34 protein-coding genes, 1 tRNA gene and 1 pseudogene (1 of these 36 only partly in view) are annotated in these 57,671 nt (G+C 64.9%); 27 read left to right on the top strand and 9 right to left on the bottom strand.

Annotated elements, in window-relative coordinates; translation table 11 throughout:
• From nuoG to pnp, 16 genes are all read left to right on the top strand, one after another.
• Positions 1-1,078, top strand: partial view of an NADH-quinone oxidoreductase subunit NuoG gene (gene nuoG, locus TX83_RS18830; protein WP_064749528.1) — the 3' portion only. It extends 1,166 nt beyond the left edge of the window; 1,078 of the gene's 2,244 nt are visible here — the last part of the coding sequence; its start codon lies off the left edge, out of view; it ends in the stop codon at positions 1,076-1,078.
• Positions 1,079-1,093: 15 nt separating this feature from the next.
• Positions 1,094-2,158, top strand: coding sequence for an NADH-quinone oxidoreductase subunit NuoH (gene nuoH / locus TX83_RS18825; RefSeq protein ID WP_087960764.1), 1,065 nt, complete (start codon positions 1,094-1,096; stop codon positions 2,156-2,158).
• A gap of 13 nt (positions 2,159-2,171) precedes the next feature.
• Complete coding sequence (gene nuoI / locus TX83_RS18820; protein WP_057947332.1) at positions 2,172-2,660, top strand: NADH-quinone oxidoreductase subunit NuoI; 489 nt, start codon at positions 2,172-2,174, stop codon at positions 2,658-2,660.
• Positions 2,661-2,670: 10 nt separating this feature from the next.
• Entirely contained in the window at positions 2,671-3,309 is a 639-nt protein-coding gene (locus TX83_RS18815) for an NADH-quinone oxidoreductase subunit J (RefSeq protein ID WP_064749526.1), read from the top strand.
• Complete coding sequence (gene nuoK / locus TX83_RS18810) at positions 3,306-3,632, top strand: NADH-quinone oxidoreductase subunit NuoK (protein WP_064749525.1); 327 nt, start codon at positions 3,306-3,308, stop codon at positions 3,630-3,632. The genes TX83_RS18815 and nuoK overlap by 4 nt, the downstream gene beginning before the upstream one ends.
• A 5-nt stretch (positions 3,633-3,637) precedes the next feature.
• Entirely contained in the window at positions 3,638-5,758 is a 2,121-nt protein-coding gene (gene nuoL, locus TX83_RS18805) for an NADH-quinone oxidoreductase subunit L (protein ID WP_064749524.1), read from the top strand.
• Between the two features lie 19 nt (positions 5,759-5,777).
• A complete protein-coding gene (locus TX83_RS18800) occupies positions 5,778-7,295 on the top strand; it encodes an NADH-quinone oxidoreductase subunit M (protein ID WP_064749523.1) in 1,518 nt (505 codons plus the stop codon).
• A 160-nt stretch (positions 7,296-7,455) separates the two neighbouring features.
• Positions 7,456-8,901 carry an NADH-quinone oxidoreductase subunit NuoN gene (gene nuoN / locus TX83_RS18795; RefSeq protein WP_064749522.1) on the top strand — a complete coding sequence of 482 codons (1,446 nt, stop codon included), beginning with the start codon at positions 7,456-7,458 and terminating at the stop codon, positions 8,899-8,901.
• Positions 8,902-9,235: 334 nt separating this feature from the next.
• Positions 9,236-9,312: transfer RNA gene (locus TX83_RS18790), tRNA-Met, on the top strand.
• Between the two features lie 291 nt (positions 9,313-9,603).
• Positions 9,604-10,191 carry a ribosome maturation factor RimP gene (rimP, locus tag TX83_RS18785; RefSeq protein ID WP_064749521.1) on the top strand — a complete coding sequence of 196 codons (588 nt, stop codon included), beginning with the start codon at positions 9,604-9,606 and terminating at the stop codon, positions 10,189-10,191.
• Between the two features lie 84 nt (positions 10,192-10,275).
• On the top strand, positions 10,276-11,763 hold the full coding sequence (gene nusA, locus TX83_RS18780) for a transcription termination factor NusA (protein ID WP_064749520.1): 1,488 nt from the start codon (positions 10,276-10,278) through the stop codon (positions 11,761-11,763).
• Positions 11,764-11,984: 221 nt separating this feature from the next.
• The gene (gene infB, locus TX83_RS18775) at positions 11,985-14,609 is read left to right on the top strand and encodes a translation initiation factor IF-2 (RefSeq protein WP_064749519.1); all 2,625 of its coding nucleotides are present in this window, start codon (positions 11,985-11,987) and stop codon (positions 14,607-14,609) included.
• 108 nt (positions 14,610-14,717) lie between these two features.
• A complete protein-coding gene (gene rbfA, locus TX83_RS18770; RefSeq protein WP_064749518.1) occupies positions 14,718-15,104 on the top strand; it encodes a 30S ribosome-binding factor RbfA in 387 nt (128 codons plus the stop codon).
• A gap of 184 nt (positions 15,105-15,288) precedes the next feature.
• On the top strand, positions 15,289-16,224 hold the full coding sequence (truB, locus tag TX83_RS18765; protein WP_064749517.1) for a tRNA pseudouridine(55) synthase TruB: 936 nt from the start codon (positions 15,289-15,291) through the stop codon (positions 16,222-16,224).
• 258 nt (positions 16,225-16,482) lie between these two features.
• Positions 16,483-16,743, top strand: a complete 261-nt coding sequence (gene rpsO / locus TX83_RS18760) for a 30S ribosomal protein S15 (RefSeq protein WP_064749516.1) — start codon at positions 16,483-16,485, stop codon at positions 16,741-16,743.
• Positions 16,744-17,004: 261 nt separating this feature from the next.
• A complete protein-coding gene (gene pnp, locus TX83_RS18755; protein ID WP_064749515.1) occupies positions 17,005-19,113 on the top strand; it encodes a polyribonucleotide nucleotidyltransferase in 2,109 nt (702 codons plus the stop codon).
• A 102-nt stretch (positions 19,114-19,215) separates the two neighbouring features.
• Here pnp and TX83_RS18750 read toward each other — a convergent pair whose 3' ends face one another.
• Positions 19,216-19,866 carry a hypothetical protein gene (locus TX83_RS18750; protein ID WP_064749514.1) on the bottom strand — a complete coding sequence of 217 codons (651 nt, stop codon included), beginning with the start codon at positions 19,864-19,866 and terminating at the stop codon, positions 19,216-19,218.
• Between the two features lie 175 nt (positions 19,867-20,041).
• On the opposite strand from TX83_RS18750, the gene TX83_RS18745 reads away from it, so the two are divergent.
• On the top strand, positions 20,042-20,785 hold the full coding sequence (locus tag TX83_RS18745; RefSeq protein WP_141233574.1) for a hypothetical protein: 744 nt from the start codon (positions 20,042-20,044) through the stop codon (positions 20,783-20,785).
• A 66-nt stretch (positions 20,786-20,851) separates the two neighbouring features.
• Here TX83_RS18745 and TX83_RS18740 read toward each other — a convergent pair whose 3' ends face one another.
• Both TX83_RS18740 and TX83_RS24000 read right to left on the bottom strand, forming a co-directional pair.
• Positions 20,852-21,709 carry a helix-turn-helix domain-containing protein gene (locus TX83_RS18740; RefSeq protein WP_064749539.1) on the bottom strand — a complete coding sequence of 286 codons (858 nt, stop codon included), beginning with the start codon at positions 21,707-21,709 and terminating at the stop codon, positions 20,852-20,854.
• 126 nt (positions 21,710-21,835) lie between these two features.
• The gene (locus TX83_RS24000; RefSeq protein ID WP_261370193.1) at positions 21,836-22,327 is read right to left on the bottom strand and encodes a hypothetical protein; all 492 of its coding nucleotides are present in this window, start codon (positions 22,325-22,327) and stop codon (positions 21,836-21,838) included.
• Positions 22,328-23,236: 909 nt separating this feature from the next.
• Between TX83_RS24000 and TX83_RS18735 the strand changes: the two genes are divergently transcribed.
• The 5 genes and pseudogenes from TX83_RS18735 to TX83_RS23995 form a co-directional block, all read left to right on the top strand.
• Positions 23,237-25,372, top strand: a complete 2,136-nt coding sequence (locus TX83_RS18735; protein WP_064749512.1) for a peptidase domain-containing ABC transporter — start codon at positions 23,237-23,239, stop codon at positions 25,370-25,372.
• Positions 25,362-26,744 (top strand): HlyD family type I secretion periplasmic adaptor subunit, encoded by a 1,383-nt coding sequence (locus TX83_RS18730; RefSeq protein WP_087960763.1) that lies wholly within the window; start codon positions 25,362-25,364, stop codon positions 26,742-26,744. The genes TX83_RS18735 and TX83_RS18730 overlap by 11 nt, the downstream gene beginning before the upstream one ends.
• On the top strand, positions 26,744-28,903 hold the full coding sequence (locus TX83_RS18725) for a type I secretion system permease/ATPase (protein ID WP_064749510.1): 2,160 nt from the start codon (positions 26,744-26,746) through the stop codon (positions 28,901-28,903). The genes TX83_RS18730 and TX83_RS18725 overlap by 1 nt, the downstream gene beginning before the upstream one ends.
• A 120-nt stretch (positions 28,904-29,023) precedes the next feature.
• The gene (locus TX83_RS18720) at positions 29,024-40,147 is read left to right on the top strand and encodes a C80 family cysteine peptidase (RefSeq protein WP_079248319.1); all 11,124 of its coding nucleotides are present in this window, start codon (positions 29,024-29,026) and stop codon (positions 40,145-40,147) included.
• 222 nt (positions 40,148-40,369) lie between these two features.
• Positions 40,370-40,819, top strand: a pseudogene (locus TX83_RS23995) (transposase); the annotation flags it as partial.
• A 124-nt stretch (positions 40,820-40,943) separates the two neighbouring features.
• On the opposite strand, the gene TX83_RS18715 reads toward TX83_RS23995, so the two are convergent.
• Positions 40,944-41,693 carry an SDR family oxidoreductase gene (locus TX83_RS18715; protein WP_064749508.1) on the bottom strand — a complete coding sequence of 250 codons (750 nt, stop codon included), beginning with the start codon at positions 41,691-41,693 and terminating at the stop codon, positions 40,944-40,946.
• Between the two features lie 142 nt (positions 41,694-41,835).
• Here TX83_RS18715 and TX83_RS18710 point away from each other — a divergent pair, with 142 nt between their 5' ends.
• Positions 41,836-42,822 (top strand): LysR family transcriptional regulator, encoded by a 987-nt coding sequence (locus tag TX83_RS18710; protein WP_079248318.1) that lies wholly within the window; start codon positions 41,836-41,838, stop codon positions 42,820-42,822.
• A 22-nt stretch (positions 42,823-42,844) separates the two neighbouring features.
• Here the strand turns inward: TX83_RS18710 and TX83_RS18705 are convergent, their stop codons facing one another.
• Positions 42,845-44,272, bottom strand: a complete 1,428-nt coding sequence (locus TX83_RS18705) for a DUF1501 domain-containing protein (RefSeq protein ID WP_064749507.1) — start codon at positions 44,270-44,272, stop codon at positions 42,845-42,847.
• 13 nt (positions 44,273-44,285) lie between these two features.
• Complete coding sequence (locus TX83_RS18700) at positions 44,286-46,034, bottom strand: DUF1800 domain-containing protein (RefSeq protein WP_064749506.1); 1,749 nt, start codon at positions 46,032-46,034, stop codon at positions 44,286-44,288.
• Positions 46,035-46,521: 487 nt separating this feature from the next.
• Between TX83_RS18700 and TX83_RS18695 the strand changes: the two genes are divergently transcribed.
• The gene (locus TX83_RS18695) at positions 46,522-49,275 is read left to right on the top strand and encodes a TonB-dependent receptor domain-containing protein (protein ID WP_064749505.1); all 2,754 of its coding nucleotides are present in this window, start codon (positions 46,522-46,524) and stop codon (positions 49,273-49,275) included.
• A gap of 88 nt (positions 49,276-49,363) precedes the next feature.
• Here TX83_RS18695 and TX83_RS18690 read toward each other — a convergent pair whose 3' ends face one another.
• Positions 49,364-49,753, bottom strand: coding sequence for a hypothetical protein (locus TX83_RS18690; RefSeq protein ID WP_064749504.1), 390 nt, complete (start codon positions 49,751-49,753; stop codon positions 49,364-49,366).
• Between the two features lie 199 nt (positions 49,754-49,952).
• Between TX83_RS18690 and TX83_RS18685 the strand changes: the two genes are divergently transcribed.
• Both TX83_RS18685 and TX83_RS18680 read left to right on the top strand, forming a co-directional pair.
• A complete protein-coding gene (locus TX83_RS18685; RefSeq protein ID WP_141233572.1) occupies positions 49,953-51,188 on the top strand; it encodes an ATP-binding protein in 1,236 nt (411 codons plus the stop codon).
• The gene (locus TX83_RS18680) at positions 51,185-51,724 is read left to right on the top strand and encodes a response regulator transcription factor (protein ID WP_064749502.1); all 540 of its coding nucleotides are present in this window, start codon (positions 51,185-51,187) and stop codon (positions 51,722-51,724) included. The genes TX83_RS18685 and TX83_RS18680 overlap by 4 nt, the downstream gene beginning before the upstream one ends.
• A gap of 415 nt (positions 51,725-52,139) precedes the next feature.
• On the opposite strand, the gene TX83_RS18675 is transcribed toward TX83_RS18680, so the two are convergent.
• Together TX83_RS18675 and TX83_RS18670 are read right to left on the bottom strand one after the other, a co-directional pair.
• On the bottom strand, positions 52,140-53,228 hold the full coding sequence (locus tag TX83_RS18675; protein ID WP_064749501.1) for a glycoside hydrolase family 99 protein: 1,089 nt from the start codon (positions 53,226-53,228) through the stop codon (positions 52,140-52,142).
• A 298-nt stretch (positions 53,229-53,526) separates the two neighbouring features.
• On the bottom strand, positions 53,527-54,924 hold the full coding sequence (locus tag TX83_RS18670) for a GntP family permease (protein ID WP_064749500.1): 1,398 nt from the start codon (positions 54,922-54,924) through the stop codon (positions 53,527-53,529).
• A gap of 303 nt (positions 54,925-55,227) precedes the next feature.
• On the opposite strand from TX83_RS18670, the gene TX83_RS18665 reads away from it, so the two are divergent.
• The gene (locus tag TX83_RS18665; RefSeq protein ID WP_064749538.1) at positions 55,228-57,399 is read left to right on the top strand and encodes a TonB-dependent receptor; all 2,172 of its coding nucleotides are present in this window, start codon (positions 55,228-55,230) and stop codon (positions 57,397-57,399) included.
• Positions 57,400-57,671: the final 272 nt, after the last annotated feature.

Here is a 57,671-nt window from a genome sequence, read left to right as displayed (position 1 = left end):
GAACCTGCGCCATGAACTGCCGCTGGTCCACCAGCGCGTGCGCAAGGCCTTCACCCGCGGCGCCAAGGTCCACGCGATCAACCCGGTCGACTTCGACTTCACCTTCGACCTGGCCGGCAAGCGCATCGTCGCGCCGTCGCAGCTCGCCGGCGCGCTCGCCGACGAAGCCCTGCGCGAGGCGGCCAAGGCCGGCCACCACGTCGCCCTGATCGTCGGCGCGCTGGCCGAGAACGGCCCGCACGCCGCTGCGATCCGCGCCGCCGCCAAGGCCTTCGCCGAGGCCACCGGCGCCAAGCTGTGCCGCATTCCGCAAGGCGCGAACGCGGTCGGCCTGGCCCGCCACGGCGTGCTGCCGAGCGCGCGCGACGCCCGCGCCATGCTCGACGACGCGCGCGGCGCCTACATCGTCTACGGCATCGAGCCGGGCCTGGATTTCGCCGACAGCGAAAGCGCTCTGCGCGCGCTCGGCGCGGCCCAGGTGGTGGCGTTCAGCCACTACGCTTGCCGCTCGACCAAAGCGGTCGCGGACGTGATCCTGCCGATCGGCCTGCTGCCGGAAATCGACGCCACCCTGACCAACCTCGACGGCCTGTCCCAGGCCGCCAGCGCCGGCGGCAAACTGCCGGGCGATGCCCGCGCCGGCTGGCGCGTGCTGCGCGCGCTCGGCGGCGAGCTGGGCGCGAAGGGTTTCGAGTTCACCGATCTGGACGGCCTACGCCGCGGCATCGCGCCGCGCAGCGTGACTCCGGCCGCCGGCCGTGCGCCGAAGGCGGCGGGCGAGGGCTTGGAGCTTGCCGTGTCGACCGCGATCTACCGCAGCGACGCCACCGTGCGCCGCGCACCGGCGCTGCAATCGCACCCGCTCAATCTGGCGCCGCGTGCGGTGCTGAATCCGAACGACGCGGCAGCGCTCGGCCTGGCCGACGGCGCGGTCGCCAAGTTCGGCGCGGGCGCCGGCACGGCGACGCTGCCGGTCGCGCTCAGCGCCAAGGTCGCGGCGGGCACGGTGTGGATCGAAAGCGGGCATGGCGCGACCGCGCCGCTCGGCGCCGGCCGCGTGCAGGCGGGGAGGGCTTAAGCCATGACGGATGGAATGTTCACGACCCATGTGGTCGACCCGGTTCGCGAGTTCTTCCTCTCCTTCGGCATGGCCGGCGCGGTGGCCTGGATCGTGCTCAAGATCCTGCTGATCGCCATGCCGGTGATCGTCTCGGTCGCGTTCTACGTGGTCTGGGAGCGCAAGCTGATCGGCTGGATGCATGTCCGCCGCGGCCCGATGTACGTCGGCATGGGCATCCTCCAGGCCTTCGCCGACGTGTTCAAGCTGCTGTTCAAGGAAGTGATCCAGCCCACCCGGGCGCAGTCCTTCCTGTACAAGCTCGCGCCGCTGCTGGCCCTGGCTCCGGCCTTCGCCGCCTGGGCGGTGGTGCCGTTCGACGCCCAGGTGGTGCTGTCGAACGCCAACGCCGGCTTGCTGTACCTGCTGGCGATGACCTCGCTGGGCGTGTACGGCATCATCCTCGCCGGCTGGGCGTCGAACTCGAAGTACGCCTTCCTCGGCGCGATGCGCGCCGCGGCCCAGGTGGTGTCCTACGAAATCGCCATGGGCTTCGCCATGGTCGGCGTGATGGTCGGCGCCGGCAGCCTCAACCTCAGCGAGATCGTGATGGCCCAGTCGGGCAACGCCGGCGCGCTGGAGTGGTTCGCGCTGCCGATGCTGCCGCTGTTCGTGGTCTACTTCATTTCCGGCGTGGCCGAGACCAACCGCGCGCCGTTCGACGTGGTCGAAGGCGAGTCGGAAATCGTCGCGGGCCACATGGTCGAGTATTCGGGTTCGGCGTTCGCGCTGTTCTTCCTCGCCGAATACGCGAACATGATCCTGATCAGCTTCCTGACCTCGATCTTCTTCCTCGGCGGCTGGCTCAGCCCGTTCCAGGGCCTGGGCATTCCGCTGCTGTCGGCCGACGGCTGGTGGTGGCTGCTGATCAAGGTGTTCTTCTTCGCCAGCTGCTTCATCTGGTTCCGCGCGTCGTTCCCGCGCTACCGCTACGACCAGATCATGCGCCTGGGCTGGAAGGTGTTCATCCCCCTGACCATCGCCTGGATCTGCGTGGTCGCGGTGATGGCGTACTACGGCGTCTTCCAGCCGGGACAGTAAGGCAGGCACCTACATGAATCGCATCGTTTCCTATTTCAAGAGCCTGCTCCTGATCGAGCTCGCGCAGGGCCTCGGGCTGACGCTCAAGTACCTGTTCAAGCCGAAGTACACGCTGATGTACCCGATGGAGAAGACCCCGCAGTCGCCGCGCTTCCGCGGCGTGCACGCGCTGCGCCGTTATCCCAACGGCGAAGAGCGCTGCATCGCCTGCAAGCTGTGCGAGGCGGTGTGCCCGGCGCTGGCGATCACCATCGACTCGGAGAAGCGCGCCGACGGCACCCGCCGCACCACGCGCTACGACATCGACCTGTTCAAGTGCATCTTCTGCGGCTTCTGCGAAGAGTCCTGCCCGGTCGACTCGATCGTGGAAACCCACATCCACGAGTATCACTTCGACCAGCGCGGACAGAACATCGTCACCAAGCCGCAGCTGCTGGCGATCGGCGACCGTCTCGAGACCGAGATCGCCGAACGCCGCGCTGCCGACGCCGCCTTCCGCTGAGTACAACGACATGGATCTCGCCCAGATCGCCTTCTTCGTCTTCGCCGCCGCGGCCACGCTTTCGGCCGTGGCCGTGATCAGCGTCAAGAACCCGGTCCATGCCGCGCTCAGCCTGGTGCTGACGTTCTTCTCCGTGGCCTGCGTATGGATCATCGCCGGCGCCGAGTTTCTCGGCGTGGCCCTGATCCTGGTCTACGTCGGCGCGGTGATGGTGCTGTTCCTGTTCGTGGTCATGATGCTCGACATCGACGTCGCGCCCCTGCGCGAGGGCTATGTCCGCTATCTGCCGGTCGGCCTGCTGGTCGCGGTGGTCATGCTGCTGGAAATGCTGACCCTGATCGGGGTCAAGGCCAGCCTGGCCGCGCCGCTGACCGCGGACGCCGCCGGCGAATCCAACACCAAGTGGCTGGCGCACGCGCTGTTCACCGATTTCCTGCTGCCGTTCGAGGTCGCTGCGGTGATCCTGACCGTGGCGGTGATCGCGGCGGTGATGCTGACCCTGCGCCGCCGCGCCGGGGCCAAGCACCAGAACCCGAGCGAGCAGGCCCGCGTCCGCGCCGGCGACCGCATCCGCATGATCAAGATGGAAGCGGTCAAGCCGGTCGTGCCGGCGCCCGCCGAGCCCGCCGCACAGGAGGCCAAGCCGTGAGCGAATTCTTCGGGACGGGCCTCGCGCTCGGCCACTATCTCGCCCTCGGCGCGGTGCTGTTCTGCATCAGCGTCGCCGGCATCTTCCTCAACCGCAAGAACGTGATCGTGCTGCTGATGTCGATCGAGCTGATGCTGCTCGCGGTCAACATCAACTTCGTGGCGTTCTCGCGTCAGCTGGCCGACCCGGCCGGTCAGGTGTTCGTGTTCTTCATCCTGACCGTGGCCGCCGCCGAGGCCGCCATCGGCCTGGCGATCCTGGTCACGCTGTTCCGCAACCGGCGCACGATCAACGTCGCTGAAATCGACACGATGAAGGGCTGACCGGCATGCAACCCGTCGTACTTTCCAAGTCCATCCTGCTTGCGGTCGTGCTCGCGCCCTTGCTCGGCGCGATCCTCGCCGGCCTGTTCGGGCGCAAGATCGGCCGCGCCGGCGCGCACACGGTCACCATCCTCGGCGTCGCCGCCAGCTGCGCGATGTCGATCTACGTGCTGTGGCAGCTCGTGGGGCAGGGCGCCGTTCCGTTCAACGAGAACGTCTACACCTGGTTCCAGATCGGCGGCTACGAGGCCCACGTCGGCTTCATGGTCGACAAGCTGACCGCGATGATGATGGTCGTGGTCACCTTCGTCTCGCTGCTGGTCCACGTCTACACCATCGGCTACATGGCCGAGGACCCGGGCTACCAGCGTTTCTTCAGCTACATCTCGCTGTTCACCTTCTCCATGCTCATGCTGGTCATGAGCAACAACTTCCTGCAGCTGTTCTTCGGCTGGGAGGCGGTGGGCCTGGTCTCGTACCTGTTGATCGGCTTCTGGTTCAAGAAGCCGACCGCGGTGTTCGCCAACCTCAAGGCCTTCCTGGTCAACCGCGTCGGCGATTTCGGCTTCCTGCTCGGCATCGGCGCCGTGCTGTGGGCGCTGGGCTCGCTCGACTACGGCACCGTGTTCGCCAACGCGCCGACCCTGGCCGGCCGCACCATCACGGTGTGGGGCGGCGCCGACCCGATCGTGTGGTCGCTGCCGACGGTGATCTGCATCTGCCTGTTCATCGGCGCGATGGGCAAGTCGGCGCAGGTGCCGCTGCACGTCTGGCTGCCGGACTCGATGGAAGGCCCGACCCCGATCTCGGCGCTGATCCATGCCGCGACGATGGTCACCGCGGGCATCTTCATGGTCGCGCGCATGTCGCCGCTGTTCGAGATGTCGCAGACCGCGCTGAACTTCGTCCTGTTCATCGGCGCGACCACCGCGTTCTGGACCGGCCTGATCGGCATCGTCCAGAACGACATCAAGCGCGTGGTCGCGTACTCGACCCTGTCGCAGCTGGGCTATATGACCGTGGCGCTGGGCGTATCGGCTTATTCGGCCGCGGTCTACCACCTGATGACCCACGCCTTCTTCAAGGCGCTGCTGTTCCTGGCCGCCGGCTCGGTCATCATCGGCATGCACCACGAGCAGGACATGCGCAAGATGGGCGGCCTGCGCAAGTACATGCCGATCACCTACTGGACCAGTCTGCTCGGCACCCTGGCCCTGGTCGGCACGCCGTTCTTCGCCGGTTTCTATTCCAAGGACACCATTATCGAGGCCGCGCACCACGCCGCCAGCGGCGAGCACGCGACCTGGGTCTCGCAGTACGCCTACTGGGCGGTGCTGCTGGGCGCCTTCGTCACTGCGTTCTACAGCTTCCGCCTGCTGTACCTGACCTTCCACGGCAAGGAACGCTTCCGCGACGCGCACGGCCACGACGATCATGCGGCGCACGCTCATGACGACCACGGCCACGGCAAGCACGACGACCATGGGCACGACGATCACGGCCACCATGGTCCGCACGAGCCGCACGAGTCGCCGTGGGTGGTGACGGTGCCGTTGATGCTGCTGGCGATTCCGTCGGTGCTGATCGGCATTTTCACCGCCGGCCCGATGCTGTTCGGCACCGACATGTCCGGCCACGTCAAACAGCTGCCGTTCTTCCTCGGCGCGATCGACCTGCAGCCGGCGCGCGACACCATCGCCCAGGTCGGCGCGGAAGCCTGGCACGGCTGGATGCCGTTCGCCCTGCACGGGTTCCAGGCGCCGGCGTTCTGGCTCGCCTTCTCGGGTTTCCTGCTGGCCACGGTCATGTACTGGTGGAAGCCGGAGCTGCCGGCCAAGGCGCGCAAGCTGTTCGCCCTGCCGATTCGCGTGCTCGAGAACAAGTACGGCATGGACAACCTCTGGATCGACGGCTTCGCCGCCGGCGGCGTCGGCCTGGGCAAGGTCTCGCGCCTGTTCGACAGCAAGCTGATCGACGGCGCCGCGGTCAACGGCAGCGCCAGCCTGGTCGGCTTCGTCGCCAACCTCGCGCGCCGGGTCCAGTCCGGTTACCTCTACCACTACGCCTTCGCGATGATTGTCGGCCTGATTGCTCTGCTCGCCGTCGTCATCCGTTACTGGCACTAATCCGACAAGGACACCCGACGTGAGCCCCGTGCCCTTGCTTAGCCTTCTGATCTGGCTGCCGATTCTCGGCGGCTTCGCCACCCTCGCGTTCGGCAACGAGCGCGCCAACACCGCGCGCTGGTTCGCGCTGATCGTGGCCATCGCCACCCTCGGCCTGAGCCTGCTGATGTTCAGCCACGGCGATTTCGCCAGCGCGAACATGCAGCTGGTCGAAGACCACGCCTGGATTCCGGCCTACGACATCCGCTACCACCTCGGCGCGGACGGCATCTCGGCGGCGCTGATCGCACTGACCACGCTGACCTCGATGCTGGTGCTGATCAGCGCCTGGACCTCGATCGACAAGCGCGTCAGCCAGTACTACGCCGCGTTCCTGATCCTCGAAGGCCTGATGGTCGGCGTGTTCTCCGCCCTGGACGCGATGCTGTTCTACGTGTTCTTCGAGGGCATGCTGATCCCGATGTTCATCATCATCGGCGTCTGGGGCGGCCCGCGCCGCGTCTACGCCTCGGTGAAGTTCTTCCTGTACACCTTCCTCGGCTCGGTGTTCATGCTGGTCGGGTTGATCTACCTGTACTTGAAGGGCGGCAGCTGGCAGTTGGCGGACATGTACGCGCTGCAGCTCACCGCGACCGAGCAGATGTGGATCTTCTTCGGTTTCCTGATCGCGTTCGCGGTCAAGGTGCCGATGTTCCCGGTCCACACCTGGTTGCCGGACGCGCACGTCGAGGCGCCGACCGCCGGTTCGGTGATCCTGGCGGCGATCATGCTGAAGATCGGCGGCTACGGTTTCCTGCGCTTCGTCCTGCCGATCGTGCCGGATGCCGGCCACGAATGGGCCTGGTTGGTGATCGCCCTGAGCCTGATCGCGGTGATCTACGTCGGCCTGGTCGCCCTGGTCCAGGACGACATGAAGAAGCTGATCGCGTACTCGTCGGTCTCGCACATGGGGTTCGTGACCCTGGGCACCTTCATCGCCTTCGCCCTGGTCCACAACGGCGACGCGCACGGTACCGACGCCGCGCGCCTGGGCCTGCAGGGCGCGATGGTGCAGATGATCAGCCACGGCTTCGTGTCGGGCGCGATGTTCACCTGCGTCGGCGTGCTCTACGACCGCATGCACAGCCGCATGATCAAGGACTACGGCGGCGTCGCCAACGTGATGCCGTGGTTCGCCGCTTTCGTGGTCTTGTTCGCGATGGCCAACTCGGGCTTGCCGGGCACCTCGGGCTTCGTCGGCGAATTCATGGTCATCCTGGCCGCGTTCCAACAGCATCCGCTGATCGCGTTCGGCGCGGCCACCACCCTGATCGTCGGCGCCGGCTACACCCTGTGGCTGGTCAAGCGGGTGATCTGGGGCGAAGTCGGCAACGCCCACGTCGCCGAGCTCGAGGATATCAACCCGCGCGAAGCGCTGGTGTTGGGCGTGTTCGCGGCCGGCGTGCTGATCCTGGGCGTGTGGCCGAAGCCCTTGACCGACCTGATGGAACCGGCGATCGCCAATCTGGCCAGCCAGATCGTCGCCAGCAAGCTGTAAGCGGACAGCGGGCCGTCGGCCCGCCGTCCTGGAAGTGAGTAGCAGCGAGGAGTGAGGGGCGGGAGAAAGGCAGGGCGCGGGTGCGCTCACTTCTCACTTCCCTCCGTTCGCTTCTAGAGCAAGGCTCGCCGCCGAGCCGGATCCGCCAAGAGATGCACTAATGAACATGCCCGTACGGACCTTCGCCGATCTGATGCCCCTGCTGCCCGAACTGGTGGTGATCCTCGGCGCGTTCGCGCTGTTGATGCTCGACCTGTTCGTCGAGGAGCGCAATCGCATCGTCTCCCACGTGTTCGCGATCGCGACGGTCGCGGTCGCCACCGCGCTGATCGCCTTCGACGTCGGCGGCCACGGTTCGGTGCTGGCCGGCATGTTCGTGCGCGATACCGCCGCCGACGTGCTCAAGCTCGGCATCGGCGTGGTCGGCATCCTGTCGCTGATCTATACCTGGCCCTACCTGCGCTCGCGCGGCCTGTACAAGGGCGAAGTCGCGGTGCTGATGCTGTTCGCCCTGGCCGGCATGATGCTGCTGGTCTCGGCCGGCAGCCTGGTGATGGTCTACCTGGGCCTGGAAATGCTCGCGCTGTGCTCCTACGCGCTGGTCGCGGTCGATCGCGACAGCCCGCTGGCCTCGGAAGCGGCGATCAAGTACTTCGTGCTCGGCGCGCTGGCCTCGGGCCTGCTGCTGTACGGCCTGTCGCTGATCTACGGCGCCACCGGCAGCCTGATGCTGGACCAGATCGCGGTCGCGACCCAGGTCGGCCCGTCCTCGCTGATGTTGATCACCGGCGTGGTGTTCGTGGTCGCCGGCATCGCCTTCAAGTTCGGCGCGGCGCCGTTCCACATGTGGCTGCCGGACGTCTATCAGGGCGCGCCGACTCCCATCACGTTGTTCATCGGCGCGGCGCCGAAGCTGGCGGCGTTCGGCATGACCTACCGTCTGCTCGAAGTCGGCGCGGCCGGCCAGGACGGCCACTGGCGCTTGCTGCTGGCCGGTCTGGCGGTGCTGTCGCTGGCGATCGGCAACCTCAGCGCGCTGGTGCAGACCAACCTCAAGCGCCTGCTCGCTTACTCGACCGTGTCCCACGTCGGCTTCCTGTTCATCGGCATGGCCGGCGGGGGCGGGCAGGGCTTCGCCGCGGCGGCGTTCTACGCCATCAGCTACGCGCTGATGTCGGCGGCGGCCTTCGCCGCGATCATCGTCATGTCCGGCCGCGGTTTCGAGGCCGACAAGATCGACGACTACAAAGGCCTCAACGCGCGCAGCCCGTGGATGGCCGGCATGGTCCTGTGCGTGATGGCCTCGCTGGCCGGCCTGCCGCCGTTCCTGGGCTTCTGGGCCAAGCTGGCGGTGCTCAAGGCCGCGCTGCACGGCGACATGCTGTGGCTGGCGATCGTCGGCATCGTGTTCGCGGTGATCGGCGCCTTCTACTACCTGCGCGTGATCAAGGCCATGTACTTCGACGAGCCGGACGGCAAGATGCCGGCGCCGAGCGACGACCGCCCGCTGCGCGTGGTGTTCGGCGTCAACGCCCTGGGCCTGCTGGCGCTGGGCATCGCCTGGAACCCGATCATGGACTGGTGCCTGCGCGCCTTCCAGGCCTGAGCCCTTTAGGCCGCAGGCGTCACGAGAGGGCCGCTTCGCGGCCCTTTTGTTTTTGGGCCGGGATTCGGGATTGGGGATTCGTTCAAGCGGTTCGCCGCTAGCGGGTGGGGCGCGGATAGCGGGTGGGGTTGGAGCGACGAGCGCCTGCTCGCCAATCCCGAATCCCGAATCCCGAATCCCGAAATAAGACTTGAATAATTTTGAAACCGCCTTATTATTGCGGTCCTGCGAGACGCAGTCGGCAACGACCACGGAACGCAGGGCAAGCGGAGATCCCGAATCGAGATCGAAGGCTTGCAGGAAGTGACGCCGACCGCTATCATGGTCGGCCTGATGCGGGGTGGAGCAGTCTGGCAGCTCGTCGGGCTCATAACCCGAAGGTCGCAGGTTCAAATCCTGCCCCCGCTACCAGCTTCGGCTGAAGAGAGTCTCCAAGGAGGCTTTCTTTTTGCCTAAGGCTCGGGCTTTGTGGTCGCGCTCTGCTCGCGCGATCACGCCGAAATCCAGCGGTAACGGACAAGGGGCCCAACGGGCCCTTTGTCGTTTCTGCGTTTCCGCGATCCGGGGCGCAACGCGGTTCGCGGCGCTACCAAGCCGCAGGGCCTCGCGGTTACCGCTCGGCGTACACAAGCTTCGCGTATCGAAAGATTGGTCGTAACCAGTCGCACCTCTTGGCAATCGCAACATAGGGAGTTCCGGCGCGTGACGGACAAGGCCACCCAAATCGCCGAAATGCTCGCTCCGACCATCGCGTCGCTGGGCGTGGAGCTGCTCGGCATCGAATACCTGCCGGCGCCGGGCAGCGCGACCCTGCGCCTGTACATCGACGTGCCGGCGGCCGAGCTCGACGCCACGCCGGAAGGCCAGGAGCCGCGCTCGGTGACGATCGAAGATTGCGAAGCGGTCAGCCGCGAAGTGTCGGCGCAGCTCGACGTCGAGGACCCGATCAGCGGCAACTACAACCTCGAAGTGTCCTCGCCGGGCATCGACCGGCCGCTATTCACGATCGAGCACTACCGCCGTTTCGCCGGCGAGACCGCCAAGGTCGGCCTCAAGCTGCCGCACGAAGGCCGTCGCCGCCTGCAGGGGGAGATCCTCGGCGTGGAGGGCGAGCAGGTCGCGTTCGCGGTCGACGGCGTGCGGTTCGCGGTGCCGTTTTCGAACATCGACAAGGGCCGGATCGTGCCGGACTGGGCCGCGCTGGGCTTCGCCCCGAGCAAGGGCAGCCCGAGCCGCGGCAAGCCGGCCAAGGACAAGGCTTCGAAGCAGGACGCGTCGAAGAAGAAGTGACGAACATGGGAGCGCGGGACGCTTCCAGCCGATTACCAACCCGAAAAGCCGGCGGCGGAACGCCGACCCGTGCGGAGTGACGAAATGAGCAAGGAACTGTTGCTGGTGGTGGATGCGGTCGCCAACGAAAAGGGCGTGCCGCGCGAGGTCATCTTCGAGGCCATCGAGGCCGCGCTGGCTTCGGCCGCGAAGAAGCGCTACCACGACGAGGATGTGCTGGTGCGCGTGTCCATCGACCAGAAGGACGGCAGCTACGAGACGTTCCGGCGCATGGAAGTGGTGGCCGACGACGTGGTCATGGAGTCGCCGGACCGCCAGATCCGCCTGATGGACGCGGTCGACGAGGTCGAAGGCGTCGAGGTCGGCGATTACATCGAAGAGCAGATCGAGAACCCCGAATTCGGCCGCATCGCCGCCCAGGCCGCCAAGCAGGTGATCGTGCAGCGCGTGCGCGAAGCCGAGCGCGCGCAGGTCGTCGACGCGTGGAAGGACCGCGTCGGCGAACTGGTCACCGGCATCGTCAAGCGCGTGGAGCGCGGCAACATCTACGTCGACCTGGGCGGCAACGCCGAGGCGATCATCCCCAAGGACAAGGGCATCCCGCGCGACGTGCTGCGCGCCGGCGACCGCGTCCGCGGCTACCTGCAGGACGTGCGCACCGAGCCGCGCGGCCCGCAGCTGTTCATCAGCCGCGCCGCGCCGGAATTCATGATGGAGCTGTTCAAGCTCGAAGTGCCGGAAGTCGGCCAGGGCCTGGTCTCGATCAAGGCCTGCGCGCGCGATCCGGGCGACCGCGCCAAGATCGCCGTGCTCGCCCACGACAACCGCACCGATCCGATCGGCGCCTGCATCGGCATGCGCGGTTCGCGCGTGCAGGCGGTGTCGAACGAACTCAACGGCGAGCGCGTGGACATCGTGCTGTGGTCGGACAATCCGGCCCAGTTCGTGATCAACGCGATGGCGCCGGCGGAAGTGCAGTCGATCATCGTCGACGAAGAAAAGCATTCGATGGACCTGGCCGTGGCCGAGGACCGTCTGGCCCAGGCGATCGGCAAGGGCGGCCAGAACGTGCGCCTGGCCAGCCGCCTGTCGGGCTGGCAGCTCAACGTCATGACCCAGGACCAGGTCACCGCCAAGTCCGAGGCCGAACAGGCGTCGGCGCGTCAGCTGTTCCAGGACAAGCTCGAGGTCGACGAGGAAATCGCCGGCATCCTGGTCTCGGAAGGCTTCAGCACGGTCGAGGAAATCGCCTACGTGCCGGTCGGCGAGCTGCTGGCGGTGGAGGGCTTCGACGAGGACATCGTCGAGGAGCTGCGCGCCCGCGCCCGCGACGCCCTGCTCAACGAGGCCCTGGCCGCCGAAGAGGAGCTCGACGAGCACCAGCCCGCCGCCGACCTGCTGTCGCTGGACGGCATGGACGAGGCGCTGGCGTTCACGCTCGCCTCGCGCGGCGTGGTCACCCGCGACGACCTGGCCGACCTGGCCACCGACGAGCTGACCGATATCGAGGGCGTGGACGAAGAGCGGGCCAAGGCCCTGATCATGGAAGCGCGCAAGCACTGGTTCGAGTGAATTAGCGAGTCGAGGTAATCACCGCCGCAAGAGGCTCCGGGGAGCGTCTTGCGGCACCCCGCCACCGGCCCGGCCGGGCGCGGATTCGCAGGATCGGGCATGGCCCGGTCCGCGGGCAGGCCAAGAAGGCCTGCGCGAGCCGGTCGTGCGGCGCGCGCGGAGCTAGAATGGCGCCATCACGCGCGGGATCCGTCCCGCGCCACGAGGACACGGAAAACCGAATGTCGCAGCAAACCACCATCCGCAAGCTGGCCGAACTGGTGAACACGCCGGTCGAGAAGTTGCTGGAACAGCTGGCCGAGGCCGGCATGAAGTTCAGCGGCCCCGACCAGGTCGTGACCAGCATCGAAAAAGTCAAGCTGCTCGGCTTCCTCAAGCGCTCCCACGGCAAGGCCGACAAGCCGGCCGATGCGGACGAGGCGTCGAAGAAGATCACCCTCAACCGCAGCCGCAAGCAGGAAATCACCGTCGGCGGCGGCAAGAACCGCACCACCGTCGACGTGGTCGTGCGCAAGAAGGTGACCTTGGTCAAGCCGAACGAGGGCGGTTCGGGCGCGACGGACAACGACGAGCGCGCGGAGATCCTGCGCAAGCTCGAGGAGTCCAAGCAGCGCAACCTGGCCGAGCAGCAGCGCCTGGCCGAGGACGACCGCCGTCGCGCCGAGGCCGTCGAGGCCGCGCGCCAGGCCGCCGAGGACGCAGCGCGGGCCAAGGCCGAAGAGGAAGCCCGGACCAAGCTGGCCGACGCCAGCGCGGCCGCGCCGACCGCCGAGCAGGAGCCGGCGCGCAAGCCGCCGAGCGTTCACGGCCACGGCCATCCGAAGCCGGCGCCGGCCGTCGCGCCGCGCGCCGACGACCGCAACAGCGCCGCGCGCCACAAGACCCGCGGCTCGCACGCGATGGTCGCCGGCGTCGAGGACGACGATGCGGCCAACCGCTTCGCCGGCCAGCTGCACCTCAGCGCCTCCGACCGGGCCCGCCGCAGCAGCAGCTCGCGCGGCAAGTCCAAGCCGCAGCCGCGCCGCCAGTCCGAGCAGTCGCGCTCCGGCGGCGGCCAGCACGGCTTCTCGCGTCCGACCGCGCCGATCGTGCGCGAAGTCGCGATCGGCGACACCATCACCGTGGCCGACCTGGCGCAGAAGCTCGCGCTCAAGGGCGGCGACGTGGTCAAGGCGCTGTTCAAGATGGGCGTCATGGCGACCATCAACCAGTCCATCGACCACGACACCGCGGCGCTGGTGACCGAAGAACTCGGCCACACCGTGATCAAGGCCAACGCCAACGACGCCGAGGATGCGCTGATCGCACACGTCGAGGAGACGCAGGGCGACAAGGCGCCGCGTCCGCCGGTGGTCACGATCATGGGCCACGTCGACCACGGCAAGACCTCGCTGCTGGACTACATCCGCCGCACCAAGGTCGCCTCGGGCGAAGCCGGCGGCATCACCCAGCACATCGGCGCGTACCACGTCGAAACGCCGAAGGGCGTGATCAGCTTCCTCGACACCCCGGGCCATGCCGCCTTCACCTCGATGCGCGCGCGCGGCGCCAAGCTGACCGACATCGTGGTGCTGGTGGTCGCCGCCGACGACGGCGTCATGCCGCAGACCAAGGAAGCCGTGCAGCACGCCAAGGCGGCCGGCGTGCCGCTGATCGTGGCGATCAACAAGATCGACAAGTCCGACGCCGATCCGCTGCGGGTCAAGAACGAACTGCTCGGCGAGGAAGTGGTGGCCGAAGAGTTCGGCGGCGAGACCCAGATGGTCGAGCTGTCGGCCAAGACCGGCGCCGGCGTCGACGATCTGCTCGATGCGATCTCGCTGCAGGCCGAAGTGCTTGAGCTGCAGGCGGTTCCGGTCGGCCGCGCCACCGGTACGGTGATCGAATCCGCGCTCGACAAGGGCCGCGGCCCGGTCGCGACCGTGCTGGTGCAGCAGGGCCAGCTCAAGAAGGGCGACTATCTGGTGTGCGGCGTGCATTACGGCCGCGTCCGCGCCCTGTTCGACGAAACCGGCAAGCAGGTCGAAAGCGCCGGTCCGTCGATCCCGGTGCAGGTGCTGGGCCTGTCGGGCGTGCCCGACGCCGGCGACGACTTCGTGGTCGTCGACGACGAACGCCTGGCCAAGGACGTGGCGCAGCAGCGCGACGCCAAGCGCCGCGAGTCGCGCCTGGTCGCCCAGGCCGGCAACCGCATGGAAGACATCATGGCCCAGCTGGGCAAGGGCGAGGGCCAGCTGAGCCTCAACCTGGTGGTCAAGGCCGACGTGCAGGGTTCGGTGGAAGCGCTGCGCCAGGCGCTGGTGGCGTTGTCGAACGATCAGATCCGGATCAACGTGATCAGCTCGGGCGTCGGCGGCATCACCGAGTCCGACGCCAACGCCGCGGCCACCGCCAAGGCCACGGTGATCGGCTTCAACGTCCGCGCCGACGCTTCGGCCCGCCGCATCATCGAGTCCAACGGCGTCGACCTGCGCTACTTCTCGATCATCTATGACGTGATCGACCAGGTGAAGCAGGTGGCCTCGGGCATCCTCGGCGTCGAGATCCGCGAAGAGATCATCGGCATCGCCGAAGTGCGCGACGTGTTCCGCAGCTCGAAGTTCGGCGCGGTCGCCGGCTGCATGGTCGTGGAAGGCGTGGTCAAGCGCAGCAAGCCGATCCGTGTGCTGCGCGACAATGCGGTCATTTTCGAAGGCGAGCTGGAATCGCTGCGCCGGTTCAAGGAGAACGTCGACGAAGTGCGCAACGGCACCGAGTGCGGCATCGGCGTCAAGCAGTACAACGACGTCAAGCCGGGCGACCAGATCGAGTGCTTCGAGCGCATCGAGGTTCAGCGCACGCTGTAAGCCGGGATTCGGGATTGGGGATTCGGGGTTCGCAAGGCGGACCCCGAATCTCCCGGCTCCCGCGATGCTTGCTTTGACCAATCCCAAATCCCGAATCACGAATCCCTGATGCCAAGCAAATCGTTCCACCGCACCGATCGCGTTTCCGCCCAGCTCCGTCGCGAGCTCGGGACGCTGGTGCACGAGGCCGTGCGCGAGCACGGCCTGCCGTCGGTCAGCGTGTCCGACGTCGAAATCAGCCGCGACCTGGCCCATGCCAAGGTGTTCGTGACCGCGCTGCAGAGCGAGCGCGCCGCCGAGGCGGTCAAGGCGCTCAAGGAGCTGGCGCGCGAGCTGCGCTTCCAGCTCGGCCGGGCGATGAAGCTGCGCCATGTGCCGGAGCTGCATTTCCATTACGACGATTCGGTCGATCGCGGCGAGCGCATCAACATCCTGTTGCGCGACCTGCCGCCGGCCGATGCCGGCGACAGCGACGACGACGGCAAGGCCGGCTGAGCCGCGCCCGGGCGGCTCGGCCCGCCCCCTTCCGCCGAATCCCGATCCGGTCCCCGCGCCCGCGCGGCGGCGACCGCCGGTCGGCGCGCGCTGCTTCACGCGCCGCTGGCTGCGCAATATGGGAGCATTCGGCCATCCGCCTTGCGGCCGCTGCGGCCGCGAACTTCCAACCCGGACGCCCTGCTTGAACACCACGCGTAAACGCCAATGGCGCAATGTCGACGGCATTCTGCTGCTCGACAAACCGCAAGGCCTGAGCTCGAATCAGGCACTGCAGCAGGCGCGACACTTGTTTCGCGCGGAGAAGGGCGGCCACACCGGCAGCCTGGACCCGCTGGCCACCGGCCTGTTGCCGCTGTGCTTCGGCGAGGCGACCAAGATCGCCGGTTTGCTGCTGGGCGCGCGCAAGGCCTATACCACCACCGCCGTGCTCGGCCTGACCACCGACAGCGACGACGCCGACGGCGCGCCGCTGCGCGAGCGGCCGGTGCCGGAGTTCGACGACGCCGCCATCGAGGCGGCGCTGGCGCCGCTGCGCGGCACGATCCGCCAGCGCGCGCCGATCTATTCCGCGCTCAAGCAGGGCGGCGAGCCGCTGTACGCCAAGGCCCGCCGCGGCGAGGCGATCGAGGCGCCCGAGCGCGAAGTGACGGTGCATTCGCTGAGCCTGACCGGCCGCGAGGGCGCGCGCCTGCTGCACCTGCAGGTGGAATGCGGCTCGGGCACCTACGTGCGCAGCCTGGTGCGCGACCTCGGCGAAGCCCTGGGCTGCGGCGCCCACGTCGCCCGCCTGCGCCGGCTCTGGGTCGAGCCCTTCCTGCAGCCGCAGATGATCACTCTGGAGCGATTGCGCGAACTGGCCGGCGAGGGCAGCGACCGCGCCCTCGACGAATGCCTGTTGCCGATCGAAGCCGGGCTGAGCGGCTTCGGCCGGGTCGAACTGGACGCGGCGGCGGCGGCGCGCCTGGGGCGCGGCCAGGCGGTGCCCTGCGAGGCCGGCGAACCCGGGCTGGTGGCCGTGTTCGGCGAGGCCGGGCGCTGCCTGGGGCTGGGCCTGCGCCAGGGCGAGGGCCGGCTGCAGCCGCAGCGGCTGTTCCGTTGGGCCGCGCAGGGCGGTTGAGCCGCTGCGGGCGCGGACCAGGTCGGGAAAACTGAACAGGGCGAGATTCCTGCCGCGGCATTGGCCCGCGGGTCGCATTCGCGCTTCCGGGCTGTTACAATCCCGCCGCTTTTCAAGCACTTCCCGGCGCCCGCGTCGCGGAAGCGGCGAGAACGGCATTCCTTACTTCAGCAAACGGCGGGCCAAGCGGTGCGTCGGGGCGGTGATCCACCGCGACCGATTCGCTTCTGCGGGCCGCGCATCTACAGAGAAATCGTCATGTCGATCGACACCAGCAAGATCATCGAAGATAACAAGCGCGGCGCCAACGACACCGGTTCGCCGGAAGTCCAGGTCGCCCTGCTGACCGCTCGCATCGAGCAGCTCACCGGCCACTTCAAGACCCACAAGCAGGACCACCACAGCCGTCGCGGCCTGCTGATGATGGTCAACCGTCGTCGCAGCCTCCTCGACTATCTGAAGCGCAAAGACGGCGAGCGCTACAAGGCCCTGATCGAGAAGCTCGGTCTGCGCCGCTAACCGGACACCCCACCGCGGCGCAGCGATGCGCCGCGGTTTCTTTTGGCGGACGCGAAAGCGCCGCCCGGCGATGCAGGAGGCAACGCCACCAGCGGCGGTACGCGCGCGCGACCGCCGAACTGGACAGGCCTGCGGGCCATTGCGATGCGGCGCCGGAGCGCGCGCGCACCACAACCAATCCTCAGGCCGCTTGCGCCGGCGGCCTACCGGAGCGAGGCAGGGGCCTCGGCCGGGCACGCATAGATACCGAAGGAACCCAACGTGGCAAAAATTACCAAGACCTTCCAGTACGGCAACCATCAGGTGACCCTGGAGACCGGCGAAGTCGCCCGTCAGGCCAGCGGCGCCGTGATCGTCAAGATGGACGACACCGTACTGCTGGTGACCGCCGTCGCCGCCAAGAGCGCGCGCGAGGGCCAGGACTTCTTCCCGCTCACCGTGGATTACCAGGAGAAGTTCTACGCCGGCGGTCGCATCCCGGGCGGCTTCTTCAAGCGTGAAGGCCGCGCGACCGAGAAGGAAACGCTGATCTCGCGCCTGATCGACCGTCCGATCCGTCCGCTGTTCCCGGAAGACTACAAGAACGAAGTTCAGATCATCGCCACGGTGATGTCGCTGAACCCGGAAGTCGACGGCGACATCCCGGCGCTGATCGGCGCTTCGGCCGCGCTGGCGCTGGCCGGCACGCCGTTCCAGGGCCCGATCGGCGCGGCCAAGGTCGGCTACAAGAACGGCCAGTACCTGCTGAACCCGACCGCCACCGAACTGCTCGACTCCGACCTGGAACTGGTCGTGGCCGGCACCTCGAACGCGGTGCTGATGGTCGAATCCGAAGCCAAGATGCTGTCCGAAGAGGTCATGCTCGGCGCGGTGATGTTCGGCCATCGCGAAATGCAGAAGGTCATCAACGCGATCAACGAGCTGGTCGTCGAGGCCGGCACCAAGCCGTCGAGCTGGGAAGCTCCGGCCAAGAACGACGCGATGATCTCGGCGCTGAAGGAAGCGGTCGGCGGCCAGCTGGCCGAAGCCTTCCAGGTGCGCGACAAGCTGCAGCGCCGCGACGCCATCGGCGCGATCAAGAAGGACGTGCTGGCTTCGCTGGCCGGCCGCGCCGAGGCCGAAGGCTGGGTCGCCGCCGACCTGTCCAAGGAATTCGGCGAGCTCGAGTACCAGACCATGCGCAACGCCGTGCTGACCACCAAGGTCCGCATCGACGGCCGCGCGCTCGACACCGTGCGCCCGATCGCCTCCAAGGTCGGCGTGCTGCCGCGCACCCACGGCTCCTCGCTGTTCACCCGCGGCGAGACCCAGGCGATCGTGGTCGCCACCCTCGGCACCGCGCGCGACGGCCAGATCATCGACGCCGTCTCGGGCGAGTACAAGGAACACTTCCTGTTCCATTACAACTTCCCGCCGTACTCGGTCGGCGAATGCGGCCGCTTCGGCGCGCCGAAGCGCCGCGAAATCGGCCACGGCCGTCTCGCCAAGCGCGGCGTGCTGGCGGTGATGCCGACCATGGAAGAGTTCCCGTACACCATTCGCGTGGTCTCGGAAATCACCGAGTCGAACGGCTCGTCCTCGATGGCTTCGGTCTGCGGCAGCTCGCTGGCGCTGATGGACGCCGGCGTGCCGATCAAGGCGCCGGTCGCCGGCATCGCCATGGGCCTGGTCAAGGAGGGCGACAACTTCGTCGTCCTGTCCGACATCCTGGGCGACGAGGATCACCTCGGCGACATGGACTTCAAGGTGGCCGGTACCGCCGAAGGCATCTCGGCGCTGCAGATGGACATCAAGATCCAGGGCATCACCGAAGAGATCATGAAGGTCGCCCTGGCCCAGGCCCAGGCCGGCCGTCTGCACATCCTCGGCGAGATGGCCAACGCCATCACCGCGCCGCGCGGCGAGCTGAGCGAGTACGCGCCGCGCCTGCTGACGATGAAGATCCATCCGGACAAGATCCGCGAAGTGATCGGCAAGGGCGGTTCGACCATCCAGGCCATCACCAAGGAAACCGGCACCCAGATCGACATCCAGGACGACGGCACCATCGTCATCGCCTCGGTGAACGCCGCCGCCGCCCAGGCCGCGAAGGCGCGCATCGACCAGATCGTGTCCGACGTCGAGCCGGGCCGTATCTACGAAGGCAAGGTCGCCAAGATCATGGACTTCGGCGCCTTCGTGACGATCCTGCCGGGCAAGGACGGTCTGGTCCACGTCTCGCAGATCTCCAACGAGCGCGTCGAGAAGGTCAGCGACAAGCTCAAGGAAGGCGACCTGGTCAAGGTCAAGGTGCTGGAAGTCGACAAGCAGGGCCGCATCCGCCTGTCGATGAAGGCCGTGGAAGAAGGCGAGGGCGTGGCCGCCGAGTAATCGGCCCGCGCATCGCAGCGATTGAAGAAAAGCGGGCTTCGGCCCGCTTTTCTTTTGCCTGCGCGTTTGGCCGGCGGTCGCCGCGGGCGATGCGTCCGGCCCTCAGCCGATGTTGCTCTTGACCTTGTCGGCGGTGGTCTTGAGGAAGTCGGCGATGGCCTTGATGTGTTCGTTGCTGTCGCGCAGGCGGGTTTCCTGCGGCGGTTGCACGTACAGGGTGTAAGGCTGGTGCGCGCCGCCCGGCGGCAGCACGTAGTAACCCCAAAGCACGCCGGCGTTGACGAACTTGCCGGTGACCAGGTCGACGGCGTAGTTGGCGAACTTGGTCAGGGTCGCGGTGGAGACCAGGTTGGGAGCGATGTTCTTGCAGAACTCGCGCGGCGTATCCACCAGCCAACACAGGTCCGCGCCGAGGTGCCGTTGCGGGCCGTCGAACTTCGAGTTCGCGATACGGCCGTTGTCGCTGCCGTACAGGCACTGGGCCATGAATTGGCTCTGGCCGGTGTCGGGGGCGCGCTTGTCGACGTTCCAGGCATTGGGCTTGGTCTGCTCGAAGACCTTGGTCTGCGGAAAGATCAGCTGGACCAGACCGAGCTTGTTGCGCGCCGGCAGCGGCGCGTAGCTGGACTTGAAGTCGCCGCCGTACTGGATGGCCGTGCTGCCTTCCTGCGGATCGGGTTGCGACACATAGGGATACAAGTCCAGGGTGAAGTGGCCGATGTGGAGCAGTTGCTCGGGGAGGTAGTTGCTCATGGCGGGCCTTTCGATGGGTGGAAGGCGGCGGTGCGACGTTCCGCAGGCGGAGCGCGCGACGCTCATGGGTGCTAACGCAGGCTGCATCGCGGCGTGAAGCGCCGCCGCGACTTGCCGCTGCGTATACTCCTGCGCTTGCGCAAGGCAGGGAGTTTCGCGTCATGAGGACGATGCCATGAGAGGACTGTGCCGGGCCGGCTTGTTGGCCGCTGTGTTCGCCGCGCCGGCGGCCTGCGCCGCCGCGCAGCCCGACTGCGCGCGCATCGAACACATGGTCGAATGCATGAGCTGGATCGAAACCCGCGCCGACGGCAACGGCCATGCGGACTATCTGGGCCGGATAGAGCGCTATGCCGGCGACGAGACCCGGGTGGCGATCGACAACGGCGGACATCGGATCGAGGTGCTGCTGCTCGGCAACGGCCGCCGGTTCGTGAAAGGCGAAGCGGCGGGCGCGCTGCCGGAAGACCCGGCGGCCTTCGTCGGCCTGGTTGCGACGCCGCCGCTGCTGTGGCTGAGCATGCTGCTCGAGGAAGGCGCGCGCTGGCCTGCGCCTGGCGCGCCCTTGGAGCGGGTCGCCAGCACGGACTGGGCCTATGGGCAGGAGCGCTATCGCGTGCGGATCGAAGCCTCGGCGGACGCCGGCTATGCCATCGAGATCGTCAAGACCGAGACCGTCAGTACCCCGGAGTCGGCGCCAACGCCGGACCCGAGCGGAACCTTCGCGACCATCAGCACCGACGAGGATCGCGCCGCGCGCCTGGCCGAGCTCGCGCCGGTCGGCATGCGGATCGCGGCCCGCGTGCGCCTACAGCCGCCGTCGCCGCCGCTGCCGGACGATTTTTCCCTGCAGGGTTGGATGCCGCAGCCCGGCGCCGCGGCTGCGACCTTGGGCGAAGCGCGCCGCGCCTCGCCCTGAGCGATTCGCCCGGATGGCGCCGGCCGAGCTGTCGTCGGCCAGCGGCTGGGGTGTCTTGCGGCGCGCTCAATGCGTCGCGGCGACGATCTGCGAGGGCGTGAGCCCGAGCGATCGGCGCAGGCATCGCGCCATGTGGCTGGGGTGGGAAAAACCGCAGGCCAGGGCGACCTCGCTGATGCCGTGACGGCCCTGCTGCAACAGCGTGCGTGCGCGTTCGACCCGCCGCTCCAGCACGAAGCGATGCGCGGGCAGGCCGGTGGCCTGTTTGAACAGGGGTTTGAAGTGGGAGACGCTGAAGCCTGCGATCTCGGCCAGTTCCTCCAGGCGCAGATCGCGGTCGAGATGGGCTTCGATGTATTCGATCACCCGGCGCAGGCGCCAGGCCGGTAGCGCGCCGGCCGCGGACGGCGCCAAGGGTTTGCGCGATTGCAGCGCCAGCAGGCGCGCGGCCAGCGCCGAGGCCAGACCGTCGGCGAACAAGCGCCCGCCGGGAAAGCCGTCGCTTTCCTCGGCTTGCATCATCCAGCCGATGCGTTCGATCTGCGGGTCGCGGATGTGGATGGCCGGCGCGAGCTCGTCCGCCGCTCCCGCGCCCAAGCCGTGCACGGTGTCCTGCCACAGCGACGGCGCCAGCCGCAGCAGCAGCGAGCGTGCCGGACGGGTCAGGGTCCAGCGCGTGCTGCTGCCGCCGGGCACCACGCAGAATTGACCGTGCAGGCGCACGCCTTGGCGTTCGTAGCGGCCGGCGCGATAGGACACCGGCACCGGCGCGCCCAGGTGCAGGCAGAGCACATGGCGCCGGTCCACCGGCGAGTCGAAGCGCCCGACCGGCACCGGCGAGGTCAGCACGTCGAGCTGCGGCAGCGGGCCTGAGGCCGACGATGCGGTCGAAGGGGCGGGGTAGCAGACGGGACGGTCGCTCATGCGCGGATGCTGGTCCGCGTCCGCCGCGGCCGGCATGTGCTGGAGTGCACCCGCGGGCCGGCGGCTGGTTCGCGGTACTCCGCGCCGGTGAACTGCGTCCCGCGATCGAAGTACGGGATCACCGCGCTACGGTGGGCGTTGCCAACTGTCCATCATCAAGGCCTTGAGCACCAGCTGTCGATCCGGTCCTGATGCCATAGAACAAGCAACTGAAGCGTCCTCTTTCTTTCGAGCCATTTGAAAGTAGAGGTGGCTGGCGAGTTCGCCATCGCGTAGTGATGTGGTGAAAGGCCGCCCAGCGATCGGTGCGGGCGGCGATGGCTGCAACGGTGGCGCCAGTCCTCGGCCATGCGCCGGACCTCGTCCAGCGTGGCGGATACGAACCGGTCCGGTGCCTCGTGCTTGGCCCAGTGCTTCAACGCGTCGCTGATGAACTCCGGGCCATTTTCCACGCGCAATCGTTTTGGCGCCGCGCACCTCGACGAGTTCGTCCAGGACGCGAACGATGTTGGCCGATGGCAGGTTGCTGTCGATGTCGATCTTCATCGACTCCCGGTTGAGGTCATCGTTGACGTTGAAGGTGCGAAAACGCCGGTCCGGCCAACGCGCATCGGACATGAAGCAGACGGACCAGGTGTGATTGGCGGAGGGTGGAGCTTTCAGCGGTTCCCTGATCCGTTTCGGTAGGCGACGCTTCCCGTGCCGCAGCAAGTTGAGCTTCAGCGTCTGTCCATGTGCCGGGTCCGCGCCTTGTCTCAGCCCTGCTGCCGCAGCGCACCGTCGAACAGCAACCCCAAGCCTTGGTCCGGGTTGTCCTTCAGATGCAGCTCGATGGCAGCGACCAACGGCCCGTCATTGTAGGCACGGGGCCGATAGTGCCGTGCCGACCGAGACAGGCGCAGCGCTCGATCGGCATGTCGGGCGCTCAGTCCATGATCGGTTTGCATCGCCAGACTCGGCCTCAGCCGCCGAGCCTGGCTTAGAGCCTTCGCGGCATGACGTCCTTGAGTGCATGGCGGTCCAAGGCCGGGTCGGCGTACATGCACTTCAACCGAGCCAGTTCGGCTGCGATGTCCTTCAGGTGCCGTAGTTACGACACCTTCATGCCGGTGTGCTTCGATTTCCGTATGTAGTACGTCAGCTTGTTGATTCCGTGTTTGCGGCAGGTCTCGGCGACCCTGCGCGCCGGCTTCGGTCTCTTTCAGTATCCGGACGATTGAACTTCGACTTCTTCATGCAGAGCTTCTTGGGGAGGGGACTGCTTCTGTTTGGATCGAACTAGCGAGGACGCTTTGGGCCCGATTGTCGTGATCGCCGCCAGTCGCGGTCGATACATGTGATCAACGCGGCACTTTGGCGCATCAGCAAGTAAAAAATTTGAGACCTATTTCACAAAAAAACTAAGAATTTTGCCAATTGAGGCGGCTTGCAAGCCATCGATATTCTTTCCCGCCATGAGAGTTGGTCAGATCTGTAAGCGCTTCGTTCGAAGCCGCACGGTGCCTGACTTCCAAGGGCCGGTGGCAAATGTCGAAGATTCGAAATTCCGATGGCCAACTCGATCCGCTGAGTTCGGCGCTGGCGTGCTGCCGGATCCTGCTCTCCCTGGCGAGGGGCCAAGATCAAAGTTTCGACATCCAGGTTCAAGGCGTCGAAGTCAAGCGCGCGATCGCAATATACGGAAAGGCTAGCAGCGCCAAGTTTTCCGTAACCAAGCTTCGCTATTCGAAGCTGGCCAAAGCCCGCTTGCCCATTGCCTTTCGGACCGAGGCGGGTAGGTATCTAATTCTACTGAATCGGTCGGCCACTCAGGCGTTGGTTCTTCATCCGGGCAGCTCCAGCCCGCAAGTCATTAGTGGCGATCAACTTAAAGCGATTTGGGGCGACGAAGTCATCAAATTGCTCGATTCGCCACCGAAATTCGACGTTCGCTGGTTCGTTCCGGAATTCATACGGCACAAAGGCTTGCTGGCAGAGGTGCTGGCCATCTCTCTGGTGCTGCAGCTGTTGGCGCTGGGGTCGCCGTTGGTGTTTCAAGTGGCGATGGACAAGGTTCTGGCGAACAAGGCGCTATCGACATTGGACGTCCTTACGGTCGCGTTGGTCGTGATCGCAGTTTGGGAAGCGATTCTGACCGGATTGCGCGAGTACATATTCACCCACACCACTAATCGAATAGACATAGGTTTGGGCGTCAGGCTATTCAAGCATTTGATGGGTTTGCCGCTGCTCTATTTCAAGTCCCGTCAGATCGGAACGATCATCGCCCGTGTGCAGCAGTTGGAGGGAATCCGGTCCTTCCTTACCGGGTCCATGCTTACTCTCTGTGTTGATCTTCTGTTCGCATTCGTGTTCCTGTATGTAATGTCGCGGTTGTCGTGGGCGCTAACCTGCGTCGTTCTCGTCGGCATGCCTTTTTACTTCGCTATCGCCTACGCGAGTACGGGACCATTGCAGCTGCGAATAGATCGTCAGTTTCAGGCTGCAGCCATGAATAAATCTCTGCTGACAGAGTCGGTCGGCGGCGTAGAGACGATCAAGAGCATGGCGGTAGAGCCGAGAATGCTTCGGCGGTGGGAGGCGCAGACCGCGGAAGCAGTAGAGGCGGGATTCCGCACCCAGAGTTTGAACAGCATGATCAGTCACGGCGTGACGCTTCTACAGAAGGTCATATCCGTCGGCGTCATCTGGTACGGCGCTCATTTGGTGACTTCTTTGCAGATCACCATAGGGCAGCTGATCGCATTCAACATGATGGCGTCGCATATCAATGGACCCATCTCCAAGCTCACCGACCTTTGGCAACAGTTCGTTCAAGCCAGGGTCGCGGTTGACAAGCTCGGGGACATGCTGAATCTGCCGACTGAGTCGGATCAAGCGGCGAACGAGCCGGCGGAACGGATCACCGGATCGATCCAGCTGTGCGATTTAGTGTTTCGCTATCAGCCAAATTCGGAGCCGGTGCTGAAGGGCGTGTCCTTGGATATCGAGCCGGGAGAGAGTATCGGGGTGGTCGGCCCTTCAGGATCCGGAAAAAGCACGTTGGCCTATCTGCTGCAGAAACTGTATGAGCCGGATTCGGGTGAGATCCTTCTCGACGGCTTGCCGCTGAAGCAGCTGAGTACCCGTTACTTGCGCAGCCAGATCGGCGTGGTCCAGCAGGAAAGCTATCTCTTCAATCGCAGTGTCCGCCACAACATCGCCATCCGGGATACCTCGGCGTCGCTGGACGACGTAGCGCGAGCGGCGAAACTCGCCGGCGCTCACGACTTCATCCTGCAGCTTCCGCTGGGCTACGACACCGTTTTGGCGGAAGGCGGGAGTTCCCTCTCGGGCGGACAGCGGCAGCGCATCGCTATCGCCCGCGCCCTTATGGCCGATCCGAGAATACTGATCTTCGACGAGGCGACCAGCGCCCTGGACGACGAATCGCAGGCCTTGATCCAGGAAAACATGGCGGAAATATCCAGGGGACGCACCGTCATCACGATCGCCCATCGCCTATCCGCGGTTCGACAATGCGACCGAATCGTCGCGCTGGAACATGGTCGAATTACCGAAGTCGGAAGTCACGATGAACTGATTTCGCTCGGCGGATGCTACGCCAAGTTGTTCCAATTGCAGCGCTCGTTCGGGGATGCAGGAGAAAGAAATGCTGCCTAATCGCATAAAAAACGCGTTGAACGTCGTACGTTCCGCCAGTAAGGGCAGTCATCTGGAAAAGAACCGGGACGAATACGAGTTCCAGCCGGGATACCTAGAGGTCGTGGAGCGCCCGCCGGTGCCTTGGTCGCGCCGCACCGCTATCGCGTTGACGGCGCTATTCGTCGCGGCGCTTATCTGGTCGATTGCCGGTCATCTGGACATTCAGGCCAACGCGGCGGGGCGCCTGCTCGTGCCCAGCAATTCGAAAGTGGTTCAGGCGGTCGAAGGCGGCGAGATCGCTTCGATTCACGTACGCGACGGCGATCGAGTCGAGGTCGGCGACGTACTGATTAGCCTGAATCCGATCGGCGCCGACGCAGAGCTAAGGTCGTTGCGCAATCAGCTGAACTCCAAACTGTTGGAGCAGGCCAGGCTGCAGGCGATGCTGACGGACGATCCGGTCGCGAACTTCACCGCACCGGAGGAGGTGTCGGCCGAAGAGGCGGCGCTTGCGCGCGGGCACCTGATTAGTTCTTCGAGGGAAAGGCGGGCGAATGTCGCCGGGATTGAAAGCGAAATGGGAGTCAATCTGGCCAATCAGCGGGGACGCAATGCGGACATCGCGGCGCTGCAGAAGCTGGAGGCCAACGTAAGCGAGCGGCTGGAGGCCTATCGGGCTTTGGCGGCCGACAAATTGCTTTCCAAGGTGGAGTTGCAGCAGCAAGAGAAAGAGCGCCTAGAGATAGAGCGATCTATCTCCCAGCAGCGATCCGATCTGGCAGTGCTGAGGGCGCAGTATCAATCGTTGAGCAATCAGCGAAATAGCTACTTGGCGAAGATGGTCAAGGAGTATCAGGACAATCTGAGCTTAGTGCGAGTGGACAGTTCTACCCTTGCCCAGCAGTTGATCAGGGCGCAAGAAAAGCTGCGCCTGCAGACACTGAGGGCGACGGTCAGTGGAGTTGTGCAGCAGCTGGCCGTGCATACCCGTGGCGGCGCGGTGCAGCCCGGGCAACAGTTGATGGTGATCGTGCCTAACGAGAGTTCGCTGCAGGCAGAAATCATGGTGCTCAACGCAGATGTGGGGTTTGTAAAGCCTGGGCAATCGGTCGAGTTGAAGGTCGACTCTTTCGCCTATACGCGCTACGGAACCGTGCCTGGGAAGATACTGAACGTTTCCCGCGACTCGGTGAAGGACGATCAGTTGGGACTGGTATTTCCTGCCCGGGTCGAGTTGAGTCGTCTGCATATGTCGTCCGACGGCAAGAAGTTCCCCTTGCAAGCGGGCATGAGCGTGACCGCGGAAATCCGCACGGGGAAGCGGCGCGTCATCGACTACGTTCTCAGCCCTTTGCGTGAGTATCGCTCCGAAGCGCTGAAGGAGCGGTGATGTTGAGGTTGACGGCGGGCCGATGTTTGGCCAATGGCGCAATCGACAGCGGATTGGTGGCTCTGTCCTATGCGGCGCGGCATCACGGGATTTCGGTCGAACCCGAGCAGTTGCGCCATCAACTCGGGCGGACGCAAGGCGTAGCGAGTGAAATAGACATTTGCCGCTGCGCGCGCCTGATCGGCTTGAGGGCAAGAAGCGTCCATAGCGGAGTGGAGAGAGTCGCAGCATTGCCGCTTCCGGCGCTATTGGCGACGAACGTAGGCTGGCAAGTACTCGAGGCGGTGGACGAGGCGAATGCGATCTTGCGCGATCCGACGACCGGCACGCGCTCGACAGTGACGTTCGGCGAGCTGCCTTCGGCGTGGCAGGGTCAGGCCATCCTGCTGGCCGAGACGAGCGAGCCAGCTGGACGGAAATCATTTGGCTTCGCTTGGTTCGTTCCGTCGGTCATCAAGCATATCCGGCAGTTCAGGAGCGTTCTGTTGGTGTCACTGATGCTGCAAGTGATCGCCTTGGTGACTCCGGCAGTATTCGAGAACGTCATCGATCGAGTCTTGGTGAGCCGAAGCATCTCTAGTTTGCAGGTGCTTGGAATCGCACTGCTCGCTTTGGCGGTATTCGAGCCGGTGTATGGATTCTTGCGCTCTTGGCTGTTCTCGAACGTAGCGGCGAAGATTAATTCTGAGCTTTCCGCGCGCGTCTATCAACATCTGATGGCGTTGCCGGTCGGATATTTCCGCAAGCGCCAGACGGGAGAAATCATCGCCCGCGTCGGCGAGATGGATCATATCCGCCAGTTCCTGACCGGCTCGACGATGACCGTAGTGTTGGATTTGATGTTCCTCGGGATGTTCGTCGCTGTGATGCTTGCCTACAGCGTCAAGCTGACTTTGGTCGTTCTGGCGACGCTAGTGATCTACTTCGTTCTGTGGATGGTATTAGGCCCGCTGTTGCGCATCCGCACTAAGCGAGAGTACGAACTGAGTGCGGACAACACCGCGTTCTTGACCTCATCGGTCACTGGCATCGAGGTCATAAAGACCACTGCCACGGAAGAGCTATTTCTGCGGCAATGGGAGAGCGAGTTCTCTAAGTTCGTGCGGGCTTCGTTTCGGTCGAACGTGCTAGGAATTTCCGTCGGTCAATCAATCGGTCTGGTGCAGAAGCTGTCGAGCGCTTTGCTGTTGTGGTGGGGCATCACTTCGGTGATGGATAACAAACTCAGTCCGGGCGAGCTGGTGGCGTTCAATATGCTCGCAGGGCATCTCACTCAGCCGATCTTGCGTTTGGCGCAAACCTGGCAAGACCTGCAACACGCGATGATTTCGTTGCGTCGCGTCGGCGACGTGCTCGACGAACCCACGGAGAGCGGAAGCGGCGGACTGGCGTCGATCCCGGCGCTACAGGGAAGGGTTGGATTTAAAAACGTTTTCTTTCGATACGGCGAAGACGGCCAGGAAGTGCTGCGCAACTTGAACCTGGAGGTTCGTCCGGGCGAGTTCATCGGCATAACTGGCCCCTCGGGATCGGGCAAGAGCACGATCAGTCGGTTGCTGCAACGGCTGTACGTTCCGCAGCGCGGGCAGGTATTGGTGGATGGGATCGACCTTGCGATCGCCGATCCGGTGACGCTGCGCCGTCAGATGAGCGTTGTTCCGCAAGAAAGCGTTTTGTTCTCAGGCACCGTGGCCGAAAACATCGCTATGTGTAGGCCGGAGGCCTCCGAGGCGGAGGTCGTCGAGGCTGCCGCTTTGGCCGGTGCCGATGCGTTTATTCGGTCGCTTCCTGAGGGGTACGGCACTCAAGTCGGGGAAAGAGGCTCGCGGCTGTCGGGCGGTCAGCGCCAGCGCATCGCTTTGGCCAGGGCATTGCTCACACGCCCTAAGATCCTGCTGCTGGATGAAGCGACCAGTGCGCTCGACTACGAGTCGGAGGCTGCGATCATGGCCAATATGGACGCGATCGCCGAGGGACGAACGATCATCAGCATCGCCCATAGGCTCAACACGTTACGAAGGGCCGACCGCATTCTCGTGATCGATCGCGGCGCTGTGGTCGAAGACGGGACGCACGACACGCTGATCGCCAGCGGCGCGACCTACGCCCGATTGTGGCGCTTGCAAACAGGCGGAGCGGAGGTGGCGATGATCACCTAGCTATCGCCCAAGCCTCTTCGCTTCGAGGTGCGCAGACGCCAGTTGGTGGGCGCGTCTTTTGAATGTATTTGCCTGGCGCCCGCGACGGCGGCCGGAACACCTTTTCCTATTGAGTTGATCATGAACGAAGCTATTTCAAATATCCTTGACGGAATTATCGACGCCAACACTGATCGCAGCATTCGAGACGGCGGCCGCACGCGCTCCGAATGGTATGGAATGTCGCCGGAAGAGCGCAGGGTCTATACCAATGAGGTCCTCAAGCGCTTAGGCGAGATGCAAAGGACGACTCTGCAGGTATTGGCCGCCCAGTACATTGACATGCAGGGTAATCCGGCTTCGATCGTGGATCGTTTGGCGGAATTGAAGGCCGCTTTGGCTCAGGCCGAGAAGCGAGCCAAGGACTACGGCGAAACTCCGGCGAGGAAGAACTATATAGCGAGCTTGAAAGACACCATCTACATTTACGAGCGGCAGAATTTTCGCGACGTGGAGTACGCGAAGGCGTGGGATGCCGCGACGAAGCTCTTGAAAGAGGCCGGCGCCGGCGGCGGCGATCTCGACAGTCTGAAGACCGACAAAGTCGCAAAGCAGGCCGCTCTGACTGCCAAGATCGCCGCCCTGCAGGCCGAGTTCGACAAACTCACGCCTACGGAGGAAGGCTATCTGAAGAAAAGGATCGAACTCGCCGCGTACAAGGATCTCGGCGAGGCCAAGGTGAAGGTCGGGAAAACGATGGTGGGCAAAGACGGCTACTACGCCAGATTCCTGAATAATGACAAGGATGTTCCCGATCCGATGAAGTTGCCGATGGGGGACGACAAGGACGCTCCGCTCAACGCAACGCTGTTGCTGATGGAGGAGCGGCCCGGCTATATCCGCATGAACATCGCCTTGGTGGATGACGACTTCAATAATACCCCCAAGGGCAGTACTCAGAAAGACGTGTATCTGGGCGAGGATGGGAAGATCGTCATTCAGAACAGGGGTTCCGAAGGTGCCGCCGTCATCAACTTTTCGTTCGGTACGGACTCGCGCAGCCTTGCGTGGCAGCAAAAATATCGTATCGACGTGCCGAGCCTAACCTTGGCTCCGATCCGCTCGGTTCTGGTGAAGACGGAATTCGTCAAGCAATACTTCGGCGACTACATGGTGTCGGAGAAGTCGAGACGTCCCGCGATGCAGGTCGAGATCAGCGAAGACGGAAGAACGCTGAAGCTGACCAATGTAGATCGAAAAGTTCCCAATCAGATCGGCATTGAAGTCGGGCTTGGTAGTCCGTTCCAGGATGTGGTGAACGCGAACGCCGATCTCTCGTCTTTCCAAACCTATGCATTGGAAGACTATCGCAATTCCTACTACAACAAGGACCGGCACGGCGAGTTCAAGAACATAAACCAGCTGGCGGACAAGATCGGCCTCGGCGGTCGCCAGTACCTGCTCGAGTACACGGATAAGGATGGCAAACGCCAAGGGGCGACGCCGTTCATCATGGACGATGGCGGACACCTCACTGCGAACCAGACGAAGGAGCTCTACGAGAGCAGTTTGGACTTCTTCGAGAAATTCGACGATCTCAAGAACGGCATCGCCGAGGATCAGGCTTGGTACAAGGACCCGGTCACGCGCAAGCAATTCGAAGATGCGCTGGCGCGCACGCTTGATCGCAATCATATGACGCCCGCGGGGCTGTTGAGCGAAGTGGATCGAATCAGCGAAAGCCGCCGAGACATCAACGGCAACAGCTACAACAAATCCACCTGGGAGCGGAACTTTGCCGACGGATACATGGACAGCCCTGCAATCAAGGGCATGATGTCCGATCTGTCGAAGAAACTGGCCGGCAGGCTGGTTTGGTTAAGCGAGCAGATTCATTCTGCAGACACAGGGAAAAAAAAGACTTGGCGCCTCAGTCTGTGGGAAAAAATCATCGACAACGCGGTCTATGTTCGTACCGATCTGTTGACAATTCGCAATAGGATGCCGGAATTGTGGGGGCAGATCTATAAAGAATTTGACTCTGCCGAGAAAGCGCGAATCGCGGCTGAGAACGAAAAAATAACGGAGAGAAACAATAAGAAGATTGCAGACTGGGAGGCGCTTCCGCCTGATAAAAGAGGCGCTGCGCCGAATTTGCAGCCGCTTCAACAGTACCAAGCGAAGGATGTGCGCGACCAAATCAACGAGAAAGTTCTGCTGACCGTCCTGTCGGGGGCCGATGCGGTCGACGGGCTGACCACCGATCCGGTCTTGCGCGACAAAATCAAGGTCGAATTCGGCGGGACGGGGATAGACTCCTTGCGTACCCAGCTGTTCTTCCATGTTCTACGGCCGTTGACCCATCATCTGGACGGTTTGAACGACAATCTAAAGACCGCCTTGGGCGTCACCAAGACGGCTCCGCCCAACAACCATAAGTTCGGTTTCAACGATGATCCGTCCGTGGTTGCCATCAATAATCGGACGCTATCGAAGGATCTCTATTCGCTGCTGAATGCCGTCGATGACGCGACGGCTTTCGATAGTTTTCTTTTTCCGAACGACAAGCTGCGCAGCCGCAATCTGTATGTGCCGGACGAGAACTCAGACGCTAGCAAGTATATGAACGCACTCGATGTGCCGTTCACGGGTGGCATTTCCGGTACTACCCGCGACGTCACTCAGTATTTGAGCTCAACGCTGGGCGAAACCTTGTCGGTGCAGCAGTACTGGAAGTTCGAATTGGCTAATGCTGCGTTGATGATCCGCAATGGCTACCACTCGTTCTTCGAGGCGATCTATGTCGCAGCGCGCTTCGAACCCAAGGCAGCGGACAGCAAGGGGCCGGCACTGCTGCAGCTGTTCGACGACCTAAAGACGAAGGCGAGCGGCGGCGCGATGTTGACTCATGAGCTCTATACCGGCGTCATGGCCGAGCTCCTGCCGGTCGTCAATGAGGGGGCCGCCGGCGCGCAAGTCTTCGTGCCGCCGGTGTATGAGCGGTCTCCCGATCTGTCGGTGTTCGATACCAGCTTCCCGCGGTCCGGCAGTAGGCCGTCCCAGGTGCCAGGCGTTACGGGGACCTGGTCCATTCCAGGTGCACAGAGGGGCTTCAGAGACAGCGACACCCGCTACGAGCGCCAAATCATCGTTCAGCTGGAGAACGATCCGGACGCGGCCGAAGCGGCCGCTCGTCTGGCGGCGAAGCACCCGGACAACAGCGTTATCGTCCAGCTTGCCGCAAACGGCGACTATCGGATCCTGCAGCTCGGCGCTAACGGACAGTTCCAAGTGGTCACCGGCGACGTTGACCTGCTTAAGACGGATTCTCCGATGCGATGGCAGGTGGTGGGCCACGGCCGTGGCGCGGATGATGCGCGGACCATGGGGGGAATGAGTGCCCAAGGACTGGCTGAACATCTGGCCGACTTCCAGCGCAAGCTGTCGGCAGATCGCGGGGTAATAGGCTTGCCTGCGAGAATCAGCCTGGTTGGTTGTTCCCTGGAAAGCAACACTGCCCAGGAAGGCTTCGGCTACCGGTTCGTCAGCGCGCTTAAGGAACCCTCGGTCGAAGTGTCGATCCATACCTCGGATCTGGCGATCGACCGCAATGGCCGAAAGCAACCGGGGGCGCCGGGCGGACAGATTGCATCGGCCATGGACGACAACAAAGTGGTGTATCAATGGCGCTGGGAAGGTAATGTCGTCCAGAACCGTGCCGCCCCCAAGCCAATTCTTCTGCTCGGCCCGGATCGAATCAACGTCGCCGAACTCATCAAGAACATCCGCGGCTCGAGCCGACCGCTGTCGGATCTAAGCGCTGAAGAGCGGAAGGCATTGATCCGGTTCTTCCCGGATGCAGCAGGAACCGGCCTGAACGAAAAGGGGTTGACTGATACGCTGAAGAAGGAAGCCGACTACGACAGGTTGCTGGCCACCATCGAACGAACCGCCCTGGTCCATTTGGGCTCCAAGGGCCAGGGCCAGATCGGCCTCGGTGTCGGCGCGCTGGACAGCGTCGGTGCAGACCCCGCGGTTCGAGACACGATGCGCAAAGAACTCGCGGCAAAGGGCACGATCAAGGTCGACGGGGTCGACGTTTCGCTGGCCTTGTTGTTCGACCTCGGGGCGACGATCGACGGCAGTCCGCTGACCCCGGCCTTGGCGACGGCGCTGGGCGCGTCGATCACCGGAAAGAAGATCGCCTTCGACCCGGTCGGGCTGGCTCGAATGATGGCCGAGGTACCGTCGCAGGCGGACTTGGAGAAGTTGGCGGCGGTCGTGAAGAAGCAGTTGAGCGCCAACGGCGCCACTATCGACAGCCTCTTGCGCAGCGCACCGCTGACCGATGCGCGCGCCGACGATATGCTCGTGGTGCTTAGAGACAAGCCGGCTGCTGCATTGGAGGTCGAAGTCGCAAAGAAGGCCAAGGAACTGTTCGGCGAGCAGGCGTCCGTTCGAGCGAATTGGCTGTCTCTGGCAGAAGGCCTGGATGCGGCGCAGCGGGAGCTGGTGCAGAAGCTGTACAACACCGCCAGCGAAGCATCCGGCTTCGACTTGGTCAAGTACAACAAGCTTCAAGCCGAGCGTCCCGACTTGTCCAGCGTCGAGATCCTGCAGCGAATGGCCTTGGATACCGTCCGCAAGCGACTACGCAACGACGACAACGCCAGTAGCACGCTTCAACTTGCCCAGTGGGACGAAGGCGACGCCAAGCGCTTCTTGCTCCGCTCCGGCGTGGCAACGCAAGACGTTTCGGGGAAGTTTGATCTCAACATCGTCAATTTCAACGGGTTTATCAAGAACGCCAGCGCGATGGACCGCATTCGTGTCTCCATGGCGATGCTGAAGCTGCCGCCAGACGTGTACGCGGAAACACGTGAAGAGATCAACTCGCGCGGCGACCAGAATGCGAAGCGATTTATAGATTCGGTCGATGGCGAACGAAACAAGCCGGTAGATGTGGACCAGGGCGGCTGGAGCGACAGCGTCGGCTCTGCGCTCGACGTGTACGAGGTCTTGAACTCCGTACAGCAGTTGGTCCGCAGTTGGGATCAGATGAGCAACACCGACAAGGGCTTCACCCTGACCGAGTTGGTCGGCGGCATCGCGATGTCCCCGCTCAGTAGCGGGATAGCGAAGGCGCTGAATCAGTTGGGCAAGGTGGTGGGGAAGGCCGCCGGAACGTTGGGCAAGATCGCCAGCGTGATCGACGCCGGCGTGCTCGACCTAGCGTTGGCGCCGGTGACTTTTACCTCCATCGGCATGCAATGGAAGTCGTTCTGGTCGGACAACGGAGACAAGAATAGCTTTGAGTACAAATCGCTGGTGGCCAATACGGTCATCACCACCGTGACCACGGCCGTGAGCGCCGCCTTGACCGGCGTGGCGATCGCTTCGTCGCTGGGCTTCATTGCGGCCAGTTCGGTTCTTGGAACGATTGCCGCCTCGGCCGGGCCGATCGGCGTTGCCGTCGCCGTGGCCGGCTTCATCATCAGTGGTATCGTCCAAGGTGCTATGGCGGTGGCGGAGTACGACGAATACTTCGCCGATACCGGTGCCAAAGTGGAAGCCTTCTTCGCTGCCTGGGTCGGGGTCGAGACTCTCGGCATGAAGCGCGCGAAGGCCGAGAAGGACGCTCAAACGGACGCCGACAAGGTCGAGGCGAGCCTCAATAGCGAATGGGAAAAGACCAAGACCTATCTGTCCGACCTGTTCTCGAAGGACGGCTACAAGACGATGAACTACCGGGACCGCGAGCATAAGGTCTACCATGGTACGTTCCGCACGCGTAGCACTCCGGGCGGGCAAACGGATATGCCGTGGGGGGATAAGCCCGATCCGAGCGTATTTAGTCACGTACTGCAGGATCGCCCGGACTATGGCGCGATGGAGACGAGGGAATCCGATCGACTCTCCAAGGGCGGCGGCGTATGGGCCGAGCTCGGTACCACCGATAAGAACTATGCCGCACAAGGCGTCGCAGACGAGAACAACCTGTTCAATATGAGCGGGGCGGCGCTGAAGAGCGCCAAGGGTGGAGCGAAGACCGATGCCTTCAATCTCGATGCCCTCACCGAAATCGAGGAAATCGACGGCCGGGACGGTAACGACACGGTGTTGTTGGATGCCGCCGGGACCGATGTCGCGCTGAAGCTGGTAAACAGCCAGACTCGATTGACCTATAGCGGGCAGGCGATTCTGCTCGACCAGGTAACCAAGAATGGGAACCTGGACGCCGCGGCCCCCGATGTGACCAGGGCGGTTCAGCAGAATGTCAAGGTCGGAGGCATCGAATCCTACATCATCAGCGACGCGGGCAAGGCCGACATCGAGGGCGGCGCCGGCGATGAGTTCTTCGACGTGTCTGGCGCGAACGTGAAAGTGTCCGGCGGCGCCGGAAACAATACGTACTCGTTGAATCAGGGCAACCAAATCTTTAGCTCAAGCAACGATGTCGTGCTGTGGAACGGGAGGGTCGATGCGACCGTGACCATGCTCGGTGTTCCGGAAAAGGATACCCAGGCATTGCTGATCGATTTGCCGGCGCATCATCGCGATGTCCGAGTGCGTCGGGTCGGAAACAACGTGGAGCTGTCCTATGAGGCCACGGCTGTGGCCGATAGTCGCCATACCGTGTCCAAGCTGCCTCGCGCGGAGACTCGTACACTAACCATCAAGGGGATATACGACGCGAACGGAAAGCTGGACGCCAGCAAGGCCATTCAATTCTTGGATCCCCGCGGCAACAGCTTCTCGATGACTACGCTGGGGCTGATCGACAGCCAATGGCTGTCCCTGGCGATGATGGGAAAGAGCTTCGTGTTCACCGAAACGCAGGCGGCGACGCCGAGGCGGGTGGTCAACGATACTGCGGCCAATACCTATACCCTGAAAAAGGGCGCCGGCAGCTTCATCGGCGAGGTGCATACCGGCATGTCGATGCAGTTCGTGTTGGAGGCGAACCTGGAGGATTTGACCTACAGCGTGAAGAACGACGAGCTGATCATCGCCACGGTTCCTGGCAAGCCCAGACTGGAGCTGAAGATCCCGGGCTATGCCGAAGCGCTCAATAGCGGTGTTCTTCGCGTTGCGCTAGTGCCTCCGAAGGCCGACACGAAGGCCCAGACTGCAAGCGGAGGCGTCGCAAGTCCTGAAGACGCGGATTCCGGGAAGTCCACGATCATCATGGTCGAGCTTCCGGCGGCGAAACTGGATGCGAGCGGACCCTTGAAGGCCATGGGCGATGGGTCCTTGATGGAGGAGATCGAGCGCGAATTGGATAAGGTCGGCGGGCCGTTGGAGATCGTTTCGGATAGCAATAACCAAGGTGCCGAGATCGTTCTGCAGGGCGTGGGTACGGAGGCTTTTACGCAGTTGCGCGTCGGCGACGATCTGCTGCTCTACCAGGGCGACTATTCCAAGGCCAAGAAGCGACGGGTGAAGAACTACTTCTCCTACGCGACGAAGCCGACCATCAAAGATAAGCGCGGTAGCGTTGTCAGCGTCTTGGCGATCGCTCCTTCGTCCTACGCCGGCAACAATCTGGATAATACGTTGGTGGCCGGAAGCGCGACCGAACTGGCGGGAATGGATGGGGCCGATACCTATGTGATCGATATCGCCAGCGATGGTCCGACCCGCTGGGTGATCGACAATGCATCTACGGATAAAAAGCTTGATACCTTGCATCTCAATAAGGCGCCGATCCAGTGGCTGAGCGGATTCCGGCAGGCCGGCGACGACTTGGAGATTCTCCTGGACGTTCCGAAAACCGGCGGGGGCAGTCCTACCAAGAAGACGATCGTAATCAAGAACTACATCATCGATCCCCTGGCCCGGAATCTCGATCTCAGGATGGATGGGGCACTCCCGTTCAGATTGCCTTTGGTGGATTCGGATGCCGGCTTTTTCCTGCACGTCGGTTCGAGCGTCTTGGTGGTGGGCGACGGCGTGCATGAGGTCCAGGTGCCCAGAAATTCGATGATGGCGCTCAGGGTGCTCGATCCATCAAGCACGAGCGTCCTGTTCGACGGTGCGGGCTATCAGATGGAGGTGCAAGGCTACGATCTGAAGCTGATCAAGGACAAGACGACCATCTACTTGCGCGACTACTACCGCAATCCTGCGGGCGTGTTTGGTATTCCGCAAACACTGATTCCGGCGACGTTCAAGAGCGAAATTCAGGCCCTATTCGGGCGTTTGAAGGTGCCGCGCGAAAAGTGGGTCGCCTATATGCACAGCGACATCGACACCGAAGCGGAACTCAAGGAGATCGCGGTTCTCAATCAGGAAGATCCCAGTTCGAATGCGACCGATTTCCAGGCACTGCCGAGTGGAGACTTCGCTGTTTATTTGAAAACTCCGCCGGGTAGCGGGGAGCGGGTCTTATTCGCGACCGGTGGCGGCGGGAGCAACGGCTTCAAGCTGTATATCGATAGCGATGGCTACCTTTGCTACAAGGCCTATGTGACCGAGGGAGGGAAGGATGGTGTCGAGTACACCTTGTACTCCGAGTCCGCACGGATCTCCAACCAAAGGAATGCTCCTGTCGCGCGGCCGAGCGACAGCGAGTTCGTGCTGCAGTTCAACGGCAGCACCCTGACCGTTGTCGCGAACGGCGCCAATGGGCGCACGATAACTAACGATATTCGCTTGGATCTCTCCAGCGATAATCGCTTAAACTTCGGTCAGACGCGCCTGGCGAGCAGCACGCTGAAGCACGACGCCAACCCTATTCGAAAGATGAAGGAAGGTACGGTCGCCAATGCGCAGGTCGACAGTATCTTCTGGTCGAGTGGCCATACCTGGGGCGCGAACCCCAGCAACATCGAGTTGTACTACAGGGCCAACGGGTTCTCCGCCGCAAAGGCCACGGCAGCGGTAAGCGCCGGATTGACCTCGGTGGCAGACGTCGGAACCACTTGTCTTGCGTTCAAGGCGTCCGAGGGACGGTTGTCGGAAGACTTCATCATCGCTTATGCGAAGCAGCATCAGAGCTGGCTGCATGTAGATGGCGGCCTGGAGTTCGCCGAAGCCTTAGAGGCTATGGGGTATGCGCCCGACTTCATTTTGGATGCGTACAAGTATGGGCTTTCGGCGCAGGATATCGCGGCATACAGCTTGCTCGACAATGATCTGCCCGACGAGAATCGATTGGCGGACTTCGCCTTGGCTCTATACGCAAAGACCAAGCCGTATCTGATGATCAATGCCGGGCCGGTTGGGATCCTCAACTCGAACGATCAGGCGCTGTTGACGACACTGCTGGATTTCTTGGAAGTTCCCGCCTGGGACCGGCCGAGGTTGTTCCATGGTGTGGCCGGCAACGCCACTGCGGCTCACATGCAGCAGCTGGCGGTCTTGATCGGTTCTACCTATGCCTCGGATGAGGAGAAGAAGCGCGATTTGCAGAGCTGGTTGGTTCGCGGGTCGGGCGGCGATATGTCGGTCATGCACCGTTTCGTTCCGGGCTCGGTAGACAAGGCCGGCGATGAGAAGCTGCTGAAGTTGGTGCTGATTTATAAGGGATTTCTGGCCGGCCGTGCAGAATTCTTGGCCAAGAAGATGGTTGACGCTCAGGTTCTGGATTACGAAGCCGTGGAAGGGTTGTTGAACGCCGGCGTCAGCGATCCGGCCCAACTCAAGCACCTGGCCCAGGCCGGTGTGGACGGCTACGACTTGCTCGATGCCAATGCGCAGCGCCTTCAGTACGAAGGAAGCGGCAGGCGCGACGGGCTGATTAAAGTGTCGGCCAGCTTGCCTATGGTGACTGGTACGCCCGCGCAGACCGATGCCTATTACGCGCGGGAAATCTTGGGCATCGATCGGGATGGCAATGTCTACAAAATGGGCACCGACCTTAATAATTTGGTGCTTAAGAGTGCGAATGGTACTCCACTGCCCGGCCCTATGCCGGACACTAGCCAGTGGCAGTTCATCCATCCAGGCGAAGTGCTCAGTGTGGGCGGTGTCGTTCCTAACGGCTACTTGGGCGACGACGATCCGGTGATTTGGCTGTGGAAAGCCGGATTCGTCGATAAGGGCGTGAAGCTGAGTGCCGCGACCGAGACTGGTTTCGGCCGTAGTACCGACGAGAATCTGGTCGACGGCAGTGCCCATAGCGGCGAGGCGTTCTCGTGGCGTGCAGCCAATTCGACGGAAGTGATAAAAAAGGTCGAGAACGGCGAGGTCAAGGAAGAGGTCCGGATCAAGGATCTGTCTTTGGAACAGACGGACTCGATCGCCAGTGAAATCGTCCATTTCGATATGCAAGGAAAAGTCCTGCTTACTTCGTTGACTCTGCAGACGGAGTATGATCGGGTCGATGGTAGTCCCCCGGATATCGCTCGCAGCGGTGTGTATATCGTTGAGGCGCTGCGAACGGACGGCAGTTGGGTGGAGGTGTCGAAGGAGAGTTTGCTTTGGACGCCTGTGCCCGGCGAGAAGAAAGGCGACAAGGTCGATATGACCGTTCAATTGGACCCTAAGGGCGCCGCGTATCAGAACTATCGCGTCCGCCGTACTTCTGGCAACAAGGACAGCGATCGCCGGATTTCCGGCGTAAAAGTCCAGCAGAGCGGGCAATCGGCAGCGCAGAGCATCTCGTATCGACTGCCGAGCGGCCAGGCGTCCGAAGACCCGCTAAGCAGCGAGATCGTGGCGGTTCGTTTCGATATGAAGCATAAGATCGCCCTGTCTACCTTGACTCTGAAGACCACCTACAACCCGGCCGACGATAAGCAGCTGGACACCACACGTCATGGTGTTTACGTGGTCGAGGCTTTAAGCGCGGACAACGCTTGGGTGAAGGTTTCGACGCAGAACCTGGTCTGGACACCCAAGGAGGGCGAGAAGGCTGGCGACAAGACGGACATGACCGTTGCGCTCGATACCAAGGGCATTCCATATCAAAGCTACCGTATCCGCGGCATCGAAGGCAGCTACGACCGGGATCGCTGGATCGACGAGGTTACGTTCACGACGAGGCAGATCGATCTGGTTTCGCCTCCCGCCCCGGCTTCGGGCGGATCGCCGTCGCCAAGTAAGCTGAGCCAACCGGATGAGATCAGTCCGTCGGCCAGCGCCGACCGAGATGCTGCGGTGCCGTCGTCGGCCGGCTGGTCGATCGAAAAGCTGATCGAAACCATGGCGGGCTTCGATGCCCAATCCGGAGTCGATCCAGGCACTTCGCAAGGCCAGCCGACGAAGATGCGAGGCGCAATGCTGGCACCGCCTTTGACCCACAATATCGCTTTGCTTTAACGCAAAGGAGCGGCCGGGTCTCAGGGCCCGGCCGTCCCCTGAATTTGCGGCGCGGAGGGAGACCTCCGCGTTTTTTTGGGGCCTAGTAGGGAAAGCCGCCTCACAATGTAGCTATTCTCCGAATGCACAAGGAGGTCGTGCAGCTGCACCTCCCGATTGGTGAGGTCCAATTTCAGACCCTCGTGCGCGGCTGAGCGCTGGATTTGACTGTATCAGCACCGCCAACTGACCAAGCTGAGCGTGCGATCGGTCAACTCGATCTTCCGGGCCATACGTCGCGCCATCTTCTCCGAAGCGAGCAGCATTCGCCGTCTGTCGGCCAGATCGAGCTCGACGAATCCTTCTTCGTACCTTGGCATCTGTGTGGCGGACGCAGTTGGTACGGAGCAAGAAGACCATCGTCTTCGAGATGCTCGAGCACGGCCAACAGGTCCACGCGTAGAGCGTCCCCGACTATAAGCCGCTACGCTGCAGGCCTTGATTCGTTGACATGTTCGCCTGGAGAGCAAGATCCTCTCCGATCGCCTGTCCAGCTACGACGGCCTGGTCGACCTGGGCTATGCAAAGCACTGGCCCATCCACCATAGAGGCGATCACTTCGCCGAGGGCAACGATTCCATCAACGGCAGCGAGAGCTTCTGCAGCTTTGCTGCGCGCCGTCCGGCCGAGTTCTACCGGTGGCCAAGCCTCCCCTTTCGCTTCTTAGGCTCCTTCTAGGAGAGAGGGGGTTCAAAGCAGGAACAAGTTCCGGCGGAGGCAGTGTGTTAGTGGAGCACCGGCTTGCATGCAGAACGGCTCAGAACACGTAGCCGCCGTTGACCCGCAGCACTTGCGAGTTGACCCAGCCGCCGTCGGGCCCGACCAGGAAGGACACCGCGGCGGCGATCTCTTCCGGCGTGCCGAGACGTTCCAGCGGCGCCAGTCCGCGGAAATGGGCGATCTGCTCCTCGCTCTTGCCGTTGAGGAACAACTCGGTGGCGACCGGGCCCGGGGCTACGGCATTGACGGTAATGCCGCGTCCGCGCAGTTCGTTGGCGAGCACGTGCACCAGGCCTTCGACGCCGGCCTTGGAGGCGATGTAGGGGCCGTAGGTCGGGAAGGCCTTGCCGATCACGCTGGTCGACAGCGCGACGATGCGGCCGCCTTCGCTCAGGCGCTGCGCGGCCTGGCCCAGCACCAGGTAGCTGCCGCGCAGATTGGTCGCGATCACACGGTCGAACTCGGCCAGGTCGCCGCCGGCGATCGGCTGATAGGGCATCACGCCGGCGCTGTTGACCACCGCGTCGAGGCGGCCGTAGCTGCGTTCGGCGAAATCGAACACACGCTGCATGTCGTCGGCATCGCCGACATCGCCCTGGACCGCGACGGCCTGGCCGCCGTCGGCGCGGATCTGCGCGACCACGGCGTCGGCCGCGGCGGCGTTGCCGGCGTAATTGACCACCACGGCGTGGCCGTCGGCGGCCAGGCGCAGGGCGATGGCGCGGCCCAGGCCGCGCGAGGCGCCGGTGACGAGGGCGACGCGGGTAGGGGAGGGCGAGAGGGGCATGGCAGTGGCTCCGGTAGGCGGTCGGGCGGGAGGGCCCGACATCGTGGTGGGAGCAGTCTGCGTATTGCGGCCGTATGGATAAATCGGCCGATTCAGGCAATACAATTCAATATTCAATAACAATCCGAGGCCGGAGGCCGCCATGGACCGTTTCGATGCCCTGCGTTTGTTCGTGCGCATCGTCGAACTCGGCAGTTTCACCCGTGCCGCGGCCGTGCTCGACCTGCCCAAGGCCACCGCCACCCACGCGATCAAGCAGCTCGAGGCGCGCCTGGGCGTGCGCTTGCTCGAGCGCACCACCCGTCAGGTGCGTCCGACCCTGGACGGACAGGCCTATTACGAACGTTGCGTGCATGTGCTGACTGAGCTCGACGATGCCGAGTCGGCGCTGACCGCGGCGGCGCGGAACCCGCGCGGGGTGTTGCGGCTGGATCTGCACGGCACCCACGCGACCGGGATCATCCTGCCGCGCATCGACGAGTTCCGCGCGCGCTATCCGCAGGTCGATCTGGCGATCAGCAGCGGCGACCGGCTGGTCGATCTGGTGCGCGAAGGCATCGACTGCGTGGTGCGTTCGGGGCATCCGCGCGATTCCAGCCTGGTGGCGAAGCGGCTGGCGGTGATGCCGGAAGTGGTCTGCGCCAGTCCGGAATACCTGCAGCGTTTCGGCATGCCGCGCCATCCCGAAGAACTGTCGGCGCATCAGGCGGTGGGGTTCTTCGCCAGCAACCGCGACCTGCGTTATCCGTTCGAGCTGACCGTGGACGGCGAACTACGCGAGTATTCGTTGGACAGTTGGATCAGCGTCAGCGATGCGGCCTGTTATGTCGCCGCGGCGGTGCGCGGCTGCGGCCTGATCCAGCTGCCGCGCCACGGGGTGGAGGCGCAACTCGCGGATGGGCGCCTGGTGGAAGTGCTGGCCGACTACGCCAGCCCGGGCGTGCCGGTGTCGGTGCTGTATCCGCAGCACCGGCAACTGTCGCCGCGAGTGCGGGTGTTCGTGGATTGGGTGGCGCAGGTGTTTGTCGACAAGTTCGGGATTGGGGATTCGGGATTGGGGATTCGGGATTGGGGATTGGCGTGCGTTAGCGCGCACAAGATCTCCCCACCCCAAACGCCTGATCCCTAATCCCCAATCCCCAATCCCAGCTTCAATCCACCCACTCCTGCACGTAGCGCATCAGGCGTTCGAGCAGGTCGGGTTGTTCGGTGGCCGCCGGCTTGATCGGGCGCGCTCGCAGGCGCGGCGCGGGCTTGGCCAGGGTGCCGAAGTCGCGCACCAGGCCCAGCGGCGCGTAGTTGGCGTAGCCCGGGAAGACCGTCGCCAGGTGGTTGTTGCCCATGCGCTTGATCAGGATCTCCGACAGCACCTGGCGGTGATCGGTGGTGACCGGCACGTCGCCGAAATGCGGCGAGAGGATTTCCGGGTCCAGGCCGGACCAAGTGCCGTAGAAGCGCCGGCCGTTGACCGGACCGCCGAGCACCAGCACCGGATTGCCGTAGCCGTGGTCGGTGCCGCCGCTGGCGTTGGCGCGCACCCGGCGGCCGAACTCGGACTGCACGATCACGGTCACGCGCGGGGCATGGCCGCTGGTATCGAGTGCGGCGTAGAACGCGGCCAGCGCCTGCGACAGTTCGGCGATCTTGTTCTGGTAGTAGTGGTAGCCGCTGCCCGCGGTGCCCTGGCCGTTGTGCGTGTCCCAGCCGCCGAGGTCGAGGGTGGCGTAGTGCAGGCCGAGGTTGAACTGGATCGACTGGGCGATGGTCCACAGTTGGCGCGCGAATTCGCTGTTCGGCCAGCCGGCGGGCGCCGCGCTGTAGGACTGGCGCGCGATCACCTGCAGCGAACGGTCGGCGCGCTGGCCGCCGAGCTCCAGCGCGCTGCTGCCGGCCCACAGGCTGCCCAGGGTCTCGTTGACCCCGCGCAGGCCGGCCGGCGAATCGCTGCGGGTGCGCTGCCACGACCACGCGCCGGCGTTGAGGGCGAAGTCGCCCGGGCTGGACATCGTCAGCGCCTGCACCGAACCCAACAAGCCGGCGGGCTGGCGCGAAGCCACGCCGAGCGCGGGCAGTTGCTCGGCGCCGTTGAGGTTGGGCTGCACGTTCATCGCCCGCGCCATCCAGCCGCTGCCGATGCCTTGCTGGCCCGGCGTGCCCAGGTCGATGTAGAGCTGGGCGTCGAAATGGCTGCGGGTGACGCTGCTGGCCAGGCCGCAGGCGTGAACGATGGCGAGGTGGCCGGCGTTCCACAGATCGCGCAGGCCGCTGGCCGAAGGGTGCAGGCCGAAGCCGGTGCCGGCGCCGCTGGCCAGGGTCAGCGGCAGCGCGCCGTAGGCGCCGGTCGCGGCGATCGCCAGGTTCGGCCGCGCCTGTTCGTAGAATGTGCGGTCGGCGCCGTCGATCGGCACCACCAGGTTGAGGCCGTCGAGGCCGCCGCGCAGGAACAGATGGACCACGGTGTCGTGGCCGTTGGCGGCGGCGTGTGCGGACGGGGCGAACAGCAGCGACGGGCCGGCGACGGCGCCGACCGCGGCGGTAGCGCAGCTGCCCTTGAGGAATTCGCGTCGGGTCAGGGTCATGGCGGGCGTCCTGCTAGCGGCTGAGGAATTCGGGCGACATCAGGATCAGCGAGACCATGCTGCGCAACCGTTCCTGGTTGTAGTGGCGCTTGAGGTCGCTGCCGGCCCAGGCGTTGGTGTCGGTGACGACGTAAGTCGCGGGGTCGCCGTTCTGGGCCATGAAGGCGATCAGCGTCTGCCGGCGCGCCGCGGTCGGCAGGTAGCCGAGGATGCGCCGGCACCAGAAATCGACCAGCTTGGTCGGGGTCCATTGCGGCACCTGCGCGCGCGTGGTCGCCAGGATTGGCGCCAGCGGCACGCCGCCGTCGCTGGCTTCGGTCAGCCAGTTGAGCAGTTTCCAGGTCATCGCATAGCTGCTCGAACCCGACCAGGCCTGCTGCGTATCCGGGTAGCCGTTCGGCGCCGGCCAGTCGTAGGGCGCATGGCCGGTGAAGCCCATGCGCCAGCCGAATTCGTCGCTTTTGGCGTTGCCGACGGCGATGGTCCAGTCGCTGCCGAGCGTGCGCATCGCCGCGGCGACCGCCTCGAACGGACGCCGCGCCTTGGCGCCCCAAGCCTGCGACAGCGCGGTGGAGACCAGGATGTGGCGCAGGGTCAGGGCGATCTGATCGGCGCTGCGCCAATTCTGGCGGAAGATCCTGGCCGCGCTCTGCACCAGCGCCGGATCCGGCGTGTCGCTGATGAAACGGCGGATCAGCTTGCGGCAGACGAAGCGGGCCACGCCCGGATGGCTGGCGAGGCGGTCGAGCACGTCGCGGCCGTCCTTCATCGCCGGCTGCTCGGGATACAGCATGCGGCCGAGCAGGAACTTGGGGCCGGCGTCGTGCCAGGACTGGCGGTAGACGAAGCTGCCGTCGTTGTCGTTGGGGAATTCCCAATGGCCGTTCTTGATCGACCAGCCGGTGAAGGCCGATGCGGTCTCGTATACGTCGATGTCGGTGTAGCCGGCCGGGTAGGTCGGGTCTTCGGCGTCGGGCGGGACCTGGAACGGGTCCATGAAGCCGAGGTAGTTCTCCGCGCCCAGCGTATGCAGTTCGAGCAGTTCGCGGGCGAAGTTCTCGTTCGGGCCGGCGCGGGTGTTGGAGGCGTTGTCGAGGTAGTAGAGCATCGAGGTGCTCTTGGCCACCTCTTCGAGCAGGGTGCGGAAGTTGCCCAGCGCATTGGGCCGGATCACGTCGCGCTGGTAGTGCACGTACACCGGGCCGGCGTCGTAATCGCCGACGGTGACGTTGAAGTGGTCGTGCCAGAAACCGACCATGATTTCGTGCAACTGGCGCTTGGAATGCACCGCGCGCACCAGCGCGGCGCGCTGGCATTCCCAGGCCGGGCGCATGCGCACTTCGTAGGCCGGGTTGGGCTTGACGTGGTCGGCCCACAACTGGGTCAGCGACTTGCCCAGGGTGGTGTACCCGGCATTGGCCAGGCGGGCTTCGACCGCGCTGTCGTCGATCGCGCGCCAATCCAGCTGCCAGTCGACGTAGTTGGCCAGACGCTGAGTGTCGGTGGTGCCGAGCGCGTTGAATTCGGCGATCGACTGCGGCGTCGCGCCGTAGCTGAGATTGCCCAGCACGCGGATCCAGAACGGCGGCCGCGGCAGGTCCAGCGGCAAGGCCGCGGCGAACGCGTCGGCCGGCGCAGGCGCTTCGCCGGCGAGCTTGGCGCGCGCGGCCTTCGACGGCGTGCTGCGGCCGAGCGCGCCGTAGCGCTGCACCAGCCGGCTGCGGGTCGCCGCCAGTTCTGAAGCGGAAAGCGTGCGGTTCATGGCATTCCTGCGGCGTCGTTCAGGGAGCGCGAGCTTAATGCCGCCCGTTCGCGGCAAAGCCTTGGCTGCGTCACAGATCGATTCGCGGTGAGCTGCGCTGCGTCACCGTTTCGATGCGCTGCGGCGCACGCGCGTTGACGCGTTCGTCACCGGTACCGTTGCGTGCGTGCGACGCGTCACGCGCGCTTCGTGCAGGCGCTCATTCGCCGACAGTGAGGGCTTGCCGATTCTGGCGATTGCGCGAACCGCGTCGGCGTTCGCAAGCCGCGACGCATTGCGCGGATCGCGCGTGCGCCGCTGCGTAGCCTTGCTGCGCCGTGCGGCGCAGCTTCGCTGGCGACAGGCAAATGCCGGCTCGCCATATGCAGATGCGCGGGGTTCATTTCTGCGCATGCTGCATAGCAACAACCATGGCCGGAACGCCGTACCGCGGGCTCGGGGGTGCAGGTCCCGGCGGCCGGTCCAACCCCACTGACGAGGATCCTCCATGCACGCTGCCCTGCGGCTGCGACGCCGTCCGCTTTCCGTTTTGCTCGCGCTGGCGCTGCCGGCGCTCGCCGCTTCCGCCTCGGCCCTGGCCGCGGAGTCCGCGCCGGCCGATCGCCCCGCCAGCGCGACGACCGATCTGGAGCAGGTCGTGGTGACCGGTTCGCGCATTCCGCGCGCAAGCCTGGAAGGGCCGTCGCCGGTCACCGTCATCAGCAAGGAAGACATCGACGCGCAGGGCTACCGTAGCGCCTTCGATGCGGTCAGTGCGTTGACCCAGAACACCGGTTCGGTGCAGGGCGAGGACTTCGGCAACACCTTCACCCCGGCGGCGAACACCATCAACCTGCGCGGCTTCGGTCCCAACCACACCCTGGTGCTGGTCAACGGTCGCCGCCTGGCCGACTACCCGCTGGCCTACGAAGGCTCGGTCAACGTGGTCAACCTGGCCAACATTCCCAGCGCCCTGATCAAGCGCATCGAAGTGCTGGCCGGCGGCGCGTCGGCGGTGTACGGCTCCGACGCGGTCGCCGGCGTGGTCAACATCATCCTCAAGGACAAGTTCGAAGGCACCGAAGTCAACGTGCGCGTCGGCGGCACCGAGCATGGCGGCGGCCAGAACCAACGCCTGCAACTGGTCAGCGGCCGGTCCGGCGAGCGTTACGATTCGGTGTTCGGCATCGAACTGCTGAACCGCGAAGCGATCTGGGGCGGCCAGCGCGATTTCATGGACTCGCTGCTCGACAATCCGGCGGGCACCGCGTTGTTGCCGACCCAGGTCGGCTACCGCCGCAACGCACGCACCAACGGCTTCATCGACCCGGGCGCGAACTGCGCCACGCTGGGCGGCCTGTACGGCGGCTCGACGTTCCGCGTCAACAACCCGCGCCAGGGCTGGTACTGCGGCAGCAACGAGGCCTCGCCGGCGTTCTGGACCGTGCAGACCGAGAAGAAGAACGCCGACGCCTACGGCTCGCTGACCTGGCACCTCAACGACCGCACCGACCTGTTCGCCGACGTGCAACTGGGCGTGTCCAGCATCCAGAACAACACCCGCGCGCCGAGCTGGACCTCGGACAACAATTATTTCTACAACCAGGCCAGCGGCCTCAACGAGATCTGGTACCGGCGCATCGCGCCGGAGGAAATCGGCTCGGCGCACGCTAACAACAACCGCTTCCTCGAGCGTTCCTGGGCCTTCACCACCGGCGTGCGCGGCAGCTTCGGCGAGTCGGGCTGGGACTACGAGCTGGCCTACAACCGCGGCCGCTACGAGAACCAGACCAAGCGCCGCCAGTTCCTGGCCGGGATCAACGAGTTCTACCTCGGTCCGCGCCTGGGCACGCGCAACGGCATCGGCGTGTACAACCCGGACCCGTCGCGCTTGTACCGGCCGCTGACTCCGGCCGACTACGAACGCCTGACCGGTTTCCACGAAAGCGACAACGCCGCCTGGATCCAGAACCTGGCCTTCACCGTCAACGGCGATCTGTTCGAATTGCCGGCCGGGCCGGTCGGTTTCGCCGGCGTGGTCGAAGCCGGCAGCCAGGGCTACATCAACCGTCCCGATCCGCACCTGGGCGACGGCACCTTCTGGAACACCAGCGCCGGCGTGCGCGCCGAGGGCGAGCGCGACCGCTACGCGATCGGCGCCGAAATCAGCGTCCCGCTGTTCTCGCGCTTGACCGCCTCGGCCGCGGCGCGCTACGACGAGTTCCGCTTCGCTGGGCGCAAGTCGGGCAAGGCGACCTGGAACGCCGGCCTGGAGTTCCGTCCGTTCGACAGCCTGCTGCTGCGTGCGACCGCGGCGACCAGCTTCCGCGCGCCGGACATGAACTACATCTTCGCCGCCGAAACCCGCGGCTATAACCCGGGCATGACCGACTACTGGCGCTGCCGCACCGCCGGCCAGCCCTACGACGATTGCGACTACTCCGGCCTGGCGATCGACTACACCAGCCGCGGCAATCCGGACCTGAAGCCGGAAGCCGGCAAGTCCTACGGCGTCGGCCTGGTGTGGTCGCCCTCCGACCGCTTCGACGTGTCGCTGGACTACTACAGCATCCGCCTGGAAGACGAAGTCACCAACCTCAGCAGCAGCCGCATCCTGCGCGAGGAAGCCGACTGCCGCCTCGGCCGCACCGTCGGCGGCGAACCGCGCGACATCCGTTCGCCGCTGTGCCAGAACGCGCTGAGCCGGGTGATCCGCAATCCCTCCGACGCGGCGGTGCAGCCGGACCAGGTGCGGCGGGTGCTGATCAACGCGATCAACGCCGCGTCCGAGCGCACCGACGGCATCGATCTGAAGAGCAACCTGCGCTGGAGCGCGGGTCGCTACGGCGATTTCGCCGCGCGCCTGGGCTACACCCTCGTGCTCAAGCACGACTACCGCCAGTTCGCCGACGATCCGGCGATCGATCTGCGCGACTCGCTGGATTCCACCGACTGGCGCAGCAAGGTCAATGCCGGAGTGACCTGGAACATCGGCGACTGGACCGCGAACCTGACCGGCCTGCGCTACGGCAGCCTGCCCAACGGCGACGGCAGCGGCCGCATCGCCCCGTACGCACGCTACAACGGCAGCGTGGCCTACCGTTTCAACGAGCAGGGATCGGTCGCGCTGATCGTCAACAACCTGCGCGACTCGCGTCCGCCCGCCGATCGCAGCGGCGGCGGCTGGCCGTTCTACCCGGTCGGCAACTACGACCCCTATGGCCGCCAGTTCTGGCTGGAAGTGAACTACCGCTTCCGCTGAGCGCGCCGCCTTCCACGAAAAAGCGGGCCGAGGCCCGCTTTTTCCATCGCCGGCCATCGCCGCGTCGCGGTGGCGGCCGGCGAAGCGCTCAGAACGGCCCGTTGATCGCCAGCGCGCGGCTCAGCGTCCTCGATTCGCCGGTGGCGAGGTTGGTGTAGGTCACGCTGACGATGTCGCTGATTTCCATATTGCCGCGATAGGTCTGGCTGCAGCGCGCCGTGGCGCAGGCCAGCACCAGGCCGCTCTCGGTGGTCCAGACGAAACTGTAGCTGCCGGCGGGCAGGCGCCGGACTTCGAACACCGCGGTGTAGCTGCTGGCGGGGTAATTCGTGCTGCAGCGGCCGAAGTCGCCGACCGGCGGCTGGCTGTTGGGGCCGACGAAGCAATACAGCACCGGCTGGCCGGTTTGCGCGGCCGCCGGGGCGATGGCGCCGCTGCCGAGAAGGGCGGCGAGGGCGGAGCCGAACAGGGGTTTCATGAGCGTCGATCCTTGCGATTTCATGAGGTCCTTTCCTGTGATCGCCAGACGATTCTGGCCGGTCGAGGATAGCGGCCGCGGCGCCGCCGGCTTTGCCGCCTGTCACAACCGACAGGGCGTCCGCTCCGGCGGCCGGGACCGATCGCCGCAGCCCGCGGCGCGGTGACGCGGGGATGCGATAATCCGGGGCTCGCGTTGTGTGGGCCGAACCGTGCTGCAACTGCTGATCTACCTGCGATACATGGCCGTGGCCGGGCAGATGCTGACCGTGGTGTTCGTGGTCCAGCGCCTGAACCTGCCGATCCCGGCGCGCGAACTGCTGGCGATCTCGTGCGGGCTGCTGGCGTTCAACGTGCTCAGCCATGGGTGGTCGCTGCGCCACCGCGACGCCGGTCCGCGCGCGCTGATCCTGCAGCTGCTGGTCGACCTGCTGGCGCTGACCGCTTTGTTGTATTTCTCCGGCGGGCCGGCCAACCCCTTCGTCTCGCTGTACCTGTTGCCGGTGGCGGTGGCGGCGATCGGCCTGGACATCGCGCCGATGCTGGGCCTGACCGCGCTGACCGCGGCGTTGTACACCTGGCTGATGCGCCACAACATCCCCTTGCCGCACATGCACGGCGGCGATTTCCAGCTGCACGTGACCGGGATGTGGATCAACTTCCTGCTCTCGGCCGGGATCATGGCGGTCGTGCTGAGCCGCTTCATGAGCGTGGTGCGCGAGCAGCGGCGGCGGCTGTCGGAAGCGCGCGAACGGGCGATCCGCGACGAATCGCTGTCGGCGCTGGGCTCGCTCGCCGCCGGCACTGCGCACGAACTCAACACGCCGCTGGCGACCATGGGCCTGCTGGTCGACGACTGGTTGGCGCACGAGGAGCCGCCGGCGCGCGAAGACATCGAACTGATGCGCGCGCAGTTGAGCCATTGCCGCGAACACGTGCGGGCCCTGGCCGAAATGGCGCGCCGCGGCGCGGCCGGCGAGCCGACAGTGGAATCCGCCGACGGTTTCGTCCACGCCTGCGTCGACCGCTGGCGCCTGCTGCGGCCGAACGCCAGCGCGCAGTTCCGTCCCGGCGCCGCAGGCGGCCGGGTCCGGGTCGACCCCGGCCTGCAGCAAGCGATCATCAACCTGATCAACAACGCCGCCGACGCCAACGCCGCACTCGGCCGCGATCTGCCGGTGGACGTCGAGACGGCGATACGCAGCGGCTGGCTGGTGCTGAGCATCCTCGACCGCGGCGCCGGCCCGCAGCGCATCGCCGAGCGGCCGCGCCTGCAGGACGGCGAGGGCGGCGGCCTGGGCATCGGCCTGATGATCTCCAAGGCGGCGATCGAACGCAGCCGCGGGCGCATGCGCCAGGTCGAGCGCGAAGGCGGCGGCTGCGCCACCGAAATCGATCTGCCCTTGCTGGCGTCGGCGGCGGAGGACGCGGCATGAGCCTGCCCGCGCGGGTGCTGTTGATCGACGACGATCTGGCGTTCTGCCAAGTGCTTGCGCGGCTGCTGGGCAGGCGCGGAGTCGAAGTGCAGGCGCGCCACGACGCGGCCAGCGCGCTCGCCGCGGTGGAGGAGTTCGCTCCCGACGGGATCGTGCTTGACCTCAAGCTCGGCGCCGACAACGGCCTGTTGCTGATCCACGATCTGCGCCAGCGCCGCCCGCAGGCGCGGATCGTGCTGGCCACCGGCTACGCCAGCATCGCCACCGCAGTCGATGCGATGCGGCGCGGCGCCTGGAACTATCTGCCCAAGCCGTTCGACATCGAAGCCCTGGCCCAATCCTTCGCCGAGCCTGCCGCGGAAGCGGCGCCGGAACCGCCGGCCGAGGCCGCGTCGCTGCGGCGCCAGGGTTGGGAACACGTGCAGCGGGTGCTGGCCGAATGCGGCGGCAACGTATCCGCCGCGGCACGCGTGCTCGGCGTCGACCGTCGGACCCTGCAGCGCCGCCTGGCCAAGCGCCCGGTGCGCGAGCGCTGACGACGCTTTTGTAGGAGCGGCGTCCCACGGGGATTTCCTCCGGCCATGAGCCGCGACAACCGAAGCGACTAAACACCACCGCGGCAGCCGAAGCCGAGTCTGTCCAGGTCGAGCCAGCAACCACTTCGCGCTTCCGGTCTTCGGCTGCGGCGCTCGCGTGCGCGGCTTCGGTTGTCGCGGCTTACGCCGCTCCTAAAAAAGCCGGCGTTTCGGCGGGCCAAGCATTGAGCCTCGATCCCTCCCGGGTAGGAGCGGCGTAAGCCGCGACAACCGAAGCGACGAAGTCCCACTGTGGCAGCCGAAGCCGAGTCGTTTCAGGTCGGGCCGGCGACCACTTCGCGCGTCCGGGCTTCGGCCGTGGCGCTTGCGTTCGACGCTTCGGCTGTCGCGGCTTGCGCCGCTCCTACAAGCGGGCTCATCGGCCGAAGCGCTCGAGCCAATACGCCGTGCGGTCCAGGTAGTAGTCCGGCTTGCGCGGCGCATAGTCGAGGTAATCGAAGGCCGCGTGCTCGAACGGCACCGCCGGTTCGATCTGGGTGCCCTCGTGCCACTCATTGAACGAGGTGATGCCGATCAAGGGCGCGCCGCTGCCGATCGCGGCGCGGAACATCGCGTCGTAATAGCCGCCGCGCTCGCGGTCCTTGGTGTTCTTGGTGTTCCACGGCCGCACCCGGGTGTCGACATACCCAGGACCGACCGAGGGCACGAACAATTTGCCGTGCCGCTTGGCCCAGCGGTGCAGTTCCGGCCAATGCTCCGGCGTCGCGCCGTAGCTGAAGCCGCGGCTGGCGAAATAGGTGTAGAAGCCGTCGAAACCGGATTGTTCGAAGAAGGCGTGCTCGTCCGCGCCGACCCACAGGCCGAGCACGTCGGCGTCGTAATCGGTGCCGCGGAGGGTCTGCGCGCCGTCGCGGCTCAGGACCCGCGCCCATTCCCTGCGGTCGATCACGTAGGAGTCGTAGACGAAGAACAGCGGCCGCTGGGTCTGCGCATCGCGGTAGAACGCGGGATGCCTGCCGTAGCGGTCCAGGATCTCGACGATCGCCGCGCGCGCGTCGTCGGCGGTCTTGCGCGCGGCCGGTTCGATCTGGAAACAGATCTTCACGCCGTGGCGCTGCGCGGCGGCGAACAGCGGCGCCAGGCTCTTGAAGCTGGGGTCGTCGACGCCGAGCCAGGTGACCGCCACCGTGCCGATGCGGGCCTGCACCAGCATGCGCATATGCCGCTCGATGATCGCCGGATCGGCGCTGCTGTATTCGCCGAGCTGCGGGTAGAAGTTGGCGGCGATATCGCCGTCGCCGGGGATGCGCTTGCGGGTGGTGTCGCGGTCGTTCTCCGGCAGTACGTCGTGGGCCCAGTGCAGGCGTGCGCCGTCCAGCGACGGGCTGCCGTACCAGTTGTAGTAGAAGGCGATGGCGCGATGGTTGAGCGCATCGGCGGCGCGGGCGAGCGACGGCGCGAGCAGGGACGACAGGCACAGCAAGGCGGCGATGACCAGGCGCATGCGGGTACGCTGAGCGGAGGAGAGTGGCCGACTATAGGTCGATCCGTGAGCGTCGCCCAGCGCCGAAGATGTCCTGCGCACGGCTTTGGACGCGTCAAATGCGACAAACGCCCGTGCGGCCGGCATTGCGCAGCGGTTCGGGCGCGATCTGCGCAGGCGGCGCGTAAACGGTTTGGAACTTTACGCGCGGAGCGGCCGCGATGCGCAATCCATCCTTGCCGGTCGTCGCCGCGGATGTCGCGGTTCACGCCATTGCTGCAAGCGGTATGCGTTGCCCGCGGCGGCCCCGGGCGGCCGCTCAGACCAGGCCGGTGGCGTAGAAGGTCGCGATGACCACGAACACCGCCGCCGTCTTGATCAGGGTGATCGCGAACACGTCCTTGTAGGCCTGGCGATGGGTCAGGCCGGTGACGGCGAGCAGAGTGATCACCGCGCCGTTGTGGGGCAGGGTGTCCATGCCGCCGGAGGCCATCGACGCGACCCGGTGCAGCACCTCCATCGGAATGCCGGCGGCGTTGGCGTTGGCGATGAAGCTGTCGGCCATCGCAGCCAGGGCGATGCTCATGCCGCCGGAGGCCGAGCCGGTGATTCCGGCCAGCGCGGTCACGGTGATCGCTTCGTTGACCAGAGGATTGGGAATCGCGCTCAAGGCGTTGGCGACCACCAGGAAGCCGGGCAGCGCCGCGATCACGGCGCCGAAGCCGTATTCGCTGGCGGTGTTCATCGCCGCCAGCAGGGCGCCGCCGATCGCGGCCTTGCTGCCTTCGGCGAAGCGGCCGGCGATCGGTTTCCAGGCGCAGACCAGTACCGTAGCGATGCCGATCAGCAAGGCGCCCTCGACCGCCCAGATCGCCGCGACCTTGGACACCTCCTGCACCACCGGCGCGGCGTTGCCGATCACCGCCGGGTCGAAGCGGTGCTCGCTGCCGTAGACCTGCGGCAACCAGACGCTGAGCAGCTTGTTGGCGACCCCGACCAGTACCAGCGGCAACAAGGCCAGCAGCGGGTTGGGCAGGGCATCGCCGGCGAACGGCGCCGGTTCGTTGACCAGGTTGTCGCCGTAGCCTTCGCCGGCCGCGGCGGCGGCCCGGCGGCGCCAGTTCAGATAGCTCAGGCCCACGATCAGGATGAACACGCCGCCGAGCAGGCCCAGCCAAGGCGCGGCCCAGGTGTCGGTGCCGAAGAACGCGGTCGGGATGATGTTCTGGATCTGCGGCGTGCCGGGCAGGGCGTCCATGGTGAAGGTGAACGCGCCGAGCGCGATCGTGCCGGGGATCAGCCGTTTGGGGATGTCGCTCTGCCGGAACAGCTCGGCGGCGAAGGGGTAGACCGCGAACACCACCACGAACAGCGACACGCCGCCGTAGGTCAGCAGGGCGCAGACCGCGACGATCGACAACATCGCCCGCTCGCGCCCGAGCAGACGGATGGTGGCCGCCACTATCGCCTTGGAGAAACCGGACAGTTCGATCAGCTTGCCGAAGATCGCGCCGAGCAGGAATACCGGGAAATACAGCTTGAGGAAGCCGACCATCTTGTCCATGAACAGGCCGGTGAACATCGGCGCGACCAGGCTGGGATCGGTCAGCAGCACCGCGCCGAGCGCGGCCACCGGGGCGAACAGGATCACGCTGTGGCCGCGGTAGGCGACATACATCAGGAAGCACAGCGCGGCCAGCACGATCAAAAACGCCATCGGTTTCGTTCCCCGTGACAGGCTCCGCGCCCGTCGTGGACGCAGTGTCGGCAAGCCCGCCGGAGCCCGGCATTGTCCGAAGGTACAGCAGCCGCGGCGGCGTCGGCCTCCTAGTCTGCGCTGCATGGCGGGGGCCTGCGTCCTGCCGTCGCCGTCGTTTCCGCCGAGGGACGGGAACGGCGGCGGCGGTGGCGACGGTCCGACCGCCGACCGGTTTCTGGGGAGGAGACAGACGTGAAGCAAGGCAAGCATCCGCGCGGCGCCATCGTGGGCCGGACCGTGCGCAATTACCTGAGCCTGGCGATCGCCGGCGCGCTGTTGGCGCCCGCGGCCTGGGCGCAGGACGCGGCACCGGCCGCCCAAGCCGAGGCCAAGACCCTCGGCGGCCTGACCGTGACCGCGCGCAAGCGCGAGGAAACCCTGCAGGAGGTGCCGGTCGCGATCACCGCCTTCACCCCCGAGGCGCTGGACCGGCTCAACGTCGAAGACCTGTCCGACCTGGACGCGCTGGTGCCGAACCTGACCGTCTATGCCGCCCGCGGCTCCAGCAGCACCATCACCGCCTACATCCGCGGCATCGGCCAGTCCGATCCGCTGTGGGGCGTCGACCCCGGCGTCGGCATCTACATGGACGACGTCTACATCGCCCGCCCCCAGGGCGCGCTGCTGGACGTGTTCGACGTCGAGCGGGTCGAAGTCTTGCGCGGACCGCAGGGCACGCTGTACGGCAAGAACACCATCGGCGGCGCGATCAAGTACATCTCGCGCGGCCTGCCGACCTCGCTCGACGGCTTCGCCTCGGTCACGGTGGGCAACTACGGCCAGCTCGACGTCAAGGCCGCGATCGGCGGCCCGATCGGCGGCGACGATGCGTTGCGCGGGCGGATTTCGGTCGCCAGCCTCAACCGCGACGGCTTCGGTAGGAACGTGGTCACCGGCCAGGACGTCAGCGACAAGGAAGTGCTGGCCCTGCGCGGCAGCCTCGGCGCGTACGTCAGCGACGATCTGGACATCCAGTTCGCCTTCGACTGGATGGACGACCAGTCCGGCGTGCGCGGCGCCAAGATGCTGGCGCCGAACCGCTTCGCCCCCGGCCAGGCGCCGTTGGACGACCGCTACGACGTGCGCAACGGCATGCCCAACGTCAACGACACCACGATCAAGGGCGCCTCGGCGACGGTCAACTGGCGCGCCAACGAGGATTGGGCCTTCAAGTACGTGATCGCCAAGCGCGAATCCGATACCGAGACCAACATCGACTTCGACACGCTGCAGAACAAGATCGCCGACGTGAAGGCGTTCTACCGCGACCAGCAGGTCAGCCACGAATTGCAGGCCAATTACGACGGCGGCGGCCGCGCGCGCGGCGTGATGGGCATCTACGGCTTCGACGGCGAGGCCGGCGGCCAGGTGCTGAACAACTTCTTCAACCTCAGCTTCGGCGACACCCAGGGCACGGTCTACACCGAAAGCATCGCCGCCTACGCCGACTGGACCTTCGACCTGAACGACAAGCTCAAGCTCGACGTCGGCGTGCGTTACACCGACGAGGACAAGCGCGCCAAGGTGCTCAACCGCGGCTACCGCGATCCGGCGTTCACCATTCCCAACGGCGTGATCGCGGCCAACTTCGACCGTAAGATCAATTTCAAGAACACCTCGCCGAAGGTCTCGCTGGACTACCAGATCGCTCCGGACATTCTGCTGTACGGTCTGGCCACCCGCGGCTTCAAGTCGGGCGGCTACAACATCCGCGCCCAGGCCACCGCGGTGCCGCGCTCGGCCGAGCCGTTCGACGACGAGGTCGTCGACAGCTATGAGATCGGCAGCAAGATGGCCTTCTTCGACCAGCGCCTGTTCCTGAACCTGGCGTACTTCCACAACAAGTACAAGGACATCCAGCTGTCGGTGTTCACCGCCTACGACAGCAACGGCGACGGCACCAACGACGCCTTCTTCGGAGACTTCACCAACGCCGGCAAGGGCACGGTGCAGGGCTTCGAGGTCGAGTACCAGTGGTTGCCGAACGAGCATTGGCTGGTGTCCGGCAACCTGGCCTGGCTGGACGCCAAGTACGACGAGTTCATGTACGCCGGGATCAACATCGCCGACGAGCAGGAGTTCACCAACGCCCCGGACTTCTCCGGCGCGATCAACGTCGAGTACCGCACCGATCTGTCCGACGGCAGCAAGCTGTCGGCGCGGGCCGGCTACAGCTACCAGAGCGACGTGATCGCGACCACCGAGATCGTCCGCACCGGCGCGCTGCCGATCACCCAGGACGGTTACGGCCTGGTCAACGCCGGGGTGACCTGGAAGAGCAACGGCCCGTGGACGCTGTCGCTGCAGGGCAGCAACCTGACCGACAAGGAATACCGCACCACCGGTTACAGCCTGAATTCGGCGCTGGGCGTCTACACCGGCTTCTACGGTCCGCCGCGCCAGTACACCTTCTCGGTCAAGTACGACTTCTGATCGCGCGCGGCAGGAGGCCGCGCGGGTTCGGAAGAACAGGCCTCCGCGTTCGCGCGGGGGCCTGTTTTTTTGGGGGCACCGGCGAGGCCGCCGGAGGACGACAGCAAGGCATCAGCAGCAAGGCAACAGCGAATCCCTCTAGGCCCTTTTTTTCAAGAAAGCGGTGAGTCCATTCGGAGGGCGGACCATGATCTTCAAGTCCGAATTCGATCCGAAGTCCGGTCCCGCTCCTGTGCTTGCCCTCGGTCCCTGTCTCAGCCGCAGCAACTGCC

Origin of the sequence: Lysobacter antibioticus HS124, assembly GCF_000336385.2 — a bacterium.
Lineage (GTDB): Bacteria > Pseudomonadota > Gammaproteobacteria > Xanthomonadales > Xanthomonadaceae > Lysobacter > Lysobacter firmicutimachus.
This window is presented reverse-complemented; position numbering and strand designations above follow the sequence as displayed.

Excerpts from the sequence above, each read along its gene's own strand:
- nuoH (WP_087960764.1), top strand. The coding sequence starts at position 1,094 with ATGTTCACGACCCATGTGGTCGACCCGGTTCGCGAGTTCTTCCTCTCC.
- nuoI (WP_057947332.1), top strand. The coding sequence starts at position 2,172 with ATGAATCGCATCGTTTCCTATTTCAAGAGCCTGCTCCTGATCGAGCTC.
- TX83_RS18815 (WP_064749526.1), top strand. The coding sequence starts at position 2,671 with ATGGATCTCGCCCAGATCGCCTTCTTCGTCTTCGCCGCCGCGGCCACG.
- nuoL (WP_064749524.1), top strand. The coding sequence starts at position 3,638 with ATGCAACCCGTCGTACTTTCCAAGTCCATCCTGCTTGCGGTCGTGCTC.
- nuoN (WP_064749522.1), top strand. The coding sequence starts at position 7,456 with ATGAACATGCCCGTACGGACCTTCGCCGATCTGATGCCCCTGCTGCCC.
- nusA (WP_064749520.1), top strand. The coding sequence starts at position 10,276 with ATGAGCAAGGAACTGTTGCTGGTGGTGGATGCGGTCGCCAACGAAAAG.
- infB (WP_064749519.1), top strand. The coding sequence starts at position 11,985 with ATGTCGCAGCAAACCACCATCCGCAAGCTGGCCGAACTGGTGAACACG.
- rbfA (WP_064749518.1), top strand. The coding sequence starts at position 14,718 with ATGCCAAGCAAATCGTTCCACCGCACCGATCGCGTTTCCGCCCAGCTC.
- rpsO (WP_064749516.1), top strand. The coding sequence starts at position 16,483 with ATGTCGATCGACACCAGCAAGATCATCGAAGATAACAAGCGCGGCGCC.
- TX83_RS18750 (WP_064749514.1), bottom strand. The coding sequence starts at position 19,866 with ATGAGCAACTACCTCCCCGAGCAACTGCTCCACATCGGCCACTTCACC.
- TX83_RS18745 (WP_141233574.1), top strand. The coding sequence starts at position 20,042 with ATGAGAGGACTGTGCCGGGCCGGCTTGTTGGCCGCTGTGTTCGCCGCG.
- TX83_RS18740 (WP_064749539.1), bottom strand. The coding sequence starts at position 21,709 with ATGAGCGACCGTCCCGTCTGCTACCCCGCCCCTTCGACCGCATCGTCG.
- TX83_RS24000 (WP_261370193.1), bottom strand. The coding sequence starts at position 22,327 with ATGTCCGATGCGCGTTGGCCGGACCGGCGTTTTCGCACCTTCAACGTC.
- TX83_RS18735 (WP_064749512.1), top strand. The coding sequence starts at position 23,237 with ATGTCGAAGATTCGAAATTCCGATGGCCAACTCGATCCGCTGAGTTCG.
- TX83_RS18730 (WP_087960763.1), top strand. The coding sequence starts at position 25,362 with ATGCTGCCTAATCGCATAAAAAACGCGTTGAACGTCGTACGTTCCGCC.
- TX83_RS18725 (WP_064749510.1), top strand. The coding sequence starts at position 26,744 with ATGTTGAGGTTGACGGCGGGCCGATGTTTGGCCAATGGCGCAATCGAC.
- TX83_RS18720 (WP_079248319.1), top strand. The coding sequence starts at position 29,024 with ATGAACGAAGCTATTTCAAATATCCTTGACGGAATTATCGACGCCAAC.
- TX83_RS18715 (WP_064749508.1), bottom strand. The coding sequence starts at position 41,693 with ATGCCCCTCTCGCCCTCCCCTACCCGCGTCGCCCTCGTCACCGGCGCC.
- TX83_RS18710 (WP_079248318.1), top strand. The coding sequence starts at position 41,836 with ATGGACCGTTTCGATGCCCTGCGTTTGTTCGTGCGCATCGTCGAACTC.
- TX83_RS18705 (WP_064749507.1), bottom strand. The coding sequence starts at position 44,272 with ATGACCCTGACCCGACGCGAATTCCTCAAGGGCAGCTGCGCTACCGCC.
- TX83_RS18700 (WP_064749506.1), bottom strand. The coding sequence starts at position 46,034 with ATGAACCGCACGCTTTCCGCTTCAGAACTGGCGGCGACCCGCAGCCGG.
- TX83_RS18695 (WP_064749505.1), top strand. The coding sequence starts at position 46,522 with ATGCACGCTGCCCTGCGGCTGCGACGCCGTCCGCTTTCCGTTTTGCTC.
- TX83_RS18690 (WP_064749504.1), bottom strand. The coding sequence starts at position 49,753 with ATGAAACCCCTGTTCGGCTCCGCCCTCGCCGCCCTTCTCGGCAGCGGC.
- TX83_RS18680 (WP_064749502.1), top strand. The coding sequence starts at position 51,185 with ATGAGCCTGCCCGCGCGGGTGCTGTTGATCGACGACGATCTGGCGTTC.
- TX83_RS18675 (WP_064749501.1), bottom strand. The coding sequence starts at position 53,228 with ATGCGCCTGGTCATCGCCGCCTTGCTGTGCCTGTCGTCCCTGCTCGCG.
- TX83_RS18670 (WP_064749500.1), bottom strand. The coding sequence starts at position 54,924 with ATGGCGTTTTTGATCGTGCTGGCCGCGCTGTGCTTCCTGATGTATGTC.